The sequence below is a fragment of the Pseudomonas sp. NPDC099000 genome, assembly GCF_044759925.1.
Classification (GTDB): domain Bacteria; phylum Pseudomonadota; class Gammaproteobacteria; order Pseudomonadales; family Pseudomonadaceae; genus Aquipseudomonas.
On record NZ_JBIWAF010000030.1, the window covers coordinates 1 to 55085 of the forward strand.

The following is a 55085-nucleotide window of genomic DNA, read 5'->3' on the forward strand; positions in this document are numbered from 1 at the left end:
AATCATAACGCGAACACCGATAAATACACTCATAACCAAACTAATTAAAAACACCACTCAAAACAGAACACTAGGAGCGGCGGAAGGCATCAGCCATCACTACCAGTTCCATCAGGTTATCGTTGGTCGGAGCGCAAGTCGGCTGAATAATGAAGACATCTTTACCGCGGACGTTTTCATTGATCTCGGCTGTAATTTCGCCGTCGGAGAACTTACCGACAGAGATGTCACCGAGAGGGATATGCAGCTGACGTACGACACGCCGAGCCAGATCGGGGTTAGCGTTCCCCGTAAAGACCATCATCTTGGACACGCGCAGTACCTAGAGGCTGAGGGTAACCTGGATGAGTATAGAAAATGGCAGGGGCGGCTGGATTCGAACCAACGCATGGCAGGATCAAAACCTGCTGCCTTACCGCTTGGCGACGCCCCTGTATCTGTTGCAACGATTACCCAGTAATCGATTCCTTTAGAGCAGATTTTGCAGCTTGCGATGCAACATCGAAACGTTGCTTCCTTTTGCTACAAACCCTGTAAGGGTCTCTGTAAGAAGGGCCGAGACTTTATCAGCTTCAGCTTTGCTTGGGAAGCCCCCAAACACACAACTTCCAGTTCCGGTGAGTTTTGCTTCGGTAAATTTACCTAACAAATTCAATGCGTTACGTACATCTGGATAACGCCTTGCTACCACCGGTAAGCAGTAATTTCGACTGTTTCCCTTGGGAACGGGGCGCACTTTAATGGGAGAAGAGTTACGTGTCAACAACGGATCTGAAAAAATTTCTGCTGTACTTACAGATACTTGCGGCACCAGCACGAGATACCACGGTTCTTCGGGGTCTACAGGGGTGAGTTTCTCCCCTACGCCCTCGGCGAAAGCCGCGTGCCCACGCACGAAAACCGGGACATCGGCGCCAAGCGTCAGGCCCAGCACGGCCAGTCGATCCTCATCCCAACCCAGGTGCCAGAGATGATTGAGGCCGAGCAAAGTCGTCGCGGCATTCGAGCTGCCGCCACCGATTCCACCGCCCATGGGCAGGATTTTTTCGATCCAGATGTCGATGCCGAGCGAACAACCGGATTGCTCCTGAAGTTTTTTTGCAGCTCGAACAATCAGATTACTGTCGTGAGGAACGCCATCGAATTCGGTATGCAGCCGAATCACGCCGTCGTCGCGCACGGCGAAGGTGATTTCATCGCCGTAATCGAGAAACTGAAAAATCGTCTGCAACTCGTGATAACCGTCTTCACGACGGCCGAGGATGTGCAGCATCAGATTGAGTTTGGCCGGGGAGGGCAGCGTCAAGCGCGCAGCGGTCATGTTCACTGCCCCAGTTTGCGTGGTTGCCATTCCTTGATCACCAGCGTGACATCAAGGTCGGTGCCGTGCAGTTTGATCCGCTCGGGCAGCCAATAGCCGTTTTGCTCGGCGTAACTGAGGTACTCGACTTGCCAGCCATCCTGTTCGAGATTGGCCAGGCGGCTGTCGGCGTCCAGCGTCAGACGGCTTTTGCTATCCGGAGCCGGGAGCCCGCGAACCCACCAGGCCAGATTGGACACCGGTAACTTCCAGCCCAGTTGTTCTTCGACCAACACTTCAGGCGTCGGTGCTTCATAGCGGCCCTGATTGGCCACTTCCAGCGAGACTTTGCCTGGGCGACCGGTCAAACGAGCTGCGCCGCGACCCAGCGGGCCGGAAAGGCGAATGTCGTAGTAATCCTGTCGCTGCAGCCAGAACAGCGTGCCGCTGCCCGAGTCTTTCGGGGCGCGAATGCCGATCTTGCCATTGATCTGCCAGCCATCGAGGCTGGTGAGTTGCTGTTTGTACTCGCGCCATTGGGCCGTGTTGCCTTTACCCTGGACTGATTCGCGGGCACCGAAGCCCGCGCAACCGGCGAGCAGGGCGATGAAACTGAAAACAATAAGGTGGCGCAAAAACATAATCTTAAAGAGTCTCTGATCCGGTCAGGCGCTTGATGGTGCTGCGCAGGATGGGGCTGTCGGGTTGTTCCTTGAGGAACTTGCTCCAGACTTGTTTAGCTTCCCGTTGCTTGCCATTGGCCCACAGGACTTCGCCCAGGTGAGCGGCCACTTCCTGATCGGGAAAACGCTCCAGGGCCTGGCGCAGATAGCGCTCGGCTTCATCGAGGTTGCCCAGGCGGAAGTGCACCCAGCCAAGGCTGTCGAGTACCGCCGGGTCTTCCGGGTTGATCTGGTGCGCTTGTTCGATCAGGGCCTTGGCTTCGGCGTAACGCGTCGTGCGGTCGGACAGGGTGTAGCCGAGCGCGTTCAACGCCATCGCATTGTCCGGGTCGCGCTTGATGATCAGGCGCAGGTCTTTTTCCATCTGCGCCAGGTCATTGCGTTTTTCCGCCTGCATGGCGCGGGTGTAAAGCAGGTTCAGATCGTCCGGGTACTTTTGCAGCGCGGTTTGCAGAACCTGCCAGGCCTTGTCGGGCTGTTTGTTGGCAGACAAGGTCTCGGATTCGATCAGGTATAACTGAATCGCGTAATCGGGTTGCTCGTCGCGTTCCGTAGCCAGACGGCTTTGGGCTTCGGCGGTCTTGCCGTTGTTGATCAGAATGTCGGTCTGGCGCAGTTGCGCGGGCAGGTAGTCGTTGCCTGGGCCGACCTGGGCGTACTCGATCAGCGCGCCTTGCGGATCGTTGCGCTCTTCAGCGATACGACCGAGGTTCAGGTGCGCGGAATCGACGTGGCTTTCCCGGGCAATCAAGTCTTCCAGGTAACCCTTGGCCTCGTCCCAGGCCTTGGCTTCCAGGCACACCAGCGCCAGGGAGTAACGCAGTTCGTCGTCTTCGGGGTATTGCTGAACCAGGCTTGAGAACTCGACTTTGGCGTCGTCCATGCGGTCCTGTTCAACCAGCATGCGCGCATACGTCAGGCGCAGGCGTTTGTCGTCCGGGTATTTCTTGATGCTTTTTTGCAGCAGCGGCAAGGCTTCGTCACCACGGTTGAGCCCTTGCAGCAGGCGCGCGCGCAGCAGGATCGGGGCAATTTCGCCCTCGTCCGGAGGATTGTCCTCCAGCAACGCCAGTGCGCCTTTGGCGTCACCGTCCTGTTGCAGCAGCAAGGCCTTGCCGAAAATCAACTGGCTGTTGTTCGGGTGGCGCTGCAATAAGCGGTCAAAGCTTTTCATCAAACCGTTACGCGTGTCCTGGTCGGTATCGGCCGCAGACAGGGCGAGGAAGTCGAAATGCGTGTCGCCTTTACCGAGCAGGACTTTCTCCATATAAACCATGGAGTCGTCATAACGCCCGGCGCGTGCCAGCTGCACGGCAGCCGCTCGTTGCGCCTCAAGATCGTCCGGGGCGTTTTTCGCCCAGATCAAAGCGGTATCCAGGGCAGCCTGATCGGCGCCCAGGTATTCGGCAATGCGGAAAGCCCGCTCGGAGATGCCCGGGTCCTGAGTGTTGATGGCCTGGGTTACGTAGTTGTCCAGGGCAATGTCGAAACGATTGCGCTGTCCAGCCAGTTCGGCGCTCAGCAGGCTGAAGACGGTTTCTTCACTGAATGAGCTGTAAACCTTAGGCTTTTCAGGGGCCGGAGTGCTGTCTTCGACCGGCGGCGTACCGTCCGACGAAACGGGTGCCAAGACCTGGCAGCCGCTGAGGAAGACAAAAGCGAGGAGCAACGCGGAAGATCTATTCATATAGAGAGAGGACGACTAACCTGCGGTCGGATCATCATGACACAAGCCTTCGGCCAAACATAACCGAGTCTCGATGGATGCCTTTATAGAGGCAGGTCATTGGGACAATAGTCAGCGGTAGTTGTTCTGGCACTGTCGAAGTAGGACAATTGCCGGCTTCACGTCACCATCAGCGACCTTGAATGGCCTTCCTTGCACTCGGTATCAACCACAAGACTGCTTCAGTAGACGTCCGCGAGCGCGTGGCCTTTACCCCTGAGCAGCTGGTGGAGGCCTTGCAGCAGCTCTGCCGACTCACCGACAGCCGCGAAGCTGCGATCCTCTCCACCTGCAATCGCAGTGAACTGTATATAGAACAGGATCACCTTTCGGCTGACATCATCTTGCGCTGGCTGGCCGATTATCACCATTTGAGCCTCGACGAGCTGCGCGCGAGCGCTTATGTGCACGAAGATGATGCGGCAGTTCGTCACATGATGCGGGTCGCCTCCGGGCTCGATTCGCTGGTGTTGGGCGAACCGCAGATTCTCGGCCAGATGAAATCGGCCTATGCCGTGGCGCGCGAGGCCGGCACCATCGGGCCGCTGCTCGGGCGTTTGTTTCAAGCGACGTTCAACGCCGCCAAGCAAGTGCGCACCGACACTGCCATCGGCGAGAACCCGGTGTCCGTGGCGTTTGCCGCGGTCAGCCTGGCGAAACAGATTTTCAGCGATTTGCAGCGAAGCCAGGCTTTGTTGATCGGCGCCGGCGAGACCATCACCCTGGTCGCCCGTCATCTGCACGAACTGGGTGTGAAGCGCATCGTGGTCGCCAACCGTACACTGGAACGCGCGAGTATCCTCGCCGAGCAGTTTGGCGCCCATGCCGTTTTGCTCTCGGACATCCCGGCAGAGCTGGTGCGCAGCGACATCGTCATCAGCTCCACTGCCAGCCAGTTGCCGATCCTGGGCAAAGGCGCCGTGGAAAGCGCCTTGAAACTGCGCAAGCACAAACCGATTTTCATGGTAGACATCGCCGTTCCTCGGGATATCGAACCGGAAGTCGGCGAGTTGGACGACGTTTACCTCTATAGCGTCGACGATCTACACGAAGTGGTCGCCGAGAACCTCAAGAGCCGGCAAGGCGCTGCCCAAGCGGCGGAAGAGATGGTCTCGGTCGGCGCCGAAGATTTCATGGTCCGCCTGCGCGAACTGGCGGCGGTGGATGTGCTCAAGGCCTATCGCCAACAAAGCGAGCGCATGCGCGACGAAGAATTGCAGAAGGCCCAGCGCATGCTGGCCAACGGCAGCAGCGCCGAAGAGGTGCTGGTGCAATTGGCGCGGGGCCTGACCAACAAACTCTTGCACGCCCCGAGTGTGCAGTTGAAAAAGCTTTCTGCCGAAGGCCGCCTTGATGCGCTGGCCATGGCCCAGGAACTCTTTGCCCTGAATGAGGGCTCATCGGATAGCTTTTCGGATAAGAAACCGCAATGAAAGCGTCACTGCTCAATAAGCTGGACATCCTCCAGGACCGTTTCGAGGAATTGACCGCCTTGCTTGGCGATGGCGAAGTCATTTCCGATCAGAACAAATTCCGCACCTATTCCAAGGAGTACGCGGAAGTCGAACCGATTGTCGCCACCTATAAACAGCTGCTCAAAGTGCAAGGCGACCTCGAAGGCGCCCAGGCACTGCTCAAGGACAGCGACCCGGACATGCGCGAAATGGCCGTGGAAGAAGTTCGCGAAGCCAAAGAGCAACTGATCGACATCGAGGCCAGCCTGCAACGCATGTTGCTGCCCAAGGACCCGAATGACGGGCGCAACGTGTTCCTCGAAATCCGTGCCGGCACCGGCGGTGACGAGGCGGCGATTTTCTCCGGCGATCTGTTCCGCATGTATTCGCGTTATGCCGAGCGTCGTGGCTGGCGGGTGGAAATCCTCTCCGAGAACATCGGTGAGCACGGCGGCTATAAAGAAGTCATCGCCCGGGTTGAAGGCGAAAACGTCTACGGCAAGCTGAAATTCGAATCCGGCGCGCACCGCGTGCAACGGGTCCCGGCCACCGAATCCCAGGGGCGCATCCACACCTCGGCCTGCACCGTGGCGGTGTTGCCCGAGCCGGATGAGCAGGAAACGATCGAGATCAACCCGGCAGACCTGCGGGTCGATACGTATCGGTCCTCCGGTGCCGGCGGCCAGCACGTCAACAAGACCGACTCGGCGATCCGCATCACGCACTTGCCGTCCGGTATCGTCGTCGAATGCCAGGAAGAACGTTCGCAACACAAGAACCGCGCCCGGGCGATGTCCTGGCTGTCGGCCAAACTCAACGATCAGCAAACCAGCGCCGCCGCGAACGCCATCGCCAGCGAGCGTAAGTTGCTGGTCGGTTCGGGTGATCGCTCCGAGCGCATCCGCACCTACAACTTTGCCCAGGGGCGGGTCACCGACCACCGGGTCAACCTGACGCTGTATTCCCTCGACGAAATCCTCGCGGGCGGCGTCGAGGCGGTGATCGAACCGTTACTGGCCGAGTTCCAGGCCGATCAATTGGCAGCGATAGGTGAGTAAATGACGATCATTGCCAGTTTGTTGCGCGCCGCCGATTTGCCCGATTCGCCCACGGCGCGCCTGGATGCCGAATTATTGCTGGCCGCTGCCTTGGGCAAGTCCCGCAGTTTTCTGCACACCTGGCCGGAACGCATTGTTCCGAGCGAAGCCGCGCTGAAGTTTGCCGAGTACCTGCAACGTCGTCGTGGCGGTGAGCCGGTGGCCTACATTCTGGGGCAGCAAGGGTTCTGGAAGCTTGATCTGGAAGTCGCGCCGCACACGCTGATCCCGCGCCCGGATACCGAATTGCTGGTGGAAGCCGCGCTGCAATTATTACCGGCCACCCCGGCCCAAGTGCTCGATCTTGGCACCGGCAGCGGGGCGATTGCCTTGGCTTTGGCCAGCGAGCGTCCGGCGTGGAAAGTCACTGCGGTGGATCGCGTACTCGAAGCCGTGGCGCTAGCCGAACGCAATCGTCAGCGCCTGCACTTGAACAACGCCACCGTGCTGAGCAGCCATTGGTTCAGTGCCCTGCAAGGTCAGCGTTTTCAACTGATCATCAGCAACCCGCCGTACATCGCCTCCGCCGACCCGCATCTGGTGGAAGGCGATGTGCGCTTCGAACCGGCCAGCGCCCTGGTGGCTGGCGTCGACGGGCTCGACGATCTGCGCCTGATCGTCGCCCAGGCGCCGGATTATCTGGAGGCCGGTGGCTGGCTGATGCTCGAACACGGTTACGATCAAGCTGAAGCCGTGCGCGACTTGCTGCTGAGCCGCGGCTTTGAAGAAGTCCACAGCCGCACCGATCTGGGCGGTCACGAACGTATCAGCCTGGGGCGCCTGCCGTGCTGAATGATCAGGAATTGTTGCGCTATAGCCGGCAGATTCTGTTGCAACACGTCGACATCGACGGCCAGTTGCGACTGAAAGAAAGCCGGGTATTGATCGTCGGTCTCGGCGGTCTCGGCTCACCGGTTGCGCTGTATCTGGCCGCGGCGGGTGTCGGCGAACTGCACTTGGCGGATTTCGACACTGTCGACCTGACCAACCTGCAACGCCAGATCGTTCACGATACTGACAGCGTCGGCTTGAGCAAGGTCGATTCGGCGATCCGCCGTCTCAGCGCGCTCAATCCCGAGATCCAATTGATCGCCCATCGCACTGCGCTGGATGAAGATTCTCTGGCGGCCGCCGTGGCTGCGGTGGATCTGGTGCTGGACTGTTCCGATAATTTCTCGACCCGTGAAGCGGTCAACGCGGCCTGCGTTGCTGCCGGTAAACCGCTGGTCAGCGGCGCGGCGATTCGCCTCGAAGGGCAATTATCGGTGTTCGACCCGCGCCGCCCGGAAAGCCCGTGTTACCACTGTTTATACGGTCACGGCAGCGAAGCCGAATTGACCTGCAGCGAGGCCGGCGTTGTCGGTCCATTGGTTGGGCTGGTGGGCAGTCTCCAGGCGCTGGAAGCCCTGAAACTGCTGGTGGGTTTCGGTGAGCCGCTGGTGGGGCGCCTGTTGTTGATCGATGCCTTGGGCTCGCGCTTCCGTGAATTGCGGGTCAAGCGTGATCCGGGCTGCAGCGTCTGTGGTTCGAAACATGCGTGAAGCGCCGATCGGCGTGTTCGACTCAGGCGTCGGTGGGCTCTCGGTGCTGGCCGAGATCCAGCGTTTGCTGCCCAACGAGTCGCTGCTGTACGTCGCCGATTGCGGGAATATTCCCTACGGCGAGAAAACCCCTGAATTCATCCAGCAGCGTTGCCGCGTGATGGCCGATTTTTTTCAGCAGCAGGGTGCCAAGGCTTTGGTGCTGGCCTGCAACACGGCGACTGTCGCTGGGGTTGCAGACTTGCGGCGCGATTATCCCGAGTGGCCCATCGTCGGCATGGAGCCTGCGGTCAAACCGGCCGCTGCCGCCACCCGCAGCGGTGTGGTCGGCGTACTCGCCACCACCGGCACGTTGCAGAGCGCCAAGTTCGCGGCGTTGCTCGACCGTTTCGCCACCGATGTACGCGTCATCACTCAGCCGTGCCCCGGTCTGGTGGAGCTGATTGAAAACGGCGATCTGTACAGCGAGGCATTGCGTCAGTTGCTGGCCGGCTACGTCGGGCCGCTGCTCGGCGCCGGGTGCGACACAATAATTCTCGGCTGCACGCATTATCCCTTCCTAAAGCCATTGCTTAAGCAGATGATCCCCGATGACATCAGCTTGATCGACACTGGCGCCGCTGTAGCGCGGCAACTTCAACGTCTATTGGCCGAACGTGAAATGCTCGCCCAGGGACCGGCTCGTGCCGCGCAGTTCTGGACGAGTGCCGATCCGGAGCATTTCAGAAATATCTTGCCGATCCTGTGGAATACCGCTGGCGTTGTGCAAAGCTTCAAGGGGTAGACGAAATCCTGGGGGCAAACGAGTAATTGGGGTGAACTTCTGATTAAGCGTCGAATTCTATAGCGGTGAGCAACAAAAAAAACCTTACGAAATCGTTCGGAAAAGGATGTTTCTAATGAAGCGACTATTCTGCTTGGCCGCGATTGCGGCCGCACTGATGGGGCAAAGTTTTACCGCGCAGGCGGCAGGCGTGGAATTCGCGGTCGGCCAGACCAGCGATTCGACCATGACCTATCGATTGGGCATGCAATTCGATTGGGACAAGAGCTGGCTGCAGAGTGATGTCGGTCGTTTGACCGGGTACTGGAGCGGCGCCTACACCTACTGGGACGGCGACGAGGCCTCCAGCAATCACAGCCTGTCGTTCTCGCCGGTGCTGGTTTACGAGTTTGCCGGCCAGACCGTCAAGCCCTACGTGGAGTTGGGCGTTGGCGTCGCGGTGTTCGCCAATACCGAAGTCGAAAACAATCAACTCGGCAGCGCCTTTCAGTTTGAAGACCGGTTCGGCTTCGGCCTGCGCTTTACCGGCGGACATGAAGTCGGCATTCGTGCGACGCACTATTCCAATGCCGGGCTCAGTAGCCCGAACAACGGTGTAGAAAGTTACGCGCTGCACTACACGATGCCGTTGTAAGTACAGAACCTGAGGAGCGAGCTTTGTGGTGAGGGGATTTATCCCCGTTGGGTCGCGCAGCGACCCCAAAACCTGCAATAACGGAGTATCGGATACACCGCGTGCACTGGTTTGCGACTGCTTCGCAGTCGAACGGGGCGGTGCGACGTTTCGTTAAATCCCCTCGCCACAAAGCTCGCTCCTACATTGGATCTGCGCTGACTTCGAATTCAGCGATATGCCGTGGTTATCCCCTGGCGCTCATCGATGCATTCCGGTGCGCCCATCTCGAACTCCCGGCAGATCAGCGGGCGTTTTTCGTAGATGGTGCACATCATGCTGTTGCGATCCAGCGCAGCGCACCAGCCGTCATCCAGACGCAGCATGACTTCCCCGCCCCAATCATCGGTATCGATAAATCGTTCGGGCACGCCCGTGTCGGTGATCAGCATGACTTCGAGCTGGCAGCAGCAGGCTGCGCAGGTCGAGCACGTGACGGCCGGTTCGGTGATTTGCGTGTGGGGAATGGTTTTCATGGCGGGCAGTGTAAGGCAGTGGGCCTTGGCTGTGTTAAAGGCCTGACGGACGCTTAGCTGCGGGTGTCCGCCGAAAGTCGTTGAGCCATGAAATGCAGGGTGGGGAACAGCACGGCCCAGAGCAGGCCGATACCCAGCAGCGTTGGCGCCTGACCGTAAGGGAACTGCACGCCGGCCAGTTGTCCACCGGCGTAATACGACAACGGCCCACCCACGGCGCCCAACAGGCTGCCGAGCCACCAAGGGTTCGCGGTCCATTGCAGGCAATGGCGCAAAGTGGTTGCCAGTAATGCCCACAACAGCATCAGCCATAGCGGAATCAAGGGCGCGACTTCAGCGAAGTCGAACACCCCCAGCCAGCGCAACGAACTGTCGACGGTGGTGCCCAGCAGCACAACGCTGAGGATCAGTCGGCCCTCATCAGCCCATCGACTTATCCACAGCAGATGAATCACAAGCGCCGCCAACGCCACCAGCAACCATAAACTGTTGCCGCCCACCACACAGGCAAACCAGCCGAGCTGAAACAGCGCGGCATTGGCCAAGCGCTCACGCATCGAAACGACCCAGCAGCGGCGCGGGCATCGCCGACGGTTTGGCCAGCAGCATTTGCGCGGTGCCGATGGTGCGCTCCAGAAATCCCCCTTCGCAGTAGCACAGATAAAATTCCCACAACCGCAGGAAATACTCGTCGTAGCCCAACTCGCTCAAGCGCCCCTGGGCTCGGCGAAAATTCTCATGCCACAGGCGCAGGGTTCGGGCGTAGTGCAGGCCGAAATCCTCCATGTGCAGCAAATTCATGTCGGTGTCGCGGCTGATGATTTCCAGCATCTTCTGCACACAGGGGAGGGCGCCGCCGGGGAAAATGTAACGCTGAATGAAGTCGACGCTGCCCTTGGCCTGTTCGTAGCGCTGTTCGCGGATGGTGATCGCCTGCAACAGCATCAAGCCGTTGCTTTTGAGCAACTGCGCGCATTGCTTGAAATAGACCGGCAGGAAGCGATGGCCGACGGCTTCGATCATCTCGATCGACACCAGTTTGTCGTACTGCCCGGTGAGGTCGCGGTAATCCTTGAGCAGCAGCGTGACCTGGTCTTGCAGGCCGAGGGCTTCGATGCGTTGTGCAGTGAAGGCGTACTGTTCTTTTGAAAGCGTGGTGGTGGTGACCTTGCAGCCGTAATGCTGCGCCGCATAAAGCGCCATGCTGCCCCAGCCGGTACCGATTTCCAGCAAGTGATCACTGGGTTTGAGCGCGAGTTTCTGGCAGATCCGTTCCAGCTTGTTCAACTGTGCCTGTTCCAGGCTGTCTTCGTCCTTCAGGAACTGTGCGGCGGAATACATCATGGTGGGGTCGAGAAACTGTTCGAACAGGTCGTTGCCCAGGTCGTAGTGGGCAGCGATGTTTTTCTGCGAGCCCTTGCGCGTGTTGCGATTGAGCCAGTGCAGCCCTTGAACGAAGGGGCGGCCAAGTTTCGCCAGGCCACCTTCCAGCGCATCCAGCACCTCAAGGTTGCTGACGAAAACGCGAACCACCGCGGTCAGGTCGGGCGAACTCCAATAGCCGTGGATAAACGCTTCGCCAGCGCCGATCGATCCGTTACTCGCCACCAATCCCCACGCCGCCGCATCGAGGATATGGATCTCCCCGATCAATGGGCTGCCTGCGGTACCGAAGACATGCCGTTCGCCGTTTTCGATGACCGCCAATTGTCCATGTTTAAGCTGCGCAAGTTGCCGCAGCACGCCACGGCGCAGCAACGACCCGGTCAGGGCGTTGGTGCTGAGCAGATTGACTTTGGCCGAGGCGCTAGAGGATTTCATGACGGTGATCCTTGGGAGGAACGATGGCGGTTTGAACGCTGCCATCGGCAGCCTGATGAGCAAATATCGGTGCGCGCTTGAGCAGCAGGCGCAGGGCCTGCCAATAGATCGCCAGGCAGGTTTTCGCCGTCATCCACGGAAAGCGCCGCAAGTAGCGGTGCAGGCTGGCGCGATCCAGTGCTTCGCGTTTGAGGTTGAGCGTGGCGTCGAACAGTTTCAGTTCGCCTTGCCAGTCCGCCATGTGCACGCCGAGCTTTTGCGCTGCTGGACTGAAACTCATGCGGTATTCCAGGTCTGGCGGCAAAAACGGCGAAACGTGAAACGCCTTCGCCACCGCGAAATGTTGATGGAAATCGCACAGACTCACCGGGGCCTTGGCCGGCAATACATAGTGATAACGCTCGCGCCACGGGGTGTTGGTGACTTCGCAAAGAATCGCCGCCAGTTGCCCGTCTGCCTCATGGCAGTAGAAAAAACTCACCGGGTTGAACGACAGGCCCCAACTGCGCGGCTGGGTCAGCAGGCAGACCGGACCTTGCGGTGCATGGCCGATGCTCTGGCTGACAAGTTGGCGTACCGCGTCAATCAGGCGCATGCCGCTGCCGGTATAAGCTTTGAGGTAATCGCTCTCGCGAAATGAGAACGCTGCGAAGCGACTGTTACCCGAGAACGGCGACAAGCCGAGCACGGCCTCCTGTTCGTCGAGGTCCAGGTACAACAGGCCGATCCGGTAACGAAAGGCATGAGGCTTTGGGGCGAACCGCCGATGGGCGATCCAGCCGCTGTAGAGGGCGCTGTTCACAACACTTCGCCAAACGAGCGAGCAACGCGCAACGCGCTGACCACGCCGTCTTCATGAAAACCGTTGGCCCAATAGGCGCCGCAATAATAAGTGTGTTGCAGGCCGTCCAGTTCCTCCCAACGGCTTTGCGCAGCGACTGCAGCCAGGCTGAATTGCGGATGGGCGTAAGTGAATGTGGCGAGCACTTTGCTCGGGCTGATGCCTGCGCTCTGGTTGAGGCTGACGCAGAACGTGGTGTCGCTCTGGATCCCTTGCAGGATGTTCATGTCGTAGGTGACGGCAGCCCGTGTATGGCCCGGGCCACCGAGACGGTAATTCCAGCTGGCCCACGCGAGTTTTCGTGTGGGCAGCAGGCGCGTGTCGGTATGCAGCACCACTTCGTTGTCGGCGTAGGGCAGGGCGCTGAGGATCGATTGTTCGACATCGCTCGCCTTGGCCAGCAGTTTCAGGGCCTGATCGCTGTGGCAGGCAAATACCACTTTGTCGAATCGCTCGCTTCCGGCGGCGCTGTGGATAACGACGCCTTTCTCATCGCGCTCGACCCGGGTCACTGGGCAGTCGAGACGGATCTTCTCTTTGAAGGTCGCCGTCAATGGCTCGATATAAGCACTCGAGCCGCCTTCGATCACCCGCCATTGCGGGCGATTACTGATGGACAGCAGGCCGTGATTCTTGAAAAACCTGACAAAGGATTGCAGCGGGAAACCGAGCATGTCAGCCATGGACATCGACCAGATCGCCGCGCCCATCGGCACGATGTAATGCAGGATGAAGCGTTCGCCATAGCGGCCGTTTTTCAGATAGTCGTCCAGCGTGATGTCGGCGGCGATCCTACCCTCGGCCAAGTCGCGCTGCGCCTCTTTGTTGAAGCGCTGGATGTCGCGCAACATGCCCCAGAAGCCGGGTGACAACAGATTTCGCCGTTGAGCGAACAGGCTGTTGAGGTTATTGCCGTTGTACTCCAGGCCCGAGTCCGGATCCGTCACTGAAAAACTCATTTCAGTCGGTTTCGACCCCACGCCGATCTGGCCGAGCAGACGAATGAAATTCGGGTAGGTCCAGTCGTTGAACACAATGAAACCGGTGTCTACGGCGTAGCGCTGGCCATCCACGGTTACGTCTACGGTGTGGGTGTGACCGCCGATCCAGTCGCTGGCCTCGAAGAGGGTGATCTCATGCCTGCGATTGAGCAGGTAGGCGCTGGTGAGCCCCGAGATTCCGCTGCCGATGATGGCGATGTTCACAGCACATCCCGGATCGGTGGGCTGCTGCGCACCATGCGTTTGCCGATTGCCAGTTTCACGCAGTTGGGCATTTTCGACAGAGGCCAGAGTACAGCCATGAACAGTCCCGGAAAGGCGATCTCCAGTGGACGGTTCTTGAGCTTGGCGAAGATGTGCCGGGCGGCTTTCGCCACGGGCCAACTGAGCGGCATCGGGAAATCGTTTTTCGCCGTCAGCGGGGTCTCGACAAACCCCGGGCTGACCACCGTGACTTCGATGCCTTCCGGCGCAAGATCAATGCGCAGGGATTCGAACAGATAACGCAGCCCGGCCTTCGACGCGCCATAAGCTTCGGCCCGTGGCAGCGGCAGGTAGGTCACCGAACTGGCGACGCCCACCAGATGCGGCGCGGTGCCCTTGCGCAGCAGGGGCAAAGCGGCCTCGATGCAATAGGCGCTCGCGAGCAGATTGGTGCGCACCACGTGCTCGACGATCGACGCATCGAACTGCTGAACGTCGACGTATTCGCAGGTGCCGGCATTGAGGATCACCGTGTCCAAAGAGCCCCAGGCATAGGCGATCTGTTCGCCGATTTCGCGCACCGTCTGACTGCTGGTCAGATCGCCAGGCACGACCAGCACTTGCCCGGGATAACGCAGGGACAAGACTTTCAGCACCGCTGTGGAGCGCGAACTCACGGCCAGATGAGCACCGGTTTTCAGTATTTCTTCGGCCAGCGAAGCGCCAATGCCGCTGCTGGCGCCCGTCAACCAGTATCGCCGTGGAGGTGTAAGGCTCATCCCATTCTCCTTTTCAACCAGGCAATCGCCCGGCCCAATACGGGTAAATGTTCGTAAAGCAGTGCCCCGGCATCGAAGTAATCCCGGTGGCGATAAACCTTGTCTCGCCAGAGCAGGTGCGAGCAGCCGTCGACGCGAATCAACTGGCCGCCGCCCAGGCGCGGATGGCGGTAACTCATGACCCAGCGCAGATAGCCTTCGCCTTCGCCGGTCTGGTCGAAGCCGTGAAAATCGAAATGCAGCTCGGTGACGTTGGCGTAGAGCTCGGTGAAGTAGTCGCGCAACTGTCCGAGCCCTTGCACTTCGTGCAGCGGGTCGGTGAAGTGCACGTCTTCGGTGTACAGCTCGCCGAGGCGTTGCAAACTGTCTTTGTCCAGCTGCGCGAATTGCCGGGCAAACTGCCGCAGGAAATCACTCATGAGCGCCTCCTGCGTCGTGCCGCGATGGCAGGTTCTTGAACGCCGCCAAGGCCCGTTGGCGTGAAGTGCTCAGGTTGACGATCGGCGACGGATAATCCGCCACGCCGAACAGGCCGCCGATGTTCGCCGGGTTGTGCACTTCTTTCTTGTTCAACCCGGCCAGTTCCGGCAGCCAGTGCTTGATGAACACGCCCTCAGCGTCGAATTTTTCCGACTGGCTCAGCGGATTGAAAATACGGAAATAAGGGGCCGAATCAGTGCCCGTGGACGCACTCCACTGCCAGCCGCCGTTGTTCGCCGCCAGGTCGCCGTCGATCAAGTGGCGCATGAAAAAGCGTTCGCCTTGGCGCCAGTCGATCAGCAGGTTCTTGGTCAGGAACATGGCCACCACCATGCGCAAGCGGTTGTGCATCCAGCCGGTTTCCAGCAATTGGCGCATCGCTGCGTCGATGATCGGCAGGCCGGTACGGGCTTGCTGCCAGGCCAGCAGTTCTTCCGGGGCGTCGCGCCAGGCCAGGGCTTCGGTTTCCGGGCGGAAGGCGCGGTGACGCGAGACCCTTGGGTAGCCCACCAGAATGTGTTTGTAGAACTCGCGCCACAGCAGCTCGTTGATCCAGGTGACCGCGCCCACCTTGCCGCTTTCGAACTCGCCTTGATTACTGTGCAGGGCGGCGTGCAAACACTGGCGTGGGGAAATCACCCCGGCGGCGAGATAAGCCGACAGCTGACTGGTGCCGGGTTTGGCCGGGAAGTCGCGCTCGTTTTTGTAGTAGTCGATTTGGGCGTCGGCGAAGGTGTCGAGGCGACGGTGGGCTTCGGCTTCGCCGGCTGGCCAGAGCGTGCGCAAGTTATCGCTGGGCGTTTCGAACCCTTCAACGCGCGACGGAATATCGTCACCGCTGATCTGCAATGGACCCTGTACCGCCGGTGCTGCCACCCTTCCCGGAAGAGAGCGATGCAGACGTTCGTAACAGACTTTGCGGAACTGACTGAAGACCTGAAAGTAAGTACCGGTCTTGGTCAGCACGGTGCCCGGTTTGAACAGCAGTTGATCGAGGTAGCTAAAGAAGTTAATGCCATGAGCCTTCAGCGTTTCGGCGACTGCTGTATCGCGACGGCTTTCATGAATGCCGTACTCCTCGTTGACGTGCACTGCGTCAATGCTCAATTGCTGACACAGCTCGAGCAGAACCTTCGGCGCTTCGTCCCAGCGAGGGGCGTGGCGAACCAAAAGGGGAATGTTCAATTCGCCCAGCGCCTCGCTCAGTTCGCCCAGATTGCGCAGCCAGAAATCCACTTTGCACGGCGCGTCATCGTGTTCCAGCCATTGCGCCGGGCTTAACAGGTACACAGCAACCGTCGGGCCGCGAGCGGCGGCAGCCGAGAGGGCGGTGTTGTCGTGCAGGCGCAAGTCGCTGCGCAGCCAGATCAATTGCATGGAAGTGTCCATTAAATAAGCCCACGCTTGACCAGTTCCTGATGAGCCGAAAGCGGGTCTTCAGCCAGGAACAAATCAGTGATTTCGGAAGTTCTTACGGACAGCTCAGCGTGGTGGATGCATACCGTTGGTCCGGCAATCATTTTTGGGCAACTGACACCATTCAAAAGTTTCAACAGCTGCGAAATGTTCATGGCTTTGCTGGAGTACAGCAGTACGCCGCGGGCTTGCAGGTGATCGACCGCCAGCGCGAGTTCGCCCGTCGGCAGCGGCCAGTCGAACACTTCCACCGGGCAATCGGCGCTGCTGATCAGCCACGCGGTCAGCCACAGGCAAGGTTCCAGTGGCAGGTCTGAATGGTTGATCAACAACAATGGCGCGGAGCGTAACTGACGGTTGTTATGGTAGATGCGTGCACCGAATTTGCTGCGCAGCCAAGAGAAGAAAAACACCCGCTCCATCTGCGCGCCAAACTGGCCCTGCCAGCGTTGTTCCAGTTCCGCCAGCAACGGCATCAGCAGTTGTTCGCACAAGGTGCGGGGCGGATACAGCGCCATGGCTTGATTGACGGTGTCATCAAGCGTGCGCTCATTGAGTTGGGTCACCGCTTGCAGCAGCGTCTGGCCCAGCACCTGCCAATCGTTTTCGACTGTTTCGGTAAAGGCCTGCGGTGTGTCGAGCAGCTGCTTGACCTGACTCACGGCCACGCCGCGATTGAGCCAAGTGAGGATGGTCAAAATCCGTTGCACGTGTTCGGCAGAAAACAGGCGATGCCCCTTGGGTGTGCGCTGCGGCACGATCAGCCCGTAGCGTCGTTCCCAGGCACGCAGGGTCACGGCGTTCACGCCGGTCTGGCGCGCCACTTCGCGAATTGGCAACCAGCCTTCGTCCAGGGCTTTCTTGAAGTCGGCGCCAAGGTCTTCGCTGGCGCTGGTGTCGATTGGGCTTTTCATTAGATTGCGTTTCGCAGGCTGAGGTTTTCCGGGTGCGGCTGAAGGTAAACCTGCTGCGCGATGTAGGGATCCGGGTGTTGGCGGAAATAGTGTTTGAGCAGCGTCAGAGGCACCACCAGTGGCACGATGCCGTGCCGGTACTGGCCGATGACGTGCTGCACTTCCTGTTTGTCTTCAGGGCTGATGACCTGTTTGAGATAACCGCTGATGTGTTGCAGGACGTTGGTGTGGGTGCGGCGCGTGGCGCATTTTTTCAATGCCTCCATCATTTCGCTGAAATAGCGCGGGCCGAGTTCCGCAGGATCGGTCTGGCCCATGTTACCCAGCAGGTTACCCAAGGTTTTGTATTGCACCGGGTTATGGGCCATCAGCAGGTATTTGTAGCGCGAGTGAAACTCCGTGAGGCCGCGTCGCGTTATCCCTTCCTGCAGTAACTGCTGCCAGGCGCTGTAGGCGAACACGCGGGTAAGGAAGTTTTCGCGCAGTACCGGGTCGTTGAGGCGGCCATCTTCTTCCACCGGCAAGTCAGGGTGCAGAGCGCAGAACGCCTGGGCGTAGATGCCACGTCCACCACCGTCCACTGGCACGCCGTTGGCGTGGTAGACCTTGACCCGGTCGAGTCCGCAGGACGGGGATTTCTGCATGAAGATGTAGCCGCAGATATCGTCCAGCTCCGCAGCCATTTGCTGACCGTACTCGGCTAGTGGTCGGGTGACGTTGGTCCCGGGGTTGACGGTGCCGACGGCTTCGGGATGTTCGGGGTCTCCGATCAGGCGGATCGGTTCGCGAGGGATACCCAGGCCAATGGCGACTTCCGGACACACCGGTACGAATTCGAAATAGTCGGTGAGGGTTCGGCTGCACAGGCGCGACTCCTTGTGCCCACCGTTGAAACGCACCTGCGCACCCATCAAGCAGGCGCTGATGGCGATTTTCGGTAGGGTCGCTGGTTGTTCATGCATCGGAGCACCTCGAATCCAGACCTGTACAGAGTGGTAACTCTGTACAACTTTGTCTTCATCATAGATTCAAAGGTGTACAAGTCAAATTATTTGTATAAGTTTTCGAGAGGAGTGCAATTCTCATGTGGGAGCGGGCTTGCTCGCGAATGCGGTGTATCAGTCTCCCGTGTCTCTTCTGACACCCCGCATTCGCGAGCAAGCCCGCTCCCACAGGATCTATTTCCAGCCGAGTATCCAGCCGTCGCTATCTTTCAGAGACTGCCAGGCGAGACGCTGACTGCGTTGGGTCAGAACCGCCTGCAACTCGACGTCCAGCACCGTACCTTCCTCATCGCGGAACAGCTCGGTCACCAGAAAATGTTTTTCGCGGTTTTGCGGGTGGGCTGCTGTCCATTTCGACAGCAGCAATTTACTCGGATTGATTCTATTCACTGCAAGTGCTCATGCAACCGTCGCGCAGCTTCCTGGCCACTGAGCCAGGCGCCTTCGACACGCCCGGACAAGCACCAGTCGCCACACACATACAGGCCCAGATCGGCATCGGCCAGGGCGCCCCATTCGTGACTGCTGGCGGGGCGCGCATAGAGCCAGCGGTGCGCGAGGCTGAAGGTCGGGGCGGGCATGGCGCTGTGTAACAGCTCGGCAAATGCACCGTGGAGTTGCTCGATCACGGCCTCCTTGGGCAAGTCGATATGTTGCCGGCTCCAGGCGCTGGTCGCATGCAGCACCCACGTGTCGAGGGTGTTGTCGCGCCCGGGTTTGCTGCGGTTGCGCGCCAGCCAGTCCAGCGGGCTGTCCTGCACGAAGCAACCTTCCATGGGGGTATCCAGCGGAGTATCGAACGCCAGCGCCACCGCCCAGGTCGGCTCCATTTTCACTCCGGCGGCGGCCCCGGCGAGTTTCGGCGCGGAGGCCAGCAGTGCCGTGGCTTGAGGTGCCGGCGTGGCGATCACCACGTGACTGAACGGACCATGGGTGAAGCCTTCGGCGTCTTGCAGATGCCAGTGTTCTTCACCGCGATACACCTCGGTGATCCGGCAGGCGAAATGCACTTCCAGATCGCCGAGCAGGCCGCGCGTGATGGCGCTCATGCGCGGCGTTCCGACCCAGCGCGTCTGTTCGTCCGGCGACAGGTTGAGCTGGCCGCCGTGGAAGGTAAAGAGCTGCGGCGTCCACTCAGCGACCCAGCCGTTGGATTGCCAACGCTGGACCTCGGTGACGAAGCGACGGTCGCGGGCAGTGAAATACTGTGCGCCCATGTCCAGGGCACCCGCATCGCTGCGCTTGCTCGACATGCGTCCGCCACTGCCGCGGCTTTTATCGAAAAGTTGAACGATGTGCCCGACTTCTGTCAGGGCCTGGGCGGCTGAGAGCCCGGCGATGCCGGTGCCGATGATTGCGATAGGTACAGTCATAGGGGCCTCGTTTACCTTTCTGTACAGACTACGCCGTGGTTTAAACCTGTACAATATTGTTTTTTGGTATAACTTTTAGCGTTCTCGATCTGACAGCTTGGCCTATTGTTAAACACAGACACTGCCCGATACCAAAGATCCCTGCTTATAAAAATAGACTAGTGATCAGGGTAAAACGCCACGCGAGGAAGAAGTCATGCACATATTGCTGACCGGCGGTACTGGTTTGATAGGACGTCAACTCTGCCGACACTGGTTGAGCCAGGGACATCGTCTGACAGTCTTGAGCCGCACGCCGGAAAAAGTCGCGAAAATCTGCGGTGCCCAGGTTCGCGGCGTCGCGTTGTTCGAAGACCTCGGGCAAGAACCGGTGGACGCGATTATCAACCTGGCGGGCGCGCCCATTGCCGATCGGCTATGGACGTCCAGGCGCAAAGCCTTGCTCTGGAGCAGTCGCATCACCCTGACCGAAACCTTGCTGGCCTGGCTCGAAACCCGCGAGCAGAAACCGCAGGTGTTAATCTCGGGTTCTGCCATTGGTTGGTACGGCGACAGTGGCGAACGTGAGCTGACTGAAGTGTCTCCGCCGTCCATCGATGATTTCGCCAGTCAGTTGTGCATTGCCTGGGAAGAAACCGCCCAGCGCGCCGAGGCCATGGGTATACGGGTGATCCTGATTCGAACGGGTCTGGTGCTGTCTGCCGAGGGCGGCTTTTTGTCGCGGCTGTTGCTGCCATTCAAAATGGGGCTGGGCGGGCCTCTGGGCAGTGGTCGGCAGTGGATGCCCTGGATTCATATCAACGATCAAATCGCCCTGATTGATTTTCTTCTGCATCGCAATGACGCCAGCGGTCCATATAATGCCTGCGCGCCTAAACCGGTGCGCAACAGCGAGTTCGCCAAGACATTGGGCAGCGTGCTGCACCGCCCGGCGTTCATGCCGATGCCGGCCCTGGCCCTGAAAGTGTGCCTGGGTGAACTGTCATTGCTGTTGCTGGGTGGCCAGAAGGCCGTACCGGCGCGCTTGCTGGAAGCGGGTTTCACTTTCCAATTCACCGATTTGCGCGCGGCCCTGGACGACCTGTCCCGCCGCCTCTGAAATAGGACGTTGCATGACCGATCACGCATTGCTTCTGGTTAACCTGGGTTCACCTGCCTCCACGTCGGTGGCGGATGTGCGCAGTTACCTCAATCAATTTCTGATGGATCCCTACGTGATCGACTTGCCATGGCCGGTGCGTCGCTTGCTGGTGTCGCTGATCCTGATCAAACGTCCTGAGCAGTCGGCCCACGCCTACGCGTCGATCTGGTGGGAGGAGGGCTCGCCGCTGGTGGTGCTCAGCCGTCGCCTGCAACAGGCCATGACTGCCCATTGGAGCCACGGGCCGGTAGAGCTGGCGATGCGTTATGGCGAGCCGTCGATTGAGACGAAACTGGTCCAGCTGGCGGCCCAGGGCCACAAAAACATTACCCTCGCGCCGCTTTATCCACAGTTCGCCGACAGCACCGTGACCACGGTGATTGAGGAAGCCAAGCGGGTGGTGCGCGAAAAGCAGCTCGACCTGCAGTTTTCGATTCTCCAGCCGTTCTACGATCAACCGGAATACCTCGATGCACTGGTGGCCAGCGCCAAGCCGCATTTGCAGCAGGATTACGATCACCTGTTGCTGAGCTTCCACGGTTTGCCAGAGCGTCACCTGACCAAGATCGACCCTACCGGTCACCATTGCTTCAAAAGCGATAATTGCTGCCAGAACGCTTCGCCAGAAGTATTGGCGACCTGTTACCGCGCCCAATGCCTGCGCACAGCCTCCGAGTTTGCAAAGCGGCTGGGGCTGGCGGATGGCAAGTGGTCAGTGTCGTTCCAGTCGCGTCTGGGCCGGGCGAAATGGATCGAACCCTACACCGAGGCGCGCCTCGATGAACTGGCCGGGATGGGCGTGAAGAAAGTCCTAGTCATGTGCCCGGCATTTGTTGCCGATTGCATCGAGACGCTTGAGGAAATCGGTGATCGCGGCAAGGAATTGTTCCGCGAGGCGGGGGGAGAGGAATTGGTGCTGGTGCCGTGCCTCAACGATGATCCGCAGTGGGCGCGGGCGTTGAACACCTTGTGCGAACGAGCGCCGTTGGCCCTTTGATGATCGTTCCCACGCTCTGCGTGGGAATGTAGCCCGTGACGCTCCGCGTCACTGGACGCGGAGCGTCCCTAGAGGCATTCCCACGCAGAGCGTGGGAACGATCAGTTCACTCAGAGCAGCGGCTCATCCGCCTTCTTGTGCTTCCAGCTGTCATTGCCCGGCAGCAGCAGATTCAGCCCGATCGCCACCACCGCGCACAGCGCGATGCCTTTGAGGCCGAAGTCGTCCGGGCCCGTCCCGGTGCCGACCAGCACACCGCCGATCCCGAACACCAAGGTCACCGAGACAATCACCAGATTGCGCGCCTCGCCCAGGTCGATCTTGTGGCGAATCAGCGTGTTCATCCCCACCGCAGCGATCGAACCAAACAACAGGCACAGGATCCCGCCCATCACCGGCACCGGGATGCTTTGCAGCAGTGCGCCGAACTTGCCGACGAACGCCAGGCTGATGGCAAAGATCGCCGCCCAGGTCATGATTTTCGGGTTGTAGTTTTTGGTCAGCATCACCGCGCCCGTCACTTCGGCGTAGGTGGTGTTGGGCGGGCCGCCGAACAGACCGGCAGCGGTGGTGGCAATGCCATCGCCGAGCAGGGTGCGGTGCAGGCCGGGCTTCTTCAGGTAATCGCGGCCGGTCACGCTGCCGACGGCAATCACCCCGCCGATATGCTCGATGGCCGGGGCCAGGGCTACCGGAACGATGAACAGAATCGCCTGCCAGTTGAATTCCGGCGCGGTGAAGTGCGGAATCGCAAACCACGGTGCCGCGGCGATCTTGGCGGTGTCGACGACGCCGAAATAGAACGCCATGGCAAAACCGACCAGCACGCCGGAAATGATTGGCACCAGGCGGAAGATGCCTTTACCGAACACCGCGACGATCAAGGTGGTCAGCAGCGCCGGCATCGAAATCAGCATCGCGGTCTGGTAATGAATCAGCTCGGTACCATCGCCAGCCTTGCCCATCGCCATGTTGGCGGCAATCGGCGCCATGGCCAGGCCGATCGAGATGATCACTGGACCAATCACTACGGGTGGCAGCAGACGGTCGATGAAACCGGTGCCTTTGATCTTCACGGCAAGGCCGAGGAAGGTGTAGACGAAACCCGCCGCCATCACGCCGCCCATCGTCGCCGCGAGGCCGAACTGGCCCTTGGCGAGAATGATCGGGGTGATGAAGGCAAAGCTCGACGCCAGGAACACCGGCACCTGACGCCCGGTGACGATCTGGAACAGAATCGTCCCCAGACCTGCGGTAAACAGCGCCACGTTCGGGTCGAGGCCGGTAATCAGCGGCATCAACACCAGGGCGCCGAAGGCCACGAACAGCATCTGTGCGCCAGACAGCACCGTGCGCCAGAGCGGATCGTTGAACTCTTGCTGCATGCTCAAGCGTCCTTCTGCTTGGTACCGAAGATCTTGTCACCGGCATCGCCCAGGCCTGGGATGATGTAACCGTGTTCGTTGAGTTTTTCGTCAATGGAGGCGGTGTAGATCATCACGTCCGGGTGCGCTTTGCCTACAGCGGCAATGCCTTCCGGCGCGGCAACCAGCACCATCGCGCGAATGTCGCGGCAACCGGCCTTTTTCAGCAGGTCGATGGTGGCGACCATGGAACTGCCGGTGGCGAGCATCGGGTCGATAATCATCGCCAGGCGTTCGTTGATTTCCGGAACCAGTTTTTCCAGATAGGTGTGGGCCTGCAGGGTTTGTTCGTTGCGGGCCACGCCGACGGCGCTGACTTTGGCGCCCGGGATCAGGCTCAGCACGCCTTCGAGCATGCCGATGCCGGCGCGCAGGATCGGCACCACGGTGATTTTCTTGCCGGCGATTTTCTCCACCGACACAGTGCCGCACCAGCCTTCGATGTCGTAGCTTTCCAGCGGCAGGTCTTTGGTGGCTTCATAGGTCAGCAGGGCACCGACTTCCTGAGCGAGCTCACGGAAATTCTTCGTGCTGATGTCTGCGCGGCGCATGAGGCCGAGTTTATGACGGATCAGCGGATGGCGGATCTCGAGGATGGGCATGGGAAAGGCTCCGGCGGCGGGCAAAAAAACCGGCCTAGATTAATCTATCCGAGGGTGTTGTCCTATAGACATAAAGTACGTTAGTCCACAAACGCTTGATCTGGCCGTGCGGGATGCGTACCTTTGCCCGCTTTTCCTTAATCAGTCCCCCCTGGAGAGCGCCATGTCCGCTGATCTCGAGCATATCCGTCAAATCATGCGAGAGGCTGACTGCCTGTACACCGAAGCTGAAGTCGAGGCGGCCATCGCCCGCGTCGGTGCACAAATCAACGAGCAGCTGGCTGAAAGCAATCCGGTGGTGTTCTGCGTGATGAACGGCGGCCTGATTTTCTCCGGAAAACTGTTGACCTATCTGAACTTCCCGCTGGAAGCGTCCTACCTGCACGCCACCCGTTATCGCAACGAAACCAGCGGCGGCGACCTGTTCTGGAAAGCCAAGCCGGAAGTGTCGTTCATCGACCGTGACGTACTGATCATCGACGACATCCTCGACGAAGGTCACACCCTGGGCGCGATCATCGACTTCTGCAAACACGCTGGTGCCCGCGCTGTGCACACCGCCGTACTGATCGACAAGGACCACGACCGCAAGGCTCGCCCGGACCTGAAAGCCGATTTCGTCGGCCTGCCATGCATCGACCGGTATATTTTCGGTTACGGTATGGATTACAAGGGCTACTGGCGTAACGCCAACGGGATTTTTGCTGTTAAAGGAATGTAATCATTGGCCACGCCGAGCTTTCTTGATCAAACACTTTTCACTGAATTGGCCGAGAAGGCTGCGGCCAATCCGCGTGGGCGCCAGCATCACAACTTCCATCAGATGGAAGAGGCTTGCCATCGCATGGCGGTGGGCTTGCAGCCAAACACGTATATCCCGCCTCACCGACACTTGGGCGACAACAAGGCCGAAACCTTGTTGGTCCTCAAGGGGCGGCTCGGTTTGCTGATCTTTGATGAGTCTGGCGTGGTCGTGAACAAACAAGTCCTCGTCGCTGGGGGGGACTGTGTCGGCGTGGACCTGCCCATCGGTGTATTCCATGGCCTGGTCGTGCTGGAAGCCGACAGCGTGATGTTCGAGTGCAAAGCTGGCCCTTATCGCCCGGTCGGCGAGGGTGAGCTTGCTCCGTGGGCGCCACGTGAAGGCGAGCCTGGTGTGGCCGAGTATCAGGCCTGGATGCGCGCGCAGTTCGATTGATACGCAGTACCCCCTGTAGGAGCGAGCGGTGCGGCGATCCGACTTGCCCGCGAAGGCGGTGTGTCAGCCCCTTGGTTATCGAATGACACACCGCGTTCGCGGGCAAGCCTCGCTCCTACAAGTACCCATGCTAGAGTGCTCGGCCCCGCCCTTCGGAGCCCGTCATGAGCCTTTTGATCCGCAGCTGCGCCGCCCTGTTGCTGACCCTCAGCCTGCCTCTGGCGGCCGCCCCGGCGCCGATGCACGCGCAGTTCCTGCCGCCTGACGACCTGACCTTGCGTGACGCAGAGCCCGAGCAGCAACAGCTGTTGCAAGTCACCGAGTATTCAGTGGTGATTGGCAGCCAGCGTCAGTCCAACCAGCAGCCGATTCCTGTTACTTCCCCTTTGCTGATCCGCCTCAAGGGCAAGTCCCTGAACAAGGGCGCGACCATCAATCAGGTGCTGGTCAATTTCGACGGCGAAAGCAAAAGCCTGAAAAAGCCGATCTACGACGAAAAAAGCAAAACCCTGACGCTGTTTTACCCGATGGCACAGTACCGGGTGGTGATCGACCTGTTGCGCAATGACACGGTGTATTGCCAGTTCCTCAGCTACGCCAACGGCCATGTCTGGGCCGATCTGCACACGGGCGCTGTTCGTCCGCGTTGAGCCCGGTGGCAAGGGAGGGGTAAACTGCCCCCCCCCGTGAAATGTCTGCGAGCTGGAGTCGGCAATGCGTAAAGATAAGAAGCAAGTGATTGGTGACGAGATCGGCGATGAGCAGATCAAGCTGTTCCTCGATTTCGAACCGGTCGACGCCACTTCGCCGTCCCTGCACAAACTGATCAAGGCCTACCGTGGCCTGCGCATCGATGACTTCGAGCGTTTTCTGACGTTCTTCGTCGAGGCCGGTTATGACCTGGATGGCAAGGATGAGCACGGCAATGACTTCGTCGCCCTGATCAAGGATCAGCGCAACGCGGCCGAATACATCGAGTTGATTGCCAAGGCTCGCGGTTAAGATCAAAAGATAAGATCAAGAGATCGCAGCCTCGTTTCACTCGACAGCTCCTACAAGGGATCGCGTAATCCTGTAGGAGCTGTCGAGTGAAACGAGGCTGCGATCTTTTAAATGTTCACAAAAAAACGCCCCGCTCTCACTGAGAACGGGGCGTTTTTCATGCGGCCGAATCAAGCGTAGCTTTCGGTCTCGTTACTGGCTTCAACCAGTTCCAGGGCGACGTTGTTGTGCGCATTGATCTTGCGATACAGCGCAGCGTCGGTCTCCAGGACCTTTTCCCGAGCCGGGAAGATTTCCGCCAGTTTGGCAGCCCACTCACTGGATGCTTTGTTCGGGAAGCATTTTTCGATTAGTTCAAGCATGATCGAAACGGTCACCGAAGCGCCTGGCGACGCGCCGAGCAGGGCGGCAAGGGAACCGTCCTTGGCCGCGACCAGTTCGGTACCGAACTGCAGAACGCCGCCTTTCTTCGGGTCTTTCTTGATGATCTGCACCCGTTGGCCGGCCACTTCCAGGCGCCAGTCTTCGGCTTTCGCTTCAGGGTAGAAGCGACGCAGGGAGTCCAGACGCTGCTCCATCGACTGCATCACTTCGCTGACCAGGTACTTGGTCAGATCCATGTTGTTTTTCGCCACGGCCAGCATCGGGCCGATGTTGCCGGCGCGAACCGACATCGGCAGGTCCATGAAGGAGCCATGCTTGAGGAACTTGGTGGTGAAACCGGCATAAGGTCCGAACAGCAGGGACTTCTTGCCATCGACCACGCGGGTGTCCAGGTGCGGCACCGACATCGGTGGCGAACCCACCGCGGCCTGGCTGTAGACCTTGGCCTGGTGATGCTTGACCACTTCCGGGTTGTCGCAACGCAGCCACTGGCCACTGATCGGGAAGCCGCCGAAGCCTTTGCTTTCTTCGATGCCCGAGGCCTGCAACAACGGCAGTGCCGCGCCGCCAGCGCCGAGGAACACGAATTTCGCGTCGACGTCACGGGAGTTGCCGCTGTTGACGTCCTTGATGCTGACGGTCCAGCCGCTGCCGTTACGCTTGAGGCCAGTCACGCGCTTGCAATACTTGACCTGGGCATCGGGTGCGCTGGTCAGGTGCTTGAGCAGTTGATTGGTCAGGGCGCCGAAGTTGACGTCGGTGCCGTTCATGACGCGGGTGGCTGCGACGACTTCGTCGGCTGGCCGGCCCGGCATCATCAATGGCATCCACTCGGCCATGGTGGCCTTGTCTTCGGTGTATTCCATGTCCGAGAAGGCGTGGTGCTTGCTCAGGGTCTTGAAGCGTTCCTTGAGGAAGGAAACGCCATCATTGCCCTGCACGAAGCTCAGGTGCGGCACCGGGCTGATGAACGTCTTGCACGAGCCGAACGTGCCTTTCTTGGTCAGGTAGGACCAGAACTGCTTCGACACTTCGAACTGAGTGTTGATGTGCACGGCTTTCTTGATGTCGACGCTGCCGTCGGCCGCCTGCGGCGTGTAATTGAGCTCACACAGCCCGGCGTGACCGGTACCGGCGTTGTTCCACGGATTCGAACTCTCCGCGGCACCGGAATCCATCAGCTCGACAACTTCCAGCTTGATCGCGGGGTCGAGTTCTTTGAGCAGTACGGCAAGGGTGGCACTCATGATGCCGGCCCCAACCAGTACTACGTCGACTGCTTCGTTATGCGCCATTTAACGCGTCTCCAAAATCTGCAGCACCAAATTGTCGGCATGGCGGCCAGGTGTTCAGGGGCGTGTCAGTGATGCCCCAGGTACCCATGGCCAGTGTCGCCATGTCCGAATCTTCGCAATTTTTCGCAACTTCGACGGATGCATGCGGCCGCGTCTAAAGAGTTACATGAACTCATCTCAGCACGCGGCTGGCAATTCGACTTATGGTCGAGACATCCGTTTGTGCAACCAAATCCGTAGCGGACAGGCTTCAGGCTCCGGTGTTCGAGGAGTACTCGGTCCTGTGTCGTTGGGCTGTTTCAGACGCTAATGGTGCATGTTCAGACGCAAAACTATTCATTTGCTCGCCACACTCTTGTGAAGTTGTGAAAACCCGTTTTTTTCACGCTCTTTTGAAGACGTGAACCTCAAAAAAGGGCTGTCCCAGCCTGGCACTGTGCCCGGATGGATTGCCGTCATGGGATACATGACAGGCAAAACGGGCAAACAGCTCAGTAACCGAGCGTAATGACAGCTCTGCAGATTCGCGAAAAGTGGGGTTTTTGCTCAAGGAACAGCAAGCGCGCCAGCTTCACTCGATCTGTGTGGGCGGCTCTCTGTGGGCGGTGCGGGGTGCCAATACCGAAGCATTGACGATGCTGCGAGGCCCGATCAGGAGACGTCCTTATAATCGGGGGGAGATTGTATCTAAGAAACGCAGGGAAATGGACGTGTTTAATGACTTTTATTAGGCGTCTGGTCAGGTGGTCAACAGATGTTGCACCCGTGCACGTGGCTGGCGCTGGCTGACACGGGCGCTAGGCGGCAGCGGATGGTGCAGCCAGTTGAGGCGGATTTCTTCGATTTCGACCCAGCCATCGCCCATCGGCTGGAGGCTGCACTGCTTGAACGCCTGGCAGTGGCCATTGCGGTCGAGCAGGGCAAAGCAGCGGTGCAACGGGCGTGGTGCGAACAGCGAGATGAGATAGCGCATGGCGACGTACCTTGTGGGTGACTACCGACAAAGTTGGCAGCGAGTCGTGACGTACATGTGAAGGGCAGGTGAAAAATGTGTGACAGGAACCGCGGTCTGAAGGGTGTGTCAGAGATTTCAGTAATCGCTGCATGAAGCTAGTTAGCCGCAGTGGCCCACCGCTATACTGCGGGCCTTAGTGCCTGATTCTGGAGAGAAGCGCATGTTGCAACGCCTGTTGTTCGGTTTGATCACTGTGACCAGTTTGACTCTGGTCGGCTGCGCCCACAGCCCGCAACAACTGAACCCTGAACCCAAGCTGACAACTCAGCTGGCCCCGGTCGGCCATGGCCAGCCGGTGGTGGTGCGCGTAGTGGACGGTCGTCCGTCGCCAACGCTGGGCACCCGTGGTGGCCTGTACCCTGAGACCAGCGCGATCACCGTGCAGGGCGCGCAGATTCTGCCGAAGTTGCAGGCTCAGGCCGAAGCGGCCGTGCGGTTGTTGGGCTTCACCCCAACCTCCAATGCGCTGAATGCTCCGCAGTTGACCGTGACCCTGGCCGAGCTGAAGTATCAGTCGCCTAAAGAAGGCATGTACGTGACTGAAGCGACCATCGGCGCAACCTTCCGCTCCGATGTGCAGAATGCCAATCGTCGCTACAGCGGTCGTTATGGTGCGTCCCTGGATCAGCGTTTTGGTATGGCGCCGAATCAGGAAACCAATACCAAGCTGGTCAGCGATGTGCTGAGCGATGCGTTGACGCGTCTGTTCAAGGATCCGACTGTGGGTCAGGTTCTCGGCGAATAACTTTCGCGATATTCAAAAAAGCCCGGTGCCAGCAATGGCCCCGGGCTTTTTCATGCCTGGCTACCACCCTTTGTAGGAGCGAGGCTTGCCCGCGAAAGCGGTGTTTCAGGCGACTCAAATGTTGAATGTCAGACCGCCTTCGCGGGCAAGCCTCGCTCCTACAGGTGTTCTGTGGTCAAGCCGCTTGCGAATAAAAATCCAGCACGCTCACCCCGGTCAGCAAATCCGTCTCCGGCAAATCCGCATGTTGATGCCCGCCCAGCGCGCAATAGACCAGCCAGTGGCGGTCTTGAACATTAAAGGCGAGGCTTCCTACGAGGTTTTGTTGTTCGTCACTCTGGGCGATGAGGTAGAGGCGGTCCTGGTTTTCGGCGTGCAGCATGACGGTGTCCGTGTCGGTTTCGAGGGTCGCCAGACTGGCGTATTCAGATGACGGAGCCGTGACACAGGGCAGCATTTGGTCAAATGGTTCGTTATTTGTCGGAAAGGCAGGGCAGGGGGACAGGCTTTCGGTAGAATCCGCGCCGCAGTCGCCGGTTCGGCGTCGGCCACACCTGTTTTGCCGAGGTCCGTGATGTCGTTGCATTTGATTTCGCTGTTCACCCACCATCCCGCCAAATTGATCAACCTGCTGGCCTTGCTGTTGGCCTTCCCGGGCGGCTGGTTGCTGCATGCCACTCGGCGCCGTGAACAACGCGCAATGGCCAGCCTGGTCGCCCAGCGTCAAAGTCGCCCGAGCGAAGAACCCACGCTGGATTGGGCGACCTTGCGTATGAACCGGTTCTTCTACCGCTTTGGTTTCGCGTGCCTGGGGTTGGCGTTGCTGGTGTCGTGGATCAGCACCCGCGTTTGAGTCGCCGAAACGCAAAAGATCTTGCTTTAAAGCGGCAGTCCCGCTTTCACACGGTACTGATTACGCACCGGCGTCGCATATTGCAGCACCAGATACGGACGATGTTCCTCGGGACAAGCTTCCAGACGACGCTGCCATTCTTCCTGGGCCTTGGCCAGTTCATCCGCTGCAAACACCTCGGCAGCTTTTGGCACCTGCAGTTGCGGGTCAGCGTCTTTCCACTGAGCGTAAGCCAGGTAGTGCACCGGGAATAACCGGTAGCCGCCGAGTATCTGCCGGTCCATTTCGATCGCCAATTGTTTGGTGTCGTCGAACAGTTCGGTGATCGGCGCGGCGAAGTTCACATGCACCCGGCCCTTGTAGCCGGTGATGCCCTTGGCGATGCTGACGTCGTCCTCGCCCGGGACTTTGGTGTAGCTGCCGGTGGTGGCGCGGATGAACAGCTCGCGGGCCTTGGCCTGGTCGCACGGGTCGTATTCGTAGCTGATCGACACCGGGCTGACGTTGAGCGAGCGGATGACTTCGCCGAACGGCTCGTCCTTGCGGCTCATGTGGAACATCTTCAGGATCGCCGACTCGGTGCGGTCGTCGCCGTCCTTGGCCCGGCCTTCGGCCTGGGCGATCCAGATGGAGGCGCAATCGTTGCGGATCGAGTAGTTGATGTAGGCTGACAGCAGCTGATACGCCGCCATCTTCTCGCGACGCCCGGTGATCGAGCGGTGCACGATGAAGCTCTTGTTCAGGCGCATCAGGTCGCTGACGAAGGGCTTTTGCAGCAGGTTGTCGCCGATCGCGATGCGCGGTGTCGGCAGGCCGGCGTGGTACACGGCGTAGTTGACGAAGGCCGGGTCCATCACGATGTCGCGGTGGTTGGCGATGAACAGGTAGGCGCTGCCGGACTTGAACTGCTCGACGCCGGTGTACGTCACACCGTCCGTGGCTCGCTCGATGGTGTGGTCGACATACATCTCGACTTTATCCTGCAACGTCGCCACCGATGTGACGCCGGAGAACTCACGGCGCAGCCGATGAGCTATAAGAGGTTTGAGCGCCCAGCCGAAAGCACCGGCAAAACGCGGGAAGCGGAAGTGGATGAGGATATCTAGAAACGCCTTGTCGCCAAGCAGTCGGTCCAGCACCGCTGGGACTTCGCTGTCGTCGTAAGGTCGGATGGCATCGAATTCGCCCATCATGCTCTCTTGTTAGAAACGGCTAGGGTAAGTAAAGGTTTTGATCGAAAACCAACGGGGCACGGTCTGAAAAGTTAGCCAGACAAAAATAGCCCTGCAAATAGACCGGCGATTATACGCACAAGTCACCTGGGAGACCGCGATGCTGGAACCTGCGTTGTATGAATGTCCGTATTGTGGTGAAGAGGTCGAGACAACGGTGGACCTGTCCGGGGGCGATCAGACCTATATCGAGGACTGTCAGGTGTGCTGTCGGCCGATAACGTTTGTGTTGCAGGTGGACGGAGAGGAATGGCACCTCGAAGTGTTCAGTGAAAACGAGTAAGGGGCGTCTATGCAGCGAATCTACGAGCCGGAAAACCTGATGGAAGGGGAGTTGCTGCAAGGCATGCTGGCCAGTGAGGGCATCGAGGCGCATCTGGAGGGCCGCGATTTAATCGGCGGGACCGGCGAATTGCCCATCTTCGGCCTGCTGGGTTTGTCGGTGGACAACGACCAGGCTGAATACGCCCGGGAGCTGATCACCGCGTACAATGCCGCGCTGCCACTGCCCGGTGATGAACCGGACAGTTTTCCCGGCACGCTGGTCTGTTAGGCTGGCGTTCGTTTTATTGAGAGTCGTGTTGCCCCATGTGTGGACGTTATGCCCTGTTTCGCTGGAACCCCGCCTTCGCGGCCCTGCCTGGCTTCCCCGCCGATCAGCAGGCCCAGTGGAATATTTCCCCCAACGATTCGGTGCTGATGCTGCGTGCCGGCGCAGACGCTCAGCGTGAGTTGGCCCGGGCGCGTTGGGGTTTGACGCCGCCGTGGCTGACCGACCTGTCCCGCACCCCGGCCCATGCCCGGGCCGAAACCGTCGCTGAACAACCGATGTTTCGCCAGGCCTTGCGCGAACGCCGGTGCCTGCTGCCGGCCAACGGTTTTTACGAATGGCGCGGCACGACCCGCAAACGCCCGTATTGGCTGACGCCGGGAGAAGGCTCGACCTTGTTTTTTGCGGCAATCTGGGAAGCGTATCCGGTGCAGGAGCAGGTGTGGCTGAGCACGGCAGTGATCACGCAACCGGCGGCGAGCCAGCGTCGGCCGTTGATTCTGGATGAGGCAGGGCAGGCGGCGTGGCTTGATCCCGAGACACCTTTGCATGCGTTGCAGGCGTTGTTGGCCAGTGAACCTGCGGCGTTGCGCGAGCGGGTGTTGGCGAATCTCGTGAATGATCCGAAGCTGAATGGGCCGGAGTGTCTGACTCCGGGTTGATTCGGCGCCTGTGCCGACGCCTTCGCGGGCAAGCCCGCTCCCACAGGGATTTATGGCGCTCACAAAACCTGTGGGAGCGGGCTTGCCCGCGATGGGGTCCTCGGATCAAACCTTGAACTGATTGATCAACCGCCGCTGCTGTTCCGCCAGCTTGGTCAAATCCGCACTCGCCGCACTCGATTCATCCGCCCCGCCCGCCACTTCATTGGCCACTTGCCCGATGTTGATCACGTTGCGGTTGATGTCATCCGCCACCGCGCTCTGCTCCTCGGCCGCACTGGCAATCTGCGTGTTCATGTCATTGATCACCGACACCGCCTGAGTAATCGTCTCCAGGGCCTCGGCCGCTTTCGCCGCATGTTGCACGCTTTCATCGGTGCGGTTCTGGCTGTCCTCCATCACTCGCACCACATCGCGAGTGCCTTGTTGCAACTGCTGGATCATGGTCTGGATTTCTTCCGTGGCCTTCTGGGTTTTCTGCGCCAGATTGCGCACTTCATCGGCCACCACTGCAAAACCCCGGCCCTGTTCGCCTGCGCGGGCCGCTTCAATGGCCGCGTTCAAGGCCAGCAGATTGGTTTGTTCGGCGATCCCGCGAATGGCGGTCAGGATCGCGTTGATGTTCTCGCTGTCCTTGGCCAGGGTCTGCACTACGCCGACAGCTTTGCCGATTTCAATCGCCAGGACGCCAATCGAATTCGACGTGTCGCGCACGATCTGCATGCCCTGGGCCGCTGCCTGATCGGCATGGCTGGCGGCTTGCGCAGCCTGGGTCGCGTTGCGTGCCACGTCCTGGGCGGTGGCGGTCATTTCATGCACTGCCGTCGCCACTTGATCGATCTCGGCCATTTGCTTCTGCACACCGATGTTGGTGCGGATGGCAATGTCGGCGGTGTGTTCCGACGAGTCGCTGACGCTCTGCACCGAGGTCACGACCTGGGTGATCATCGCCTGTAGCTTGGCCAGGAATGTGTTGAAGCCTTTGGCGATCGAGCCCAGTTCGTCGGCGCGATCACTGGTCAGGCGGCGCGTCAGGTCGCCTTCGCCTTTGGCGATATCGTCGAGCATCGCCACCATTTGCTTGAGCGGGCGGGCAATGCCGTGACCCACCAGCCAGATCACCAGCAAACCGATACCGGCGATCAACAAACCGACCATGGCCATGCCGAAGGTGTCGGACTTGCGCTGAGCATCCAGGTCGCCCTGCAGTTTTTGCAGGTCGGCCATCACTGCGTTCAATGGCAGTTGCAGCATCAAGGTCCAGCGCGCATCGGTCTGGCCGATGCCGAACGGCAGGTACAACTCGATCCGGCCCTGGGCCTTGTCGACGGTGTAGGTCACTTCGCCGCGTTTGAGGTTGGCCATGTTGGCGATCTGCTTGCTGTCGAGAATGTCACTGACCTTCTCGCCGAATTTGCTCGGGTCCTTGGTGTAGGCAACGATCCGGCCATTACCACCGATCAGCGCCATTTCCCCTGCGCCGCTGTACAGTTTCTGATTCGCGCCCAGCAACATTTCCTGGATGAAGTTCACCGACAGGTCGGCGCCGACGATGCCCTGGAAGGCGCCGTTGAGCATGATCGGTTCAATAAAGGAGGCGAGCATGACGATCTTGTCGCCGACCTTGTAGGGCGCCGGATCGATCACGCAGGATTTTTTTGTTTCCTTGGAGCACAGGTAGTACTCGCTGGCGCGCACGCCGGTGGACAGGGTTTTCTGGTCGTCGACGTCCACCAGTTTGTCCAGGCCCAGGGTGCCGTCCTCGTTGCGAAACCACCACGGCAGGAAGCGCCCGTTGCTGGCGTCGATGCCCACCACTTTGGTGTCGACGTAGGCCGCATCGTTGTGATCGAGCGCGTCTTTTTCCCAGCCTATATAGGTGCCGAGAATTTTCGGGTTCTTGACCACGTTTTCCTTGATCAGGCTGATCAACTGCTCACGGCTCAGGCTCAATGTCGGCTGGCCATCGGCCCCCGGCGTACCGATCAGCGCGTTGACCCGCACCAGGCCGCCGGCGATCAGCAGCGGCGCTTCGAGTTCGCGCTGGATCTGGCTGACCTGGGTTTGCGCCAGCGAGGTCAGGCGCTGCTCGATGACTTGCTCGAATTGCGCCTGGGTCCGCTCCTGGACCATGTCTTGCGTCCGGGCGCCGGAAAACAGTGCGTACAGCACCAGCGCGGCGACTACGCTAAGAACGATGGCACCGGCGAGGGCGGCCACGGAAAACTGGATCGACTTGAATTTCATGGGGGCTCCGCACGCAAGAGGACGTCTGCGGTGGTGTATCGGCAGGAGCCCGGAGGGCCATGAGCAGGGATGGGCGAAATGGCTGTTTTGAGGTGCTTGATGTCGCAAATGGATCATTGCGGGCCGTTATCGGCCGTGGCGGGCGCCGTTGTGTGAAATTTTTCCTACAGCAATGAGAGCTTTGTCTGAAATGTGCGTCTACTCGTCTATGTATCTGGCGTCGATACAATTCACCACCTAGGCTACGCGGCATGTTTTCAGGGAGTTTTTTGATGAACAAGACATTGGTTGTGTGTGCGCTGAGCGCAGGTTTGTTGCTTGCCGGCTGTCAGTCGGTCAATACCACCAGCGGTGGCGCCGTGGGCGTTGAGCGTAAGCAGTACATGTTCAGCATGTTGTCCACCGACGAAGTCAACCAGATGTACGCCCAGTCTTATCAAAAGACGGTCGGAGAGGCGAACACCAAAGGTGTGCTGGACAAGACCAGCAACGATGCCAGGCGCGTCCAGTCGATTGCCGACCGGCTGATTGCCCAGGCGCCGGTGTTCCGTCCGGATTCGGCCCAGTGGAAATGGGAAGTCAACCTGATCAAGAGCGACGAGCTCAACGCCAACTGCGGACCTGGCGGCAAGATCATTTTCTACACGGGGCTGATCGACAAACTGCAACTCACCGACGATGAAATCGCTGCGATCATGGGCCATGAAATCGCCCACGCCCTGCGCGAGCATGGGCGTGAAGCGATGTCCAAGGCGTATGGCGTCGAGATGGCCAAGCAAGGCGCCGGTGCGTTGCTCGGCTTGGGTCAGGACAGCCTGGCCCTGGCGGACACCGTGGCGAAATACGGCATGACCTTGCCCAACAGTCGTGGCAATGAAAACGAGGCGGACCTGATCGGCCTCGAACTGGCGGCCCGTGCCGGTTACAACCCGAACGCGGCGATCACGTTGTGGAACAAGATGAGCAAAGCCTCGGAAGGCGCTCCACCCGAGTTCTTGAGCACTCACCCGGCTTCTTCCAGCCGGATTGCTTCGTTGCAGGCAGCGATTCCGAAGGTGATGCCGTTGTACGAAAAAGCGCCGAAATCCTGATGGTCAGGCGGTGATGCCGCTGACGCCTTCGCGGGCAAGCCTCGCTCCTACAGATTTTGTGTCGTACACAAATTATGTAATCGACCAAAGACCTGTGGGAGCGTGGCTTGCCCGCGAAGAACGATAACGCGGTCTATCGACCTACTGCGTCAAACCCACCCGCTGCTCTGCATCGCCTTGTACACCGCCACAATCGCCAGGACAAAGAACGCAGACGCTGCCAGGCGACGGATCAGGGTGAGCGGCAATTTGTCTGCCGCAAAGTTACCGGCCAACACCACGGGCACGTTGGCAATCAACATCCCGGCGGTGGTGCCGATGATCACCAGCCACAAATCCGGGTATTGCGCGGCGAGCATTACCGTGGCGACCTGGGTTTTGTCGCCCATTTCGGCCAGGAAAAACGCAATCAGCGTAGTCAGGAACGGCCCGAACTTGCGGGCGGTGCTGGCTTCATCGTCGTCCATCTTGTCCGGCACCAGGGTCCACAGCGCGGTCGCGGCGAAGCTCGCGGCGAGGATCCAGTGCAACACCGCATCCGAGAAGAAACTGCCGAACCAGGCGCCTACCGCGCCGGCTGCCGCATGGTTGGCCAGGGTCGCGGCGACGATGCCGGCGATGATCGGCCAGGGTTTGCGAAAGCGGGCAGCGAGAATGAGCGCGAGCAGTTGCGTCTTGTCGCCGATTTCGGCCAAGGCAACGATTGCGGTGGGAACGAGCAGAGAGTCCAGCATCAGGGTTTTCCTAAGGGGCGGGTCGACACGGCTATGACACGTACAGCCTTCCCGCCCCGGGTAAGGTGTTCGTGTCATAGGTCTTGTCAAACCCTGCGATCCGTCTGATGCGGACGCTTGGGTCGCATACGCCATGGTCTGTTGACCAAGTATGTTGACGTATGCCGGACGAGCATGGCGCTCGTGGGAGACTACTCCCCTAGGACGGAGCGGATTCTGCCTAGGCGAAACCCGTTAGGCAAGCACTTATTTTTCAGCCTCGTTTGGCCCGATAAATCCTGAAACCTTGTCCTTCAGCCTTGATCGCACACACGCCCAAGTGCTCTTCGATCAGCGGTTGATACTTCAGGAAGCTGTTCGCAACCAGGCGCAGTTCGCCGCCGTTTTTCAGATGTTTGGCCGCTTTTCGCAGCAAGTTCTCGGTGGCGAAGTAGTCGGTGTGAACGCCGACATGGAACGGTGGGTTGCTCAGAATTGCACTCAAACCCATCGGTGCCGCGTCAATGCCGTCGCCCGTAATCACGTCCGCTTCCAGGCCATTGGCAGCCAGCGTCAAACGACTGCTGGCGGCAGCAAATGCGTCGACGTCGAGCAAGGTGACCTGATTGTGTGGATAACGACGCTTCACCGCTGCGCCCAACACACCTGCACCGCAACCGAAGTCGAGCAAGTGGCCGCTCGGCAACTTGTCCAGATGCTCCAGCAGCAACGCGCTGCCTCGATCCAGTCGACCGTGACTGAACACGCCCGGCAGGCTGATGACTTTCAGCGGACCTTCGGCCAGCGGCAATTCATAGGTCTGGGCCAGGCTTTCCAGCGACTTGGCTCGTGGCGCGTTGGCCACGGTGACCAGCCAGAGCTGGCAATGCCGCGCGCTGTCGAGCTTGCGTGGCTTGCCGAACGGGTTCAGTTGCTTGGCCGCGCCTTCGATGCCGCTGCGTTTTTCACCCATCAGGTACAACTCGCGACCGGCCAGGCGCGAGGCGAGGGCGTTGAGGATGTAGTCGGTCAGGTCCTTGGACTTGGGCAAAAACACCACCGCCGTCTCGAACTCGCGCTCGGGTGCGTTCACGCCAAAATGGCTGCGCTCGGGGAAGCGCGCGTCCAGCGCCGCTTGATCGCCGGCATGCCAGCACCAGCCGTGGGCATCGGGCAGACGGCCGAGCAAGTCGTCGGCGGGCAAACCGGCCAGCAACACCGAACCCTGGAATAACTCGGCCTGACGAAGCAGTACTTCACTGCGCGGATCCATAACTGCTCCTGTGAAAAAAAGTGCAGCAGTCTATCAACTGACGACCCGCAGCGCTTTACCGCTGAAGTATCCCTGCGCGTTTTCGGTCAACTGACCGACGATCCGCTGGCGCGCCTCGCGACTGCCCCAGGCGTTGTGCGGGGTGACGATCAACCGTGGAATATCGTGGGCCAGCAATGGATTGCCGGCGGTCGGTGGCTCGACGCTCAACACATCCGTCGCCGCACCGCCCAGATGACCGTTGCGCAACGCATCGGCCAGTGCCTGTTCATCGATCAAGCCTCCGCGTGCGGTGTTGACCACGAAAGCACCGGGTTTCATCGAGGCCAGTTCGCGGGCGCCGATGAAGTGGCGGGTGTGTTCGTTGAGTGGGCAGTGCAGGGTGAGCGCGTCGATTTGCGGCAGCAGTTCATCCAGCGGCAAGCGATCCGGCCGGGCAGGGCGCCCGGGAATCTGACCCAGCAGCACACGCATGCCGAACGCTTCGGCCAGCCGTGCGACCGCGCCACCCAGTTCGCCATGGCCGAGCAGGCCGAGTGTTTTGCCCTCGAGTTCGACAATCGGGTAATCCAGCAGGCAGAACTGTTTCGCTTGTTGCCAGCGGCCTTCACCGACGGCTTTCTGATAGTCGGCCAGGCGCGTGGCCAGGTTGAGCAACAACATGATCGTGTGCTGCGCCACCGACGGCGTGCCGTAGCCCTGGCAGTTGCAGACCGTGATTCCGTGGGCGCGAGCGGCCGCGAGGTCGACGTTGTTGGTGCCGGTGGCGGCGATCAGGATCAGCTTCAGATCAGGGCTGGCGGCGATGGCGGCGGCGTCGATCAGGATCTTGTTGCTGATGGCCACGGTGGCGCCCTTGAGACGTTCGATCACCTGGTCCGGCGTGGTCTGTGCGAACAGTTGCAAGTCGTCAAAGCAGGCGCGCAACGGGCTGAGGTCGAGATCGCCCAGGTCCAGGGAAGGGTGGTCGAGGAAAACGGCGCGGCGAGAGTTCGTCATCAACTGTACCTTTTGTGCAGTGAACTGAAGGCGTAATCTGCCGAGCCTACCAGATGAAACAATTGTGGCGGGGGGGCTTGCCCCCGTTGGGGCGCGAAGCGGCCCCTTTCATTAGCAACCATGTTTCGTCAGGTGTACCGAGTGGACAGATTTTGCGACTGCTTCGCAGCCGAACGGGGGCGAGCCCCCTCGCCACAGGTGTGAAGTTTGCCCGAGCCATGTTTATTGATCCGCCTTCCCCAAAGGAGCCCCCATGTACTGGACAGAGTTCTTGACCGTTGCCCTGATTCACTTGCTCGCCGTCGCCAGCCCCGGCCCGGATTTCGCCGTGGTGGTGCGTGAGAGCGTGACTCACGGTCGCCGCGCCGGGACCTGGACTGCGCTGGGTGTCGGCACGGCGATTTTCCTGCACGTCGGCTATTCGTTGCTCGGCATCGGCCTGATCGTGTCGCAGTCGATCGTGCTGTTCAATGCCTTGAAATGGGCGGCTGCGGGCTATCTGCTGTACATCGGCTACAAGGCCCTGCGCGCGCAACCGGCCAAAGCGGTCGACGACGGTCTGCACAAAGAGGCCGGCGAACGCACCCCGCGCGGCGCCTTCACCTCAGGTTTCGTGACCAACGGCCTGAACCCCAAGGCCACGCTGTTCTTCCTGTCGCTGTTCACCGTGGTGATCAACCCGCACACGCCGCTGGCGGTACAGGCGGGCTACGGGCTCTATCTCGCGGCGGCGACGGCCGTGTGGTTCTGCCTGGTGGCGCGGCTGTTCAGCCAGCAGCGCGTGCGCGCCGGTTTTGCCCGGATGGGCCACTGGTTCGACCGGACCATGGGCGTGGTGCTGATCGCCATCGGCGTCAAACTCGCCTTCACCGAGATGCATTGATCGCGCAGAACCTGTCGGATAACGAATTCTCGCAAATGCTGGCGCAAAGCTAGCATTTGTACGGCTCTGCAAATCATTCCTTTGGCTGATTTGGCCGGCGTATAAGGGTTCTAGAGTGGTTACCTCTTGAAGCCAACACCGTGCAGTCAGAAAAGGGATTCTTATGTTGCAGACTCGCGTTATCCCCCCAGCCGAAGGCGCTTACCAGTATCCGCTGCTGATCAAACGGCTGCTGATGTCGGGCGCTCGTTACGAAAAAACCCGCGAGATCATTTACCGAGACCAGTTGCGCTACAGCTATCCGACCCTGATCGAGCGGGTCGCGCGGCTGGCCAACGTGCTCACGCAAGCCGGGGTCAAGGCCGGCGATACCGTGGCGGTGATGGACTGGGATAGCCATCGGTATCTGGAATGCATGTTCGCCATCCCGATGATCGGCGCGGTGATTCACACCATCAACGTGCGCCTGTCACCGGAACAGATCCTCTACACCATGAACCACGCCGAGGACCGCTTCGTGCTGGTCAACAGCGAGTTCGTCGGGCTGTACCAGGCGATTGCCGGGCACCTGACCACGGTCGAGAAAACCCTGCTGCTGACTGACCTGTCGGAAAAAACCGCCGATTTGCCGAACCTGGTCGGCGAGTACGAGCAGTTGCTGGCGGCCGCGAGCACGCAGTACGACTTCCAGGACTTCGACGAGAATTCGGTCGCGACCACGTTCTACACCACGGGCACCACCGGCAACCCTAAAGGCGTGTATTTCACCCACCGGCAACTGGTGCTGCACACCATGGGCGTGTCGACCATCATGGGCGCCATTGACAGCGTTCGGCTGCTGGGCACCAACGACGTGTACATGCCAATCACGCCGATGTTCCACGTGCATGCCTGGGGCTTGCCCTATGTGGCGACCATGCTCGGGCTCAAGCAGGTTTATCCCGGCCGTTACGACCCGGAATACCTGGTGGAGCTGTGGCGCAAGGAGAAGGTCACCTTTTCCCACTGCGTGCCGACCATCCTGCAAATGGTCCTCAACGCCAAGGCGGCGCAAGACACCGATTTCGGCGGCTGGAAAATCGTCATCGGCGGCAGTGCGCTGAACCGTTCGCTGTACGAAGCAGCCAAGGCCAAGGGCATTCAGCTGACCGCCGCTTACGGCATGTCGGAAACCGGGCCGTTGGTGTCCTGTGCCCACCTCAACGATGAGCTGATGGCCGGCACCGAAGACGAACGCACCACGTATCGCATCAAGGCCGGCGTACCGGGGCCTTTGGTGGAGGCGGCAATCGTCGACACCGACGGCAACTTCCTGCCCGCCGATGGCGAGACTCAGGGCGAGCTGGTGCTGCGTGCGCCGTGGCTCACCGAGGGTTACTTCAACGAACCGCAGAAGGGCGCCGAGCTCTGGGCCGGGGGCTGGCTGCACACCGGCGACGTGGCGACGCTGGACAGCATGGGCGTGATCGACATTCGTGATCGCATCAAAGACGTGATCAAGACCGGCGGCGAGTGGATCTCCTCTCTGGACCTCGAAGATCTGATCAGCCGCCACGTGGCGGTACGCGAAGTAGCAGTGGTGGGCATCGCCGATCCACAGTGGGGCGAGCGCCCGTTTGCGCTGCTGGTGATCCGCGAAGGGCATGAGATCGGGGCTAAAGAGCTCAAGGAACACCTCAAGCCATTCGTGGAATTGGGGCACCTGAGCAAGTGGGCGATCCCGAGTCAGATCGCCCTTGTTACGGAAATTCCCAAGACCAGTGTCGGCAAGCTCGACAAGAAGCGTATCCGCCTCGACATAACTGAATGGCAGGCCAACAACAGCACCTTCCTCTCGACGCTTTAAGCGCCCTCTGGCGTGCCCAAACAGGCACGCCAGCCCCACCAAGCAAGCGCTTGGCTTGTGAAATCCGAATTTTCAGCCATCCTTGCCCTGCCGACATGTGTCGGACTGGCGAAAGGACTGTTCCAGAGTGGCCGGCAGCTGCAAATCACACTTTAGAGGGATCAAGCTCTACTACCTGCTGGCTATAGTCCGCTCAAGGATTTTTAAGAACGGAGCACACGCACAAAACGGGGCGATGCAATTTTGGAGTGACTTCGGGACGCTTTGGCTCCCCGTCATCCACAACGTTTTTAGAAGTGCTAACTGCCATAACAATAATGCACATGGAGTAGCGTCGATGACATCAGTAAACACGTTCTGGCGCCGGGCGAAATTGCCCCTGGCGGTCAGTCTCGCCTCTTCGCTCGCCGGGCCTGCATTCGGCGTCAGTTTCAACGTTGGTGAAATCGAAGGTCAGTTCGATTCTTCCCTGTCGATCGGCTCCAGCTGGTCTACCGAGAGCGCCAACAAGAACCTCATCGGCGTCAACAACGGTGGCCGCGGCCTGTCCCAGACCTCCGATGACGGTCACTTGAACTTCGAGAGCGGGAAAACCTTCTCGAAGATCTTCAAGGGCATCCATGACCTTGAATTGAAGTATGGCGACACCGGCGTTTTCGTCCGTGGCAAATACTGGTACGACTTTGAACTGAAGGACGAAAGCCGTCCGTTCAAGGACATCAGCGACAGCAACCGCAAGGAAGGCGCCAAGTCCGCTGGGGGTCAGATCCTCGACGCCTTCGTCTACCACAACTACTCCGTTGCCGATCAGCCGGGTTCCGTGCGTCTGGGCAAGCAGGTGGTGAGCTGGGGTGAAAGTACCTTCATCGGCGGCGGCATCAACTCGATCAACCCGATCGACGTGTCCGCGTTCCGTCGTCCGGGTGCCGAGATCAAGGAAGGCCTGATCCCGGTCAACATGTTCTATGTGTCCCAGAGCCTGACCGAAAACCTGTCGGCAGAAGCCTTCTACCAGCTGGAATGGGATCAGACCGTTGTCGATAACTGCGGCACGTTCTTCTCGCAGCCGGACATCGTTGCCGATGGCTGCGACAACAACCTGCGGGTGTTGAACAAGCGCTCGCAGATTCCAGCCATCGCGTTGGGTCCATTGGCCGCCAACGGCGTCAATGTCAACGAGGAAGGTGTACTGGTCCAGCGCGGCGGCGACCGCGATGCACGAGACAGCGGTCAGTGGGGCGCGTCCCTCAAGTACATGTTCGAGCCGCTGGACACCGAATTCGGTGCCTACTTCATGAACTACCACAGCCGTGCGCCGATCTTCAGCGCCACGGGCGCGCCACAGTCGGTCTATAACACCGCTGCTGCGCTGCCAGGTCCGTTCGCCGCACTCGCGCCGTTGCTGGTGGCGGGTAACTCGAAATACTTCATCGAATACCCGGAAGACATTCGCCTCTACGGCTTGAGCTTCTCCACCACCCTGCCTACCGGTACGGCGTGGAGCGGTGAACTGAGCTACCGTCCGAACGCGCCGGTGCAGCTCAACTCCACCGACATTCTGTTCGCCGGTGTTCGTCCTCTGGGCGGCGCCCTTGGTAACGCTTCGCTGCTCTCTGCCGGCCCGGGTCAAGACCTGCACGGCTATCGTCGCAAAGAAATCACCCAGTTCCAGACCACCCTGACGCACTTCTTCGACCAAGTCATGGGTGCGAGTCGTCTGACCCTGGTGGGCGAAGTGGGCGTGACTCACGTCGGCGGCCTGGAAAGCACCTCCGACGTCCGTTATGGCCGCGATCCGGTCTACGGCCCGGGTGCTCTGCCAGCCACTGGCGCTGTAAATACATGCGTGGCGCTCAACACCAGCACCATCAACGGTGCCGGCCCGGGCACTCCGACCAACAACCGCAGCCGCAACTGCAACAGCGACGGCTTCACCACGTCGACTTCGTGGGGCTACCGTGGCCGCGCCATCTGGGAATACAACGACGTATTCGCCGGTGTGAACCTCAAGCCGAACGTGGCCTGGTCCCATGACGTAGATGGTTATTCTCCTGGCCCTGGCGGCAACTTCGAAGAAGGTCGCAAAGCGGTGAGCCTGGGCGTCGATGCCGAATACCAGAACACCTACACCGCGAGCCTGGCCTACACCAACTTCTTTGATGGCAAGTACACCACCGTCGATGACCGCGACTTCGTTGCGCTCAGCTTCGGCGTGAACTTCTAAGCACTGTTTTTTCAGGATGAACACACATATGAAAATAACAAAGAGTCTGTTCCACGCCGGTGTTCTGGGGCTTTCGCTGCTGGCGACCAGCGTCATGGCGGCAGTGCCTGCTGCCGAAGCGGATAAACTGGGCAAGAGCCTGACGCCGATGGGCGCCGAAATGGCGGGCAACGCTGACGGTTCGATCCCGGCCTGGAAACCGATGGCGAAAAACGCCGGCACCGTCGACGGCAAAGGCTTCCTGTCTGACCCGTTCGCCAGTGAAAAACCGCTGTTCACCATCACTGCGCAGAACGTCGACCAATACAAGGCAAAACTCGCACCGGGCCAGTACGCGATGTTCAAGCGCTACCCGGAAACCTTCAAGATGCCGGTTTACCCGTCCCATCGCGGCGCGACCGTGCCGGACGCAGTGTTTGCCTCGATCAAGAAAAACGCCACCAGCACCAATCTGGTGTCCGGCGGCAACGGTCTGGAGAACTTCGAAACGGCCGTGCCGTTCCCGATTCCGAAGACCGGCGTTGAAGTCATCTGGAACCACATCACCCGCTATCGCGGTGGCAGCGTGACCCGTCTGGTGACCCAGGCCACGCCGCAACCGAACGGCTCGTACAGCCTGGTTTACTTCCAGGATCAGTTCGTGTTCCGCGACAAGATGAAGGACTACGATCCGGCGAACCCGGGCAACATCCTGTTCTACTTCAAGCAGAAAGTGACCGCGCCGGCACGTCTGGCCGGTGGTGTGCTGCTGGTGCACGAAACCCTCGACCAGGTTAAAGAGCCACGTTCGGCGTGGGTCTACAACGCCGGTCAACGTCGTGTGCGTCGTGCGCCACAAGTGTCCTATGACGGGCCGGGTACTGCGGCTGACGGCCTGCGGACTTCCGACAACCTGGACATGTACAACGGTGCGCCGGATCGTTACGACTGGAAACTCGAAGGCAAGAAAGAGATGTACATCGCCTCCGACAGCTACAAGCTCGATTCGCCGCAACTGAAGTACGACGACATCATCAAGGCCGGTCACATCAACCAGGACCTGGCTCGCTACGAGCTGCGCCGGGTCTGGCATGTGGTTGCCACCTTGAAGGAAGGTCAGCGTCACATCTACGCCAAACGTGACTTCTACATCGACGAAGACACCTGGCAAGCCGCGGTGATCGACCACTACGACGGTCGCAATCAACTGTGGCGTGTGGCGGAAGCTCACTCCCAGAACTACTACAACTTTCAAGTGCCTTGGTACACCCTGGAAACCTTGTACGACCTGCAATCGGGCCGTTACCTGGCACTGGGCATGAAGAACGAAGAGAAGTCGGCGTATGACTTCGGCTTCACCGCGACCACCAGCGATTTTACCCCCGCTGCGCTGCGTCAGGACGGGGTTCGTTAACCTGCACTGAAGCAGAGGCCGCATCCTCGAAAAACGCCCCGACTGGTTCGGGGCGTTTTTTTTGAATTTCATAATGATCGTTGTAGCAGCTGTCGAGCTTGCGAGGCTGCGTTCGGCTGCGCAGCAGTCGTAAACCCTAATTCCACAGTCTTCCTGAAATACCGCGTCGCTTCATTTCACGACTGCTGCGCAGCCGAACGCAGCCTCGCAAGCTCGACAGCTGCTACGAGGTCGATGTGGCTGTCGGGTTTGATCGACACCTTAGCGTGTATTCTTTTTGTAGCCATTTGTAGCAATAACCTTCATTCCCTCTTCGTTTACCGATAGTCTGCGGACATCTGCAACGCCGCCACCCGCAATTCAAACAAGAGCCGGCCATGACTGATCTGTCCCCACTCCCGGGCCCTGCAAGCGTTGCCGTCGCGGCACTGGACGGGCGCTTTTTTCGACCCCCGTTGCCTGACGGCCATGTGCTGCGGCCTCGTCTGTGCGAGCGCCTGAGTGCCGGCCTCGGTGGCAGGCTGTTGCTGGTCAGCGCACCCGCCGGGTTCGGCAAGAGCTCATTGGCGGTGGAATTCTGCCAAGGGCTGCCGGCCCATTGGCACAGTCTGTGGCTGGGGTTGAGTCCTCGGGACAGCGATCCGGGGCGTTTCCTCGAACGTTTGCTTGAAGGTCTTCAGGATTATTTTCCGAAGCTTGGCAGCCAGGCCTTGGGCTTGCTGAAGATGCGCCAGCGCCATCAGCCATTCGCTTTCGAAGAATGGCTCGACGGATTGCTGGATGAGCTGGCCATCCACCTTTCGCCGATGACGCCTTTGCTGCTGGTGCTGGATGACTATCATCTGGCCCAGGGCCCGGTACTGGATCGTTGTCTGCAATTTTTCCTCAATCATTTGCCCGATGGTTTGCTGGTCATGGTGACCAGTCGCCAGCGTCCGGACTGGCACCTGGCGCGTTTGCGCCTGTCACGGCAATTGCTCGAGTTGCATGAGCAGGATCTTCGACTGACCCACGATGAAGCCCTCACATTGCTTGATCGACACAGCAGTTCATTGCGTGGCGAGGCCCTGGAAAACCTGATCCAGCGCAGTGAAGGCTGGGTCGCCGGTCTGCGTTTCTGGTTGCTGGCGGCCTCCGAGGCAGGCACTGATGGTGCGTTGCCGCAGTCGTTGCACGGCGGGGAAGGGCTGATTCGCGATTACCTGCTCGAAGAAGTCATCGATTGCCTGCCCGCCGAAGTGCAGTCATTCCTTTACGACACCGCACCTCAGGAACGTTTTTGCAGCGAACTCTGCGACGCGGTTCGCGAGGCCCATGACAGTGCCGAAATTCTGCGTTTCCTCCAGGCGCACCAGGTGTTCCTGGTACCGCTGGACGAGCACGGCCACTGGTATCGCTATCACCACCTGTTTTCCGACCTGTTGCGTACCCGGCCCACCGCCCAGTCGATCGTGCCGGCCGCCAGCCTGCACCTGCGCGCCTGTCGTTGGTTCAATGCGCAAGGGCTGCTCGACGAGGCGGTGGAGCAGGCGTTGCGCGCCGGGCACCTGGACGTTGCGGCGAACCTGGTGCAAAACCTCTCTGAAGAACAACTGCTCGCCGAACAGAACGTCGGCATGCTGCTGCGCTGGAAAATGGACTTGCCCGACAGTTTGCTGATCAGCACGCCGCGACTGATCGTGCTCTACAGCTGGGCGTTGGGGCTGGCTTGTCAGCTGGACGCTGCCGAGGAGCTGGCGGCCCATTTGAGCCGCTTCCTGCCAGCCCCGTCGGCGACCGCGCAGAAGTCCATGCTGGCGCAATGGCTGGCCCTGAGCGGCATCATCGCCCGGGGGCGAGGCCATCGCGCGCTCACACAACTTTACTGCACCGAAGCACTGGAAAGCCTGCCGGCCAAGCGCTACGGGCAACGGCTGATGTGCCTTTCCACCCTGTCCAACCTGGCGATTGCCGACGGCGACCTGTGGCGTGCCCGCAGCTTGAACCGCGAATCCCTTGAGTTGGCGCAACGAGTCGGCAACCCGCTGTTTGAAGCGCTGGCCCATTACGACCGCGCACGCGTGCTGCAAGCGCGTGGGGAAATCCTGCGCTCGTTGCAGGAAGTCCGTCAGGGCCTGCAACGCCTGCAAGGGTTATCCCCGCAACGGCTTTATGCCGTGCGTGCACGGCTGACCTTGTACGAGGGCTTTTTGCTGGCCGTGCGCTTGCAGCCGCAAGCCGCGCGGGCACGTCTGCAAGCCGGGTTGAGTGAAGCCCGCGCCTGTCGCGATATCAGCGTGTTGATCGGCCACTGCGTGATCGCCCGGCTTGAGGGCAGCAGCGGCGAATTTGCAAAAGCCTTCGCCGAACTTGCCGAAGCCGAACGCCTGATGCACATCTGGGACGTGCCGCCGATCTATTACCTGGCGATGATCACCCTGGTCAAATGCGAACTTTGGCTGGCCCAGGGGCGTACCGATCTGGCCGAAGCCTGGCTGGCGCGACTGGGCCAGACTTACAACGGCGAGCACGCGGCCGCGCCGCCGGAATTTCATCCCCAACTGCCACTGCACATCGAATTGCAGCAAGCCTTGCTGGAAGTGATTCAGGGGCAACCGATGCTGGCCGAGGGGCGTTTGAATGCGCTGCTTGAGCATGGCCAGAAATCGGGACGGCAAATGCTCAGCGTGATGGCGCTGACGCAGAAAATCACCCTGTTGCTGGCGGTCGGCCGTGAACCCGAGGCCCGCAAGGCGCTGGTCCAGGCGCTGGAAGCGGCAACCGGGGGTGTCCTGCAACCGTTCGACGCATTGCTGACTGAACACCCGGACTGGCTGCGCGGGCAACTGCAACTCTGCGCTCCTACCGTAGTGTCGCAGAACCTGGCCGAAAAACTGCCTGTCATGGCCGCTCGCCCGGCATTGGAGTCATCCCCTGGGGCGGAACAACTCAGCGCGCGTGAGCTGGCCGTTCTGCGCCTGATCGCCCAAGGTTGCTCGAACCAGGAAATCAGCGATCAATTGTTCATCTCGCTGCACACGGTCAAGACCCACGCCAGTCACATCAACAGCAAGCTTGGGGTTGAGCGAAGGACGCAGGCGGTGGCGCGGGCCAAAGAGCTGGGGGTGCTGGGATAGCGCATTTCGAGATCTACAGAGTCCACAAAAAGACTTGATACGGTTTTGTGCCAAAATTGCCCATCCCTGTTTTCCGAGCATACGTAGATGTCCCAGCAGCCCACCCTGATCCGCGAAACCTTCCCCGTCGGCCCCTTGCAGTGCAACTGCACAATCATCGGTGATCCGATCACCAAAAAAGCGATCGTGGTCGACCCGGGCGGCAATCATGAATTGATCCTCGCGCGCCTCGACGCCTTGGGCTTGAAGGTGGTGAGCATCATCCACACCCATGCGCACCTGGATCACTTCCTGGCCTCCGGTCAGCTCAAGGAGAAAACCGGCGCGACCCTGCACCTGCATAAAGAAGATCAATTCCTCTGGGACAATCTGGAGATGCAGTGCCAGATGTTCGGTGTGCCTTACACGCCGGTGCCGTCGCCGGATCGCTGGTTGGCCGACGATGAGGAGCTGGCTTGCGGTTGCGGCGTGGCGTTGCACACGCCGGGTCATACACCGGGTTCGATGAGTTTTTGGTTTTCCGAGGCCAAGCTACTGATTGCCGGTGACACGCTGTTCCGACGCGGGGTAGGGCGCACGGATTTGTGGGGTGGCGATCAGGCGACTATCGTGCGGTCGATCAAGCAGCGGCTCTATACGCTCGACGAAGAGGCGACGGTGGTCACCGGGCATGGTCCGGACACGCGCCTGGGCGATGAAATGCGCGAGAACCCGTTTGTGCGGGCGTGAATGTAACCGACGGAATTTTCGCCGGCCAAAATGATCAAACGCCCGCAAAGGTCCAATGCTTTAGTCCGTTGCACCCCAGAATGCAAAAAAGTAGGAGCTCTTCATGTTCACCAAGCAGCGTTTGATTATTGTCGCTACGGCTGTGGCCTTGCTGTCCGGTTGCGCCTCGCCCAACCCTTATAACAACCAGGGACAGGCTGATGGCGGTTCCACGGGCATGAGTAAAACCGCTAAATACGGCGGGCTCGGCGCCTTGGCCGGTGCTGTGGCCGGTGCTGCCATTAACCACGATAACCGTGGCAAGGGGGCGCTGATCGGCGCGGCAGTCGTGGGGGCTTCTGCTGCCGGTTACGGCTACTACGCCGACCAGCAAGAGAAGAAGCTGCGTGCCAGCATGGCCAACACCGGTGTCGAGGTGCAGCGTCAAGGCGATCAGATCAAGCTGATCATGCCGGGTAACATCACGTTCGCCACCGATTCGGCGAATATCGCCTCCAGCTTCTATCAGCCGCTGAACAATCTGGCCGGCTCGCTGAAGGAGTTCAGCCAGAACCAGATCGAAATCGTCGGCTACACCGACAGCACTGGCGGCCGCCAGCACAACATGGACCTGTCCCAGCGTCGTGCCCAGAGCGTGGCGACTTACCTGACCTCGCAAGGCGTCAGCGGCGCCAACCTGTCGGCTCGCGGTGCGGGGCCGGATAACCCGATTGCCAGCAACGGTGATACCAATGGTCGGGCGCAGAACCGTCGGGTCGAGGTCAACCTGAAGGCGATTCCGGGGCAGCAGTATTCCCAACCGACCCAGTAGTGACAGCCAAGCCTGACTGAACCCCAGGCGATGAAACCTTCAGAATTAAAAAAGCCCCCGGACAATCACTCATCCGGGGGCTTTTTCATGTCGCGCGAAACCTGATTACTTCTTCAGGCCGTAATGTTCGTCGAGCATGCCCGGCGCGTTCGGGGCTTTGGGGGCGTAGTCGCGAGGCGGCTCCTGATTGCGCGGTGGCGTCAGGCGTTCCCGTGGAGCCTGCGCCGCATCGGCGTGCAGGGCGGCCAGCAAGCGTTGACGAGTCTGCTCGTCCAGGGCCAGGCGGTTGGCACCCTCGGCGAGGTGATCCTGCACCTCCTGATAGCTGGCAGTCAGCTTCTTGACCAGTGTTGCAGTGCTGTTGAAGTGGGTGACCACCTCGTTCTGATAACTGTCGAAACGTTCCTGAATGTCATCCAACTGACGTTGGGTGCTGCTAGGCGCGGCATTCGGCACCAAACGCGCGATCAGGAAACCAATGGCGACACCCACAACCAGGGCAAGAGTCGGCAACAACCAAACTAAGAGCGAGTGTTCCACGAGTCCTTCCTCTATAAACGGCTTTGCTTTACGTTAACGGCTCGAACCTGCGCTGTATACCGCGATTCACTCGCAATAGATTGGCACAGACAATTTGCTAGACGAGTCGACCCGATTCGAGGTCACGGAGTTCCTTCCTTGCTTATGCGCGAAACCCCTGTAGTGATTGATGGTCCGGTCGGCCAACTGGAAGCCCTTTACCTGGACAATGAGCAGCCGCACGGCCTGGCGCTGATCTGCCATCCGAACCCGGTGCAGGGCGGCACCATGCTCAATAAAGTGGTCTCGACCTTGCAGCGCACCGCGCGCGACGCCGGTTTGATCACTTTGCGTTTCAACTACCGTGGCGTCGGTGCCAGCGAAGGCACCCACGAGATGGGCACCGGTGAGGTTGACGATGCTCAGGCCGCCGCCGAATGGCTGCGGGCCAAATACCCTGAGTTGCCGCTGACCCTGTTCGGATTCTCCTTCGGCGGTTTTGTTGCAGCAAGTCTCGGCGGACGCCTGGAAGCCAACGGCGAACAGCTCAAGCATGTGTTCATGGTCGCGCCCGCGGTCATGCGCCTGGGTGATCAGGATCAACTGCCGCAGCAAGGCGAGCTGACCCTGATCCAGCCGGAAACCGACGAAGTCATCGATCCGCAAGCCGTCTACGATTGGTCCTCGAAACTGGAACGTCCCCATGAGCTGCTGAAAGTGGCAGAATGCGGACACTTTTTTCATGGCAAGCTGACCGATCTCAAAGATCTGATCCTGCCGCGCCTTTCGAATTGATTGCAGTCTGACAAGCGATTACCCATGACGACTCGTACCCGAATTCTCACCGGCATCACCACCACCGGCACGCCGCACCTGGGCAACTACGCCGGTGCCATCCGCCCGGCGATCCTTGCCAGCCGTGACAGCAATGCCGATTCGTTCTACTTCCTGGCCGACTACCACGCCCTGATCAAATGCGATGACCCGCTGCGCATCCAGCGCTCGCGTCTGGAAATCGCCGCGACCTGGCTGGCCGGTGGCCTGGATGTGGACCGCGTGACCTTCTATCGCCAGTCCGACATCCCGGAAATCCCCGAGCTGACCTGGCTGCTGACCTGCGTGGCCGCCAAGGGCCTGCTCAACCGCGCCCATGCCTACAAGGCTTCCGTGGACAAGAACGTCGAGACCGGCGAAGACCCGGATGCCGGCATCACCATGGGCTTGTACAGCTACCCGGTGCTGATGGCCGCGGACATCCTGATGTTCAACGCCCACAAGGTGCCGGTCGGTCGCGACCAGATCCAACACGTGGAAATGGCCCGCGACATCGGCCAGCGCTTCAACCACCTGTTTGGCCAGGGCAAGGAATTCTTCACCATGCCAGAGGCGCTGATCGAAGAAAGCGTCGCCACGCTGCCAGGCCTCGACGGTCGCAAGATGTCGAAGAGCTACGACAACACCATTCCGTTGTTCAGCAGTGCCAAAGAGATGAAGGACGCGATTTCGCGGATCGTCACCGACTCCCGCTCGCCGGGCGAAGCCAAGGATCCGGACAATTCGCACCTGTTCACCTTGTTCCAGGCTTTCGCTACGCCGGCACAATCCGACGAATTCCGCAGTGAATTGCTTCAGGGCCTGGGTTGGGGCGAGGCGAAAAATCGTCTGTTCCAACTGCTGGATAGCGAGCTGGGCGAGTCCCGCGAGCGTTATCACCAGCTGATAGAACGCCCGGCGGACCTGGAAGACATCCTGCAGGCCGGCGCCAAAAAAGCGCGTTCGGTCGCCACGCCGTTCCTCCACGAACTGCGTGAAGCGGTCGGCCTGCGCTCTTTCGTCGCCCAGACCCAGGTCGCTGCGACGACCAAGAAAAAAGCCGCGAAAGCCGCACGTTTTGTCAGCTTCCGCGAAGAAGACAGCAGTTTCCGTTTTCGTCTGCTGGCGGCCGATGGCGAGCAACTGCTGCTGTCGCGCAACTTCGCCGACGGGAAAACCGCAGGCCAGGTGACCAAGCAGCTGCAATCGGGTCAGCCACTGGATGTGCGCAGTGAAGACCGCAGCTTCAGCGTCTGGCTGGAAGGCGAGTGCGTGGCTGACAGCCCGACTTTTGCTGACGACGCCGCTCGCGATGTCGCCATCGACGCCTTGCGGGTTGCCCTGACGCCTGTTCAGGAATAAATCAACGGCTCGGTCCGACCAAGGGCCGATTGCCATTCCCACGGGCCGTCGCTACAGTGACGGCCCGTTTTTGTTGCCTTGCTAACGAATTATGACGCCCCTAGAACGATATCAAGCTGATCTGAAACGCCCGGAATTCTTCCATGACGCCGCGCAGGAAACTGCGGTGCGCCATTTGCAGCGCCTGTACGACGATCTGGTCGCTGCGTCGAACAACAAACCGGGCCTGCTCGGCAAACTGTTTGGCAAGAAAGACCAGGCACCGGTCAAGGGCCTGTATTTCTGGGGTGGCGTGGGTCGCGGCAAGACTTACCTGGTCGACACCTTCTTCGAAGCGCTGCCGTTCAAGGAAAAGGTCCGTACTCACTTCCACCGTTTCATGAAGCGTGTGCACGAAGAGATGAAGACCCTCGGCGGCGAGAAGAACCCGCTGACCATCATCGCCAAGCGCTTCTCTGACGAAGCCCGGGTGATCTGCTTCGATGAATTTTTCGTGTCCGACATCACCGACGCGATGATCCTCGGCACGCTGATGGAAGAGCTGTTCAAGAATGGCGTGACCCTGGTCGCGACCTCGAACATCGTGCCCGACGGTCTGTACAAGGATGGCCTGCAACGTGCGCGCTTCCTGCCGGCCATCGCGCTGATCAAACAGAACACCGACATCGTCAACGTCGACAGCGGCGTCGATTACCGTCTGCGTCACCTCGAGCAGGCCGAGCTGTTCCACTTCCCGCTGGACGAAGCCGCCCAGGAAAGCCTGCGCAAAAGCTTCCGCGCCCTGACGCCGGAATGCACAGCCGCCATCGAAAACGATGTGCTGATGATCGAGAACCGCGAAATCCGCGCTGTGCGCACCTGCGATGACGTGGCGTGGTTCGACTTCCGCGAACTGTGCGACGGCCCGCGTAGCCAGAACGATTACATCGAACTGGGCAAGATCTTCCACGCCGTGCTGCTCAGCGGTGTCGAGCAGATGAGCGTCACAACCGACGACATCGCCCGACGCTTTATCAACATGGTCGACGAGTTCTACGACCGTAACGTCAAGCTGATCATCTCTGCTGAAGTCGAGCTCAAGGACCTCTACACCGGCGGTCGCTTGAACTTCGAGTTCCAGCGCACGCTCAGCCGTCTGCTGGAAATGCAGTCGCACGAATTCCTGTCCCGGGCGCATAAGCCGTAGGACATTTCGCAAAAAAAAGGGCCTGCAAATGCAGGCCTTTTTTGTGCGCTGAAGATCCCCTGTCTGATCGTTCCCACGCTCCGCGTGGGAATGCATCCCGTGACGCTCCGCGTCACATTAGAAGCGGACGCGGAGCGTCCATGGCGGCATTCCCACGCAGAGCGTGGGAACGATCGATCTGTGGATTAAGCCGCTTGCTGGAATTGCTGCCGATACTGGTTCGGCGACAACTCGGTGTGCTGGCGGAACAGCCGCGCAAAGAAGCTCGCATCGTCATAGCCGACTTCATAACTGATGGTCTTGATGCTCTTGCGGCTGCCTGACAGCAACCCCTTGGCGGTTTCGATGCGCAGGCGTTGCAGGTAATGCAGCGGCTTGTCACCGGTGGCGGTCTGGAAACGGCGCATGAAGTTGCGAATGCTCATGCCGTGTTCGCGAGCGACGTCTTCGAAGCGGAATTTGTCGGCGAAATGCTCTTCGAGCCAATGCTGGATCTGCAGGATGATCACGTCCTGGTGCAATTTCTGCCCGCCGAAGCCGATGCGTCCCGGTGAGTAGCTGCGCTGCACTTCGTAAAGAATGTCCCGCGCCACGGCTTGCGATACGTTGGCGCCGCAGAAGCGTTCGATCAGGTAGATGTAAAGGTCGCACGCCGAGGTGGTGCCGCCTGCGCAATACAGGTTGTCTGCGTCGGTCAGGTGCTTGTCTTGATTGAGATGGACCTGTGGGAAACGCTCGGCGAAGGCATTGAAGAAGCGCCAGTACGTGGTCGCTTCCTTGCCATTGAGCAGACCGGCCTCGGCGAGCCAGAACACCCCGGTCGCCTCTCCGCAAAGCACGGCGCCGCGAGCGTGTTGCTGACGCAACCAGGGCAGGACCTGTGGATAACGTTGGCAAAGGGTATCGAAATCGTCCCAGAAGGCCGGGAGGATAATGACGTCGGCATTTTCCAGGCCGCCGTCCACCGGCATGATCACATCGCTGAAGCTATTCACCGGTTTGCCGTCGGGGCTGACCAGCCGCGTTTCGAACGCCGGCGTCAGGCCCTGGCCCAGTTGTTTGCCGTAGCGCAGGCTGGCCAGATGAAAGAAATCCTTGGCTTGCATGAGGGTGGAAGCGAAAACCCGGTCGATAGCCAGGATGCTGACGCGCCGCAAGGGCGTGGAGACTTGGTTAGACATAATTCAACTTTATTCTTATAGGGGAAAGTGGT

Annotated in this window: 55 protein-coding genes, 1 tRNA gene, 2 pseudogenes and 1 riboswitch; of the genes and pseudogenes, 28 read left to right on the top strand and 30 right to left on the bottom strand. The window is 59.8% G+C overall.

What is annotated here, in order from left to right; all coding sequences use genetic code 11:
• Positions 1-73: 73 nt before the first annotated feature.
• From ACIQV9_RS24700 to ACIQV9_RS24720, 5 genes and pseudogenes are all read right to left on the bottom strand, one after another.
• Positions 74-313 (bottom strand): annotated as a pseudogene (locus ACIQV9_RS24700) (ribose-phosphate pyrophosphokinase-like domain-containing protein); the annotation flags it as partial.
• 45 nt (positions 314-358) lie between these two features.
• Positions 359-433, bottom strand: a tRNA-Gln gene (locus ACIQV9_RS24705).
• A 36-nt stretch (positions 434-469) separates the two neighbouring features.
• A complete protein-coding gene (gene ispE / locus ACIQV9_RS24710; protein WP_403107249.1) occupies positions 470-1321 on the bottom strand; it encodes a 4-(cytidine 5'-diphospho)-2-C-methyl-D-erythritol kinase in 852 nt (283 codons plus the stop codon).
• 2 nt (positions 1322-1323) lie between these two features.
• On the bottom strand, positions 1324-1941 hold the full coding sequence (lolB, locus tag ACIQV9_RS24715) for a lipoprotein insertase outer membrane protein LolB (protein ID WP_403107120.1): 618 nt from the start codon (positions 1939-1941) through the stop codon (positions 1324-1326).
• A gap of 4 nt (positions 1942-1945) precedes the next feature.
• A complete protein-coding gene (locus ACIQV9_RS24720; RefSeq protein WP_403107123.1) occupies positions 1946-3670 on the bottom strand; it encodes a tetratricopeptide repeat protein in 1725 nt (574 codons plus the stop codon).
• A gap of 182 nt (positions 3671-3852) precedes the next feature.
• Between ACIQV9_RS24720 and hemA the strand changes: the two genes are divergently transcribed.
• From hemA to ACIQV9_RS24750, 6 genes are all read left to right on the top strand, one after another.
• Entirely contained in the window at positions 3853-5142 is a 1290-nt protein-coding gene (hemA, locus tag ACIQV9_RS24725; RefSeq protein ID WP_403107126.1) for a glutamyl-tRNA reductase, read from the top strand.
• Positions 5139-6221: a peptide chain release factor 1 gene (gene prfA, locus ACIQV9_RS24730; RefSeq protein WP_219094342.1), complete on the top strand. Its 1083-nt coding sequence runs from the start codon at positions 5139-5141 to the stop codon at positions 6219-6221. Before hemA ends, prfA begins: the two co-directional genes overlap by 4 nt.
• Positions 6222-7052 carry a peptide chain release factor N(5)-glutamine methyltransferase gene (gene prmC / locus ACIQV9_RS24735; protein WP_403107129.1) on the top strand — a complete coding sequence of 277 codons (831 nt, stop codon included), beginning with the start codon at positions 6222-6224 and terminating at the stop codon, positions 7050-7052.
• Positions 7046-7801, top strand: a complete 756-nt coding sequence (locus ACIQV9_RS24740; protein WP_403107133.1) for a molybdopterin-synthase adenylyltransferase MoeB — start codon at positions 7046-7048, stop codon at positions 7799-7801. Before prmC ends, ACIQV9_RS24740 begins: the two co-directional genes overlap by 7 nt.
• Positions 7794-8585, top strand: coding sequence for a glutamate racemase (gene murI / locus ACIQV9_RS24745; protein ID WP_403107136.1), 792 nt, complete (start codon positions 7794-7796; stop codon positions 8583-8585). The genes ACIQV9_RS24740 and murI overlap by 8 nt, the downstream gene beginning before the upstream one ends.
• Positions 8586-8700: 115 nt before the next feature.
• Entirely contained in the window at positions 8701-9219 is a 519-nt protein-coding gene (locus ACIQV9_RS24750) for an acyloxyacyl hydrolase (RefSeq protein WP_403107139.1), read from the top strand.
• A 209-nt stretch (positions 9220-9428) separates the two neighbouring features.
• Here the strand turns inward: ACIQV9_RS24750 and ACIQV9_RS24755 are convergent, their stop codons facing one another.
• The 12 genes from ACIQV9_RS24755 to ACIQV9_RS24810 form a co-directional block, all read right to left on the bottom strand.
• Positions 9429-9734, bottom strand: coding sequence for a YkgJ family cysteine cluster protein (locus ACIQV9_RS24755; RefSeq protein ID WP_077749015.1), 306 nt, complete (start codon positions 9732-9734; stop codon positions 9429-9431).
• A gap of 53 nt (positions 9735-9787) precedes the next feature.
• Positions 9788-10291 carry a DUF2878 domain-containing protein gene (locus ACIQV9_RS24760; RefSeq protein ID WP_403107143.1) on the bottom strand — a complete coding sequence of 168 codons (504 nt, stop codon included), beginning with the start codon at positions 10289-10291 and terminating at the stop codon, positions 9788-9790.
• Positions 10284-11555, bottom strand: a complete 1272-nt coding sequence (locus ACIQV9_RS24765) for a class I SAM-dependent methyltransferase (RefSeq protein WP_403107146.1) — start codon at positions 11553-11555, stop codon at positions 10284-10286. The genes ACIQV9_RS24760 and ACIQV9_RS24765 overlap by 8 nt, the downstream gene beginning before the upstream one ends.
• The gene (locus ACIQV9_RS24770) at positions 11542-12357 is read right to left on the bottom strand and encodes a DUF1365 domain-containing protein (RefSeq protein WP_403107149.1); all 816 of its coding nucleotides are present in this window, start codon (positions 12355-12357) and stop codon (positions 11542-11544) included. Before ACIQV9_RS24770 ends, ACIQV9_RS24765 begins: the two co-directional genes overlap by 14 nt.
• Positions 12354-13601 carry an NAD(P)/FAD-dependent oxidoreductase gene (locus tag ACIQV9_RS24775; RefSeq protein WP_403107151.1) on the bottom strand — a complete coding sequence of 416 codons (1248 nt, stop codon included), beginning with the start codon at positions 13599-13601 and terminating at the stop codon, positions 12354-12356. The genes ACIQV9_RS24770 and ACIQV9_RS24775 overlap by 4 nt, the downstream gene beginning before the upstream one ends.
• A complete protein-coding gene (locus tag ACIQV9_RS24780) occupies positions 13598-14380 on the bottom strand; it encodes an SDR family NAD(P)-dependent oxidoreductase (protein ID WP_403107154.1) in 783 nt (260 codons plus the stop codon). Before ACIQV9_RS24780 ends, ACIQV9_RS24775 begins: the two co-directional genes overlap by 4 nt.
• Positions 14377-14799: a nuclear transport factor 2 family protein gene (locus tag ACIQV9_RS24785; protein ID WP_403107157.1), complete on the bottom strand. Its 423-nt coding sequence runs from the start codon at positions 14797-14799 to the stop codon at positions 14377-14379. The genes ACIQV9_RS24780 and ACIQV9_RS24785 overlap by 4 nt, the downstream gene beginning before the upstream one ends.
• A complete protein-coding gene (phrB, locus tag ACIQV9_RS24790; RefSeq protein ID WP_403107160.1) occupies positions 14792-16237 on the bottom strand; it encodes a deoxyribodipyrimidine photo-lyase in 1446 nt (481 codons plus the stop codon). Before phrB ends, ACIQV9_RS24785 begins: the two co-directional genes overlap by 8 nt.
• A gap of 11 nt (positions 16238-16248) precedes the next feature.
• Positions 16249-17190 (bottom strand): MerR family transcriptional regulator, encoded by a 942-nt coding sequence (locus ACIQV9_RS24795; RefSeq protein ID WP_403107163.1) that lies wholly within the window; start codon positions 17188-17190, stop codon positions 16249-16251.
• Complete coding sequence (locus ACIQV9_RS24800) at positions 17190-18152, bottom strand: YbgA family protein (protein ID WP_403107166.1); 963 nt, start codon at positions 18150-18152, stop codon at positions 17190-17192. The genes ACIQV9_RS24795 and ACIQV9_RS24800 overlap by 1 nt, the downstream gene beginning before the upstream one ends.
• 216 nt (positions 18153-18368) lie before the next feature.
• Positions 18369-18584: a TIGR02450 family Trp-rich protein gene (locus ACIQV9_RS24805; protein ID WP_403107169.1), complete on the bottom strand. Its 216-nt coding sequence runs from the start codon at positions 18582-18584 to the stop codon at positions 18369-18371.
• The gene (locus ACIQV9_RS24810) at positions 18581-19567 is read right to left on the bottom strand and encodes an NAD(P)/FAD-dependent oxidoreductase (protein WP_403107172.1); all 987 of its coding nucleotides are present in this window, start codon (positions 19565-19567) and stop codon (positions 18581-18583) included. Before ACIQV9_RS24810 ends, ACIQV9_RS24805 begins: the two co-directional genes overlap by 4 nt.
• Before the next feature lie 196 nt (positions 19568-19763).
• Here ACIQV9_RS24810 and ACIQV9_RS24815 point away from each other — a divergent pair, with 196 nt between their 5' ends.
• Together ACIQV9_RS24815 and hemH are read left to right on the top strand one after the other, a co-directional pair.
• Entirely contained in the window at positions 19764-20666 is a 903-nt protein-coding gene (locus tag ACIQV9_RS24815) for a TIGR01777 family oxidoreductase (RefSeq protein ID WP_403107175.1), read from the top strand.
• Between the two features lie 13 nt (positions 20667-20679).
• On the top strand, positions 20680-21705 hold the full coding sequence (gene hemH, locus ACIQV9_RS24820) for a ferrochelatase (protein ID WP_403107178.1): 1026 nt from the start codon (positions 20680-20682) through the stop codon (positions 21703-21705).
• Positions 21706-21815: 110 nt separating this feature from the next.
• Here the strand turns inward: hemH and ACIQV9_RS24825 are convergent, their stop codons facing one another.
• Together ACIQV9_RS24825 and upp are read right to left on the bottom strand one after the other, a co-directional pair.
• Positions 21816-23090, bottom strand: a complete 1275-nt coding sequence (locus ACIQV9_RS24825; RefSeq protein WP_131059474.1) for a uracil-xanthine permease family protein — start codon at positions 23088-23090, stop codon at positions 21816-21818.
• Between the two features lie 2 nt (positions 23091-23092).
• Positions 23093-23731 carry a uracil phosphoribosyltransferase gene (gene upp / locus ACIQV9_RS24830; RefSeq protein WP_131059473.1) on the bottom strand — a complete coding sequence of 213 codons (639 nt, stop codon included), beginning with the start codon at positions 23729-23731 and terminating at the stop codon, positions 23093-23095.
• A 163-nt stretch (positions 23732-23894) separates the two neighbouring features.
• Here upp and ACIQV9_RS24835 point away from each other — a divergent pair, with 163 nt between their 5' ends.
• From ACIQV9_RS24835 to ACIQV9_RS24850, 4 genes are all read left to right on the top strand, one after another.
• Entirely contained in the window at positions 23895-24452 is a 558-nt protein-coding gene (locus ACIQV9_RS24835) for a hypoxanthine-guanine phosphoribosyltransferase (protein ID WP_042732257.1), read from the top strand.
• A 3-nt stretch (positions 24453-24455) separates the two neighbouring features.
• A complete protein-coding gene (locus tag ACIQV9_RS24840) occupies positions 24456-24929 on the top strand; it encodes a WbuC family cupin fold metalloprotein (protein ID WP_403107182.1) in 474 nt (157 codons plus the stop codon).
• A gap of 164 nt (positions 24930-25093) precedes the next feature.
• Entirely contained in the window at positions 25094-25579 is a 486-nt protein-coding gene (locus tag ACIQV9_RS24845; RefSeq protein WP_403107185.1) for a hypothetical protein, read from the top strand.
• A gap of 64 nt (positions 25580-25643) precedes the next feature.
• Positions 25644-25931, top strand: a complete 288-nt coding sequence (locus ACIQV9_RS24850; protein WP_403107188.1) for a PA4642 family protein — start codon at positions 25644-25646, stop codon at positions 25929-25931.
• Positions 25932-26101: 170 nt separating this feature from the next.
• Here the strand turns inward: ACIQV9_RS24850 and mqo are convergent, their stop codons facing one another.
• Both mqo and ACIQV9_RS24860 read right to left on the bottom strand, forming a co-directional pair.
• The gene (gene mqo, locus ACIQV9_RS24855; RefSeq protein ID WP_403107191.1) at positions 26102-27610 is read right to left on the bottom strand and encodes a malate dehydrogenase (quinone); all 1509 of its coding nucleotides are present in this window, start codon (positions 27608-27610) and stop codon (positions 26102-26104) included.
• A 739-nt stretch (positions 27611-28349) separates the two neighbouring features.
• On the bottom strand, positions 28350-28583 hold the full coding sequence (locus tag ACIQV9_RS24860) for a hypothetical protein (protein ID WP_403107194.1): 234 nt from the start codon (positions 28581-28583) through the stop codon (positions 28350-28352).
• A 202-nt stretch (positions 28584-28785) separates the two neighbouring features.
• Between ACIQV9_RS24860 and ACIQV9_RS24865 the strand changes: the two genes are divergently transcribed.
• Positions 28786-29370, top strand: coding sequence for a YajG family lipoprotein (locus tag ACIQV9_RS24865; RefSeq protein ID WP_403107197.1), 585 nt, complete (start codon positions 28786-28788; stop codon positions 29368-29370).
• 175 nt (positions 29371-29545) lie between these two features.
• On the opposite strand, the gene ACIQV9_RS24870 is transcribed toward ACIQV9_RS24865, so the two are convergent.
• Positions 29546-29752: a hypothetical protein gene (locus ACIQV9_RS24870; protein ID WP_010458215.1), complete on the bottom strand. Its 207-nt coding sequence runs from the start codon at positions 29750-29752 to the stop codon at positions 29546-29548.
• A 192-nt stretch (positions 29753-29944) separates the two neighbouring features.
• Here ACIQV9_RS24870 and ACIQV9_RS24875 point away from each other — a divergent pair, with 192 nt between their 5' ends.
• The gene (locus tag ACIQV9_RS24875; RefSeq protein WP_403107200.1) at positions 29945-30223 is read left to right on the top strand and encodes a hypothetical protein; all 279 of its coding nucleotides are present in this window, start codon (positions 29945-29947) and stop codon (positions 30221-30223) included.
• Positions 30224-30249: 26 nt separating this feature from the next.
• Here the strand turns inward: ACIQV9_RS24875 and ACIQV9_RS24880 are convergent, their stop codons facing one another.
• Positions 30250-31416, bottom strand: coding sequence for a 1-acyl-sn-glycerol-3-phosphate acyltransferase (locus tag ACIQV9_RS24880; RefSeq protein WP_403107202.1), 1167 nt, complete (start codon positions 31414-31416; stop codon positions 30250-30252).
• Positions 31417-31555: 139 nt separating this feature from the next.
• Here ACIQV9_RS24880 and ACIQV9_RS24885 point away from each other — a divergent pair, with 139 nt between their 5' ends.
• Genes ACIQV9_RS24885 through ACIQV9_RS24895 form a run of 3 tightly spaced genes read left to right on the top strand, consistent with a single transcriptional unit; the run spans position 31556 to position 32667 of the window.
• Entirely contained in the window at positions 31556-31738 is a 183-nt protein-coding gene (locus ACIQV9_RS24885) for a CPXCG motif-containing cysteine-rich protein (protein ID WP_010458210.1), read from the top strand.
• Positions 31739-31747: 9 nt separating this feature from the next.
• Positions 31748-32008: a putative signal transducing protein gene (locus ACIQV9_RS24890; protein WP_403107205.1), complete on the top strand. Its 261-nt coding sequence runs from the start codon at positions 31748-31750 to the stop codon at positions 32006-32008.
• Between the two features lie 35 nt (positions 32009-32043).
• Positions 32044-32667, top strand: coding sequence for an SOS response-associated peptidase (locus tag ACIQV9_RS24895; RefSeq protein ID WP_403107208.1), 624 nt, complete (start codon positions 32044-32046; stop codon positions 32665-32667).
• Positions 32668-32772: 105 nt separating this feature from the next.
• On the opposite strand, the gene ACIQV9_RS24900 is transcribed toward ACIQV9_RS24895, so the two are convergent.
• Both ACIQV9_RS24900 and ACIQV9_RS24905 read right to left on the bottom strand, forming a co-directional pair.
• Positions 32773-33615, bottom strand: coding sequence for a methyl-accepting chemotaxis protein (locus ACIQV9_RS24900; RefSeq protein WP_370654477.1), 843 nt, complete (start codon positions 33613-33615; stop codon positions 32773-32775).
• Positions 33616-33627: 12 nt separating this feature from the next.
• A pseudogene (locus ACIQV9_RS24905) lies at positions 33628-35031 on the bottom strand (HAMP domain-containing protein); the annotation flags it as partial.
• Positions 35032-35186: 155 nt separating this feature from the next.
• On the opposite strand from ACIQV9_RS24905, the gene ACIQV9_RS24910 reads away from it, so the two are divergent.
• The gene (locus tag ACIQV9_RS24910; RefSeq protein ID WP_403107211.1) at positions 35187-36005 is read left to right on the top strand and encodes a M48 family metallopeptidase; all 819 of its coding nucleotides are present in this window, start codon (positions 35187-35189) and stop codon (positions 36003-36005) included.
• Between the two features lie 149 nt (positions 36006-36154).
• Here ACIQV9_RS24910 and ACIQV9_RS24915 read toward each other — a convergent pair whose 3' ends face one another.
• From ACIQV9_RS24915 to ACIQV9_RS24925, 3 genes are all read right to left on the bottom strand, one after another.
• Positions 36155-36739 (bottom strand): TMEM165/GDT1 family protein, encoded by a 585-nt coding sequence (locus ACIQV9_RS24915; RefSeq protein WP_403107213.1) that lies wholly within the window; start codon positions 36737-36739, stop codon positions 36155-36157.
• An 89-nt stretch (positions 36740-36828) separates the two neighbouring features.
• A riboswitch (yybP-ykoY riboswitch) is annotated at positions 36829-36951 on the bottom strand.
• Between the two features lie 41 nt (positions 36952-36992).
• On the bottom strand, positions 36993-37991 hold the full coding sequence (locus ACIQV9_RS24920) for a methyltransferase (protein WP_403107216.1): 999 nt from the start codon (positions 37989-37991) through the stop codon (positions 36993-36995).
• A gap of 33 nt (positions 37992-38024) precedes the next feature.
• Positions 38025-38990, bottom strand: coding sequence for a 2-hydroxyacid dehydrogenase (locus tag ACIQV9_RS24925; protein WP_403107219.1), 966 nt, complete (start codon positions 38988-38990; stop codon positions 38025-38027).
• Between the two features lie 253 nt (positions 38991-39243).
• Between ACIQV9_RS24925 and ACIQV9_RS24930 the strand changes: the two genes are divergently transcribed.
• The 7 genes from ACIQV9_RS24930 to ACIQV9_RS24960 all read left to right on the top strand — a co-directional run bounded on the left by ACIQV9_RS24930 (position 39244) and on the right by ACIQV9_RS24960 (position 49992).
• Positions 39244-39873, top strand: a complete 630-nt coding sequence (locus ACIQV9_RS24930; protein WP_403107221.1) for a LysE family translocator — start codon at positions 39244-39246, stop codon at positions 39871-39873.
• Between the two features lie 163 nt (positions 39874-40036).
• Positions 40037-41719, top strand: a complete 1683-nt coding sequence (locus tag ACIQV9_RS24935; RefSeq protein WP_403107224.1) for a fatty acid--CoA ligase — start codon at positions 40037-40039, stop codon at positions 41717-41719.
• Between the two features lie 337 nt (positions 41720-42056).
• Positions 42057-43943, top strand: a complete 1887-nt coding sequence (locus tag ACIQV9_RS24940) for a DUF1302 domain-containing protein (protein ID WP_403107226.1) — start codon at positions 42057-42059, stop codon at positions 43941-43943.
• 28 nt (positions 43944-43971) lie between these two features.
• A complete protein-coding gene (locus ACIQV9_RS24945) occupies positions 43972-45336 on the top strand; it encodes a DUF1329 domain-containing protein (RefSeq protein WP_403107229.1) in 1365 nt (454 codons plus the stop codon).
• A gap of 377 nt (positions 45337-45713) precedes the next feature.
• The gene (locus ACIQV9_RS24950; protein ID WP_403107231.1) at positions 45714-48452 is read left to right on the top strand and encodes a LuxR C-terminal-related transcriptional regulator; all 2739 of its coding nucleotides are present in this window, start codon (positions 45714-45716) and stop codon (positions 48450-48452) included.
• An 87-nt stretch (positions 48453-48539) separates the two neighbouring features.
• Positions 48540-49181, top strand: a complete 642-nt coding sequence (locus tag ACIQV9_RS24955; protein ID WP_010458191.1) for an MBL fold metallo-hydrolase — start codon at positions 48540-48542, stop codon at positions 49179-49181.
• 103 nt (positions 49182-49284) lie between these two features.
• A complete protein-coding gene (locus tag ACIQV9_RS24960; RefSeq protein WP_403107234.1) occupies positions 49285-49992 on the top strand; it encodes an OmpA family protein in 708 nt (235 codons plus the stop codon).
• A gap of 105 nt (positions 49993-50097) precedes the next feature.
• On the opposite strand, the gene ACIQV9_RS24965 is transcribed toward ACIQV9_RS24960, so the two are convergent.
• Complete coding sequence (locus ACIQV9_RS24965) at positions 50098-50532, bottom strand: YhcB family protein (RefSeq protein WP_403107237.1); 435 nt, start codon at positions 50530-50532, stop codon at positions 50098-50100.
• 144 nt (positions 50533-50676) lie between these two features.
• Here ACIQV9_RS24965 and ACIQV9_RS24970 point away from each other — a divergent pair, with 144 nt between their 5' ends.
• The 3 genes from ACIQV9_RS24970 (at position 50677) to zapE (ending at position 53872) form a co-directional block, all read left to right on the top strand.
• On the top strand, positions 50677-51306 hold the full coding sequence (locus tag ACIQV9_RS24970; protein WP_403107240.1) for an alpha/beta hydrolase: 630 nt from the start codon (positions 50677-50679) through the stop codon (positions 51304-51306).
• Positions 51307-51330: 24 nt separating this feature from the next.
• Complete coding sequence (locus ACIQV9_RS24975; RefSeq protein ID WP_403107243.1) at positions 51331-52686, top strand: tryptophan--tRNA ligase; 1356 nt, start codon at positions 51331-51333, stop codon at positions 52684-52686.
• Positions 52687-52777: 91 nt separating this feature from the next.
• Entirely contained in the window at positions 52778-53872 is a 1095-nt protein-coding gene (zapE, locus tag ACIQV9_RS24980) for a cell division protein ZapE (RefSeq protein WP_109634727.1), read from the top strand.
• A gap of 185 nt (positions 53873-54057) precedes the next feature.
• Here the strand turns inward: zapE and ACIQV9_RS24985 are convergent, their stop codons facing one another.
• On the bottom strand, positions 54058-54954 hold the full coding sequence (locus tag ACIQV9_RS24985) for a GlxA family transcriptional regulator (RefSeq protein ID WP_403107253.1): 897 nt from the start codon (positions 54952-54954) through the stop codon (positions 54058-54060).
• Between the last annotated feature and the right edge of the window lie 131 nt (positions 54955-55085).

Coding starts and splice junctions, on each gene's coding strand:
- ispE (WP_403107249.1), bottom strand. CDS start 1,321: ATGACCGCTGCGCGCTTGACGCTGCCCTCCCCGGCCAAACTCAATCTG.
- lolB (WP_403107120.1), bottom strand. CDS start 1,941: ATGTTTTTGCGCCACCTTATTGTTTTCAGTTTCATCGCCCTGCTCGCC.
- ACIQV9_RS24720 (WP_403107123.1), bottom strand. CDS start 3,670: ATGAATAGATCTTCCGCGTTGCTCCTCGCTTTTGTCTTCCTCAGCGGC.
- hemA (WP_403107126.1), top strand. CDS start 3,853: ATGGCCTTCCTTGCACTCGGTATCAACCACAAGACTGCTTCAGTAGAC.
- prfA (WP_219094342.1), top strand. CDS start 5,139: ATGAAAGCGTCACTGCTCAATAAGCTGGACATCCTCCAGGACCGTTTC.
- prmC (WP_403107129.1), top strand. CDS start 6,222: ATGACGATCATTGCCAGTTTGTTGCGCGCCGCCGATTTGCCCGATTCG.
- murI (WP_403107136.1), top strand. CDS start 7,794: ATGCGTGAAGCGCCGATCGGCGTGTTCGACTCAGGCGTCGGTGGGCTC.
- ACIQV9_RS24750 (WP_403107139.1), top strand. CDS start 8,701: ATGAAGCGACTATTCTGCTTGGCCGCGATTGCGGCCGCACTGATGGGG.
- ACIQV9_RS24755 (WP_077749015.1), bottom strand. CDS start 9,734: ATGAAAACCATTCCCCACACGCAAATCACCGAACCGGCCGTCACGTGC.
- ACIQV9_RS24760 (WP_403107143.1), bottom strand. CDS start 10,291: ATGCGTGAGCGCTTGGCCAATGCCGCGCTGTTTCAGCTCGGCTGGTTT.
- ACIQV9_RS24765 (WP_403107146.1), bottom strand. CDS start 11,555: ATGAAATCCTCTAGCGCCTCGGCCAAAGTCAATCTGCTCAGCACCAAC.
- ACIQV9_RS24780 (WP_403107154.1), bottom strand. CDS start 14,380: ATGAGCCTTACACCTCCACGGCGATACTGGTTGACGGGCGCCAGCAGC.
- ACIQV9_RS24785 (WP_403107157.1), bottom strand. CDS start 14,799: ATGAGTGATTTCCTGCGGCAGTTTGCCCGGCAATTCGCGCAGCTGGAC.
- phrB (WP_403107160.1), bottom strand. CDS start 16,237: ATGCAATTGATCTGGCTGCGCAGCGACTTGCGCCTGCACGACAACACC.
- ACIQV9_RS24795 (WP_403107163.1), bottom strand. CDS start 17,190: ATGAAAAGCCCAATCGACACCAGCGCCAGCGAAGACCTTGGCGCCGAC.
- ACIQV9_RS24800 (WP_403107166.1), bottom strand. CDS start 18,152: ATGCATGAACAACCAGCGACCCTACCGAAAATCGCCATCAGCGCCTGC.
- ACIQV9_RS24810 (WP_403107172.1), bottom strand. CDS start 19,567: ATGACTGTACCTATCGCAATCATCGGCACCGGCATCGCCGGGCTCTCA.
- ACIQV9_RS24815 (WP_403107175.1), top strand. CDS start 19,764: ATGCACATATTGCTGACCGGCGGTACTGGTTTGATAGGACGTCAACTC.
- hemH (WP_403107178.1), top strand. CDS start 20,680: ATGACCGATCACGCATTGCTTCTGGTTAACCTGGGTTCACCTGCCTCC.
- ACIQV9_RS24825 (WP_131059474.1), bottom strand. CDS start 23,090: ATGCAGCAAGAGTTCAACGATCCGCTCTGGCGCACGGTGCTGTCTGGC.
- upp (WP_131059473.1), bottom strand. CDS start 23,731: ATGCCCATCCTCGAGATCCGCCATCCGCTGATCCGTCATAAACTCGGC.
- ACIQV9_RS24835 (WP_042732257.1), top strand. CDS start 23,895: ATGTCCGCTGATCTCGAGCATATCCGTCAAATCATGCGAGAGGCTGAC.
- ACIQV9_RS24845 (WP_403107185.1), top strand. CDS start 25,094: ATGAGCCTTTTGATCCGCAGCTGCGCCGCCCTGTTGCTGACCCTCAGC.
- ACIQV9_RS24850 (WP_403107188.1), top strand. CDS start 25,644: ATGCGTAAAGATAAGAAGCAAGTGATTGGTGACGAGATCGGCGATGAG.
- mqo (WP_403107191.1), bottom strand. CDS start 27,610: ATGGCGCATAACGAAGCAGTCGACGTAGTACTGGTTGGGGCCGGCATC.
- ACIQV9_RS24860 (WP_403107194.1), bottom strand. CDS start 28,583: ATGCGCTATCTCATCTCGCTGTTCGCACCACGCCCGTTGCACCGCTGC.
- ACIQV9_RS24865 (WP_403107197.1), top strand. CDS start 28,786: ATGTTGCAACGCCTGTTGTTCGGTTTGATCACTGTGACCAGTTTGACT.
- ACIQV9_RS24870 (WP_010458215.1), bottom strand. CDS start 29,752: ATGCTGCACGCCGAAAACCAGGACCGCCTCTACCTCATCGCCCAGAGT.
- ACIQV9_RS24875 (WP_403107200.1), top strand. CDS start 29,945: ATGTCGTTGCATTTGATTTCGCTGTTCACCCACCATCCCGCCAAATTG.
- ACIQV9_RS24880 (WP_403107202.1), bottom strand. CDS start 31,416: ATGATGGGCGAATTCGATGCCATCCGACCTTACGACGACAGCGAAGTC.
- ACIQV9_RS24885 (WP_010458210.1), top strand. CDS start 31,556: ATGCTGGAACCTGCGTTGTATGAATGTCCGTATTGTGGTGAAGAGGTC.
- ACIQV9_RS24890 (WP_403107205.1), top strand. CDS start 31,748: ATGCAGCGAATCTACGAGCCGGAAAACCTGATGGAAGGGGAGTTGCTG.
- ACIQV9_RS24895 (WP_403107208.1), top strand. CDS start 32,044: ATGTGTGGACGTTATGCCCTGTTTCGCTGGAACCCCGCCTTCGCGGCC.
- ACIQV9_RS24900 (WP_370654477.1), bottom strand. CDS start 33,615: ATGATCACCCAGGTCGTGACCTCGGTGCAGAGCGTCAGCGACTCGTCG.
- ACIQV9_RS24910 (WP_403107211.1), top strand. CDS start 35,187: ATGAACAAGACATTGGTTGTGTGTGCGCTGAGCGCAGGTTTGTTGCTT.
- ACIQV9_RS24915 (WP_403107213.1), bottom strand. CDS start 36,739: ATGCTGGACTCTCTGCTCGTTCCCACCGCAATCGTTGCCTTGGCCGAA.
- ACIQV9_RS24920 (WP_403107216.1), bottom strand. CDS start 37,991: ATGGATCCGCGCAGTGAAGTACTGCTTCGTCAGGCCGAGTTATTCCAG.
- ACIQV9_RS24925 (WP_403107219.1), bottom strand. CDS start 38,990: ATGACGAACTCTCGCCGCGCCGTTTTCCTCGACCACCCTTCCCTGGAC.
- ACIQV9_RS24930 (WP_403107221.1), top strand. CDS start 39,244: ATGTACTGGACAGAGTTCTTGACCGTTGCCCTGATTCACTTGCTCGCC.
- ACIQV9_RS24935 (WP_403107224.1), top strand. CDS start 40,037: ATGTTGCAGACTCGCGTTATCCCCCCAGCCGAAGGCGCTTACCAGTAT.
- ACIQV9_RS24940 (WP_403107226.1), top strand. CDS start 42,057: ATGACATCAGTAAACACGTTCTGGCGCCGGGCGAAATTGCCCCTGGCG.
- ACIQV9_RS24945 (WP_403107229.1), top strand. CDS start 43,972: ATGAAAATAACAAAGAGTCTGTTCCACGCCGGTGTTCTGGGGCTTTCG.
- ACIQV9_RS24950 (WP_403107231.1), top strand. CDS start 45,714: ATGACTGATCTGTCCCCACTCCCGGGCCCTGCAAGCGTTGCCGTCGCG.
- ACIQV9_RS24955 (WP_010458191.1), top strand. CDS start 48,540: ATGTCCCAGCAGCCCACCCTGATCCGCGAAACCTTCCCCGTCGGCCCC.
- ACIQV9_RS24960 (WP_403107234.1), top strand. CDS start 49,285: ATGTTCACCAAGCAGCGTTTGATTATTGTCGCTACGGCTGTGGCCTTG.
- ACIQV9_RS24970 (WP_403107240.1), top strand. CDS start 50,677: ATGCGCGAAACCCCTGTAGTGATTGATGGTCCGGTCGGCCAACTGGAA.
- ACIQV9_RS24975 (WP_403107243.1), top strand. CDS start 51,331: ATGACGACTCGTACCCGAATTCTCACCGGCATCACCACCACCGGCACG.
- zapE (WP_109634727.1), top strand. CDS start 52,778: ATGACGCCCCTAGAACGATATCAAGCTGATCTGAAACGCCCGGAATTC.